The organism is Novosphingobium sp. (assembly GCF_036820275.1).
Taxonomy (GTDB): domain Bacteria; phylum Pseudomonadota; class Alphaproteobacteria; order Sphingomonadales; family Sphingomonadaceae; genus Novosphingobium.
In genome coordinates this window covers 73,375-131,045 of sequence record NZ_DAISLT010000011.1, presented here as the reverse complement: position 1 = coordinate 131,045, position 57,671 = coordinate 73,375, and the positions used below count along the sequence as shown (strand labels likewise).

At 63.4% G+C, this 57,671-nt stretch carries 47 protein-coding genes and 3 pseudogenes (2 of these 50 only partly in view); 21 read left to right on the top strand and 29 right to left on the bottom strand.

The features are described 5' to 3' along the window. The 11 genes from V7066_RS11295 to V7066_RS11245 all read right to left on the bottom strand — a co-directional run. A protein-coding gene (locus V7066_RS11295; protein WP_334183140.1) for a family 1 glycosylhydrolase crosses the window boundary here: on the bottom strand, positions 1-522 show its 5' portion. 804 nt of this gene lie to the left of the window's left edge; the window shows 522 of its 1,326 coding nt (coding positions 1-522); it begins with the start codon at positions 520-522; its stop codon lies off the left edge, out of view. Positions 523-534: 12 nt separating this feature from the next. Further along, a complete protein-coding gene (locus V7066_RS11290) occupies positions 535-1,401 on the bottom strand; it encodes an alpha/beta hydrolase (RefSeq protein WP_334183139.1) in 867 nt (288 codons plus the stop codon). Next, positions 1,398-1,853 (bottom strand): hypothetical protein, encoded by a 456-nt coding sequence (locus V7066_RS11285; RefSeq protein ID WP_334183138.1) that lies wholly within the window; start codon positions 1,851-1,853, stop codon positions 1,398-1,400. The genes V7066_RS11290 and V7066_RS11285 overlap by 4 nt, the downstream gene beginning before the upstream one ends. Then, positions 1,850-2,842, bottom strand: coding sequence for an MBL fold metallo-hydrolase (locus tag V7066_RS11280; RefSeq protein WP_334183137.1), 993 nt, complete (start codon positions 2,840-2,842; stop codon positions 1,850-1,852). Before V7066_RS11280 ends, V7066_RS11285 begins: the two co-directional genes overlap by 4 nt. 76 nt (positions 2,843-2,918) lie before the next feature. Continuing rightward, on the bottom strand, positions 2,919-5,264 hold the full coding sequence (locus tag V7066_RS11275; protein ID WP_334183136.1) for a TonB-dependent receptor: 2,346 nt from the start codon (positions 5,262-5,264) through the stop codon (positions 2,919-2,921). A 60-nt stretch (positions 5,265-5,324) separates the two neighbouring features. After that, on the bottom strand, positions 5,325-6,158 hold the full coding sequence (locus tag V7066_RS11270; protein ID WP_334183135.1) for a fumarylacetoacetate hydrolase family protein: 834 nt from the start codon (positions 6,156-6,158) through the stop codon (positions 5,325-5,327). A 46-nt stretch (positions 6,159-6,204) separates the two neighbouring features. Beyond that, positions 6,205-7,089, bottom strand: a complete 885-nt coding sequence (locus V7066_RS11265; protein WP_334183134.1) for a VOC family protein — start codon at positions 7,087-7,089, stop codon at positions 6,205-6,207. Next, complete coding sequence (locus tag V7066_RS11260) at positions 7,086-7,517, bottom strand: GlcG/HbpS family heme-binding protein (protein WP_334183133.1); 432 nt, start codon at positions 7,515-7,517, stop codon at positions 7,086-7,088. The genes V7066_RS11265 and V7066_RS11260 overlap by 4 nt, the downstream gene beginning before the upstream one ends. After that, complete coding sequence (locus tag V7066_RS11255; protein WP_334183132.1) at positions 7,514-9,037, bottom strand: bifunctional 3-(3-hydroxy-phenyl)propionate/3-hydroxycinnamic acid hydroxylase; 1,524 nt, start codon at positions 9,035-9,037, stop codon at positions 7,514-7,516. The genes V7066_RS11260 and V7066_RS11255 overlap by 4 nt, the downstream gene beginning before the upstream one ends. Before the next feature lie 15 nt (positions 9,038-9,052). Further along, on the bottom strand, positions 9,053-10,288 hold the full coding sequence (locus V7066_RS11250) for an amidohydrolase family protein (RefSeq protein ID WP_334183131.1): 1,236 nt from the start codon (positions 10,286-10,288) through the stop codon (positions 9,053-9,055). Between the two features lie 97 nt (positions 10,289-10,385). After that, entirely contained in the window at positions 10,386-11,318 is a 933-nt protein-coding gene (locus V7066_RS11245) for a LysR family transcriptional regulator (protein ID WP_334183130.1), read from the bottom strand. 513 nt (positions 11,319-11,831) lie between these two features. Here V7066_RS11245 and V7066_RS11240 point away from each other — a divergent pair. Then, on the top strand, positions 11,832-12,710 hold the full coding sequence (locus tag V7066_RS11240) for a hypothetical protein (protein ID WP_334183129.1): 879 nt from the start codon (positions 11,832-11,834) through the stop codon (positions 12,708-12,710). A gap of 128 nt (positions 12,711-12,838) precedes the next feature. Here the strand turns inward: V7066_RS11240 and V7066_RS11235 are convergent, their stop codons facing one another. From V7066_RS11235 to gntA, 4 genes are all read right to left on the bottom strand, one after another. Then, positions 12,839-15,205: a mechanosensitive ion channel family protein gene (locus V7066_RS11235; RefSeq protein WP_334183128.1), complete on the bottom strand. Its 2,367-nt coding sequence runs from the start codon at positions 15,203-15,205 to the stop codon at positions 12,839-12,841. A 322-nt stretch (positions 15,206-15,527) separates the two neighbouring features. Then, on the bottom strand, positions 15,528-16,559 hold the full coding sequence (locus tag V7066_RS11230) for an extracellular catalytic domain type 1 short-chain-length polyhydroxyalkanoate depolymerase (RefSeq protein ID WP_334183127.1): 1,032 nt from the start codon (positions 16,557-16,559) through the stop codon (positions 15,528-15,530). Between the two features lie 329 nt (positions 16,560-16,888). Next, on the bottom strand, positions 16,889-17,548 hold the full coding sequence (locus V7066_RS11225) for an urea carboxylase-associated family protein (RefSeq protein WP_334183126.1): 660 nt from the start codon (positions 17,546-17,548) through the stop codon (positions 16,889-16,891). Next, complete coding sequence (gntA, locus tag V7066_RS11220; RefSeq protein WP_334183125.1) at positions 17,545-18,207, bottom strand: guanitoxin biosynthesis heme-dependent pre-guanitoxin N-hydroxylase GntA; 663 nt, start codon at positions 18,205-18,207, stop codon at positions 17,545-17,547. The genes V7066_RS11225 and gntA overlap by 4 nt, the downstream gene beginning before the upstream one ends. Before the next feature lie 153 nt (positions 18,208-18,360). On the opposite strand from gntA, the gene V7066_RS11215 reads away from it, so the two are divergent. Beyond that, positions 18,361-18,573: a DUF2945 domain-containing protein gene (locus V7066_RS11215; RefSeq protein WP_334183124.1), complete on the top strand. Its 213-nt coding sequence runs from the start codon at positions 18,361-18,363 to the stop codon at positions 18,571-18,573. Between the two features lie 130 nt (positions 18,574-18,703). Here the strand turns inward: V7066_RS11215 and V7066_RS11210 are convergent, their stop codons facing one another. Continuing rightward, positions 18,704-19,333 carry an outer membrane protein gene (locus tag V7066_RS11210; RefSeq protein WP_334183123.1) on the bottom strand — a complete coding sequence of 210 codons (630 nt, stop codon included), beginning with the start codon at positions 19,331-19,333 and terminating at the stop codon, positions 18,704-18,706. Positions 19,334-19,597: 264 nt separating this feature from the next. Here V7066_RS11210 and V7066_RS11205 point away from each other — a divergent pair, with 264 nt between their 5' ends. Continuing rightward, positions 19,598-20,143, top strand: coding sequence for a lipocalin family protein (locus tag V7066_RS11205; RefSeq protein WP_334183122.1), 546 nt, complete (start codon positions 19,598-19,600; stop codon positions 20,141-20,143). A gap of 94 nt (positions 20,144-20,237) precedes the next feature. Here V7066_RS11205 and V7066_RS11200 read toward each other — a convergent pair whose 3' ends face one another. Further along, a complete protein-coding gene (locus tag V7066_RS11200) occupies positions 20,238-21,116 on the bottom strand; it encodes an ATP-binding protein (protein ID WP_334183158.1) in 879 nt (292 codons plus the stop codon). Then, positions 21,016-23,043, bottom strand: coding sequence for a PAS domain-containing protein (locus V7066_RS11195; protein WP_334183121.1), 2,028 nt, complete (start codon positions 23,041-23,043; stop codon positions 21,016-21,018). The genes V7066_RS11200 and V7066_RS11195 overlap by 101 nt, the downstream gene beginning before the upstream one ends. 234 nt (positions 23,044-23,277) lie before the next feature. Between V7066_RS11195 and V7066_RS11190 the strand changes: the two genes are divergently transcribed. Beyond that, on the top strand, positions 23,278-23,517 hold the full coding sequence (locus V7066_RS11190) for a hypothetical protein (RefSeq protein WP_334183120.1): 240 nt from the start codon (positions 23,278-23,280) through the stop codon (positions 23,515-23,517). Positions 23,518-23,827: 310 nt separating this feature from the next. Here V7066_RS11190 and V7066_RS11185 read toward each other — a convergent pair. The 3 genes and pseudogenes from V7066_RS11185 to V7066_RS11175 form a co-directional block, all read right to left on the bottom strand. Continuing rightward, positions 23,828-24,147 (bottom strand): annotated as a pseudogene (locus V7066_RS11185) (integrase core domain-containing protein); the annotation flags it as partial. Positions 24,148-24,336: 189 nt separating this feature from the next. Beyond that, the gene (gene phoA / locus V7066_RS11180) at positions 24,337-25,752 is read right to left on the bottom strand and encodes an alkaline phosphatase (protein WP_334183119.1); all 1,416 of its coding nucleotides are present in this window, start codon (positions 25,750-25,752) and stop codon (positions 24,337-24,339) included. Between the two features lie 80 nt (positions 25,753-25,832). Next, on the bottom strand, positions 25,833-28,613 hold the full coding sequence (locus tag V7066_RS11175) for a TonB-dependent receptor (protein WP_334183118.1): 2,781 nt from the start codon (positions 28,611-28,613) through the stop codon (positions 25,833-25,835). A 254-nt stretch (positions 28,614-28,867) separates the two neighbouring features. Between V7066_RS11175 and V7066_RS11170 the strand changes: the two genes are divergently transcribed. From V7066_RS11170 to V7066_RS11155, 4 genes are read left to right on the top strand one after another with little or no spacing between them, the layout of a single operon-like run. After that, complete coding sequence (locus V7066_RS11170) at positions 28,868-29,446, top strand: RNA polymerase sigma factor (RefSeq protein ID WP_334183117.1); 579 nt, start codon at positions 28,868-28,870, stop codon at positions 29,444-29,446. Further along, positions 29,443-30,429: a FecR family protein gene (locus V7066_RS11165; protein WP_334183116.1), complete on the top strand. Its 987-nt coding sequence runs from the start codon at positions 29,443-29,445 to the stop codon at positions 30,427-30,429. Before V7066_RS11170 ends, V7066_RS11165 begins: the two co-directional genes overlap by 4 nt. A gap of 29 nt (positions 30,430-30,458) precedes the next feature. After that, positions 30,459-33,467 carry a TonB-dependent receptor gene (locus tag V7066_RS11160; RefSeq protein WP_334183115.1) on the top strand — a complete coding sequence of 1,003 codons (3,009 nt, stop codon included), beginning with the start codon at positions 30,459-30,461 and terminating at the stop codon, positions 33,465-33,467. Between the two features lies 1 nt (position 33,468). After that, on the top strand, positions 33,469-34,551 hold the full coding sequence (locus V7066_RS11155; protein WP_334183114.1) for a hypothetical protein: 1,083 nt from the start codon (positions 33,469-33,471) through the stop codon (positions 34,549-34,551). A gap of 165 nt (positions 34,552-34,716) precedes the next feature. Here the strand turns inward: V7066_RS11155 and V7066_RS11150 are convergent. After that, a pseudogene (locus V7066_RS11150) lies at positions 34,717-35,029 on the bottom strand (tyrosine-type recombinase/integrase); the annotation flags it as partial. A gap of 39 nt (positions 35,030-35,068) precedes the next feature. Between V7066_RS11150 and V7066_RS11145 the strand changes: the two are divergent. Then, positions 35,069-35,548 (top strand): annotated as a pseudogene (locus V7066_RS11145) (integrase core domain-containing protein); the annotation flags it as partial. A 198-nt stretch (positions 35,549-35,746) separates the two neighbouring features. Here V7066_RS11145 and V7066_RS11140 read toward each other — a convergent pair. Further along, entirely contained in the window at positions 35,747-36,997 is a 1,251-nt protein-coding gene (locus V7066_RS11140; protein ID WP_334183113.1) for a TolC family outer membrane protein, read from the bottom strand. Then, positions 36,990-39,452 carry an ABC transporter permease gene (locus V7066_RS11135; protein ID WP_334183112.1) on the bottom strand — a complete coding sequence of 821 codons (2,463 nt, stop codon included), beginning with the start codon at positions 39,450-39,452 and terminating at the stop codon, positions 36,990-36,992. Before V7066_RS11135 ends, V7066_RS11140 begins: the two co-directional genes overlap by 8 nt. Positions 39,453-39,487: 35 nt before the next feature. Between V7066_RS11135 and V7066_RS11130 the strand changes: the two genes are divergently transcribed. Next, positions 39,488-40,240, top strand: coding sequence for a sensor histidine kinase (locus V7066_RS11130; protein ID WP_334183111.1), 753 nt, complete (start codon positions 39,488-39,490; stop codon positions 40,238-40,240). Positions 40,241-40,266: 26 nt separating this feature from the next. Next, complete coding sequence (locus tag V7066_RS11125) at positions 40,267-41,289, top strand: TonB-dependent receptor (protein WP_334183110.1); 1,023 nt, start codon at positions 40,267-40,269, stop codon at positions 41,287-41,289. A gap of 340 nt (positions 41,290-41,629) precedes the next feature. On the opposite strand, the gene V7066_RS11120 is transcribed toward V7066_RS11125, so the two are convergent. Further along, positions 41,630-42,409, bottom strand: coding sequence for a class I SAM-dependent methyltransferase (locus tag V7066_RS11120; RefSeq protein ID WP_334183109.1), 780 nt, complete (start codon positions 42,407-42,409; stop codon positions 41,630-41,632). Between the two features lie 80 nt (positions 42,410-42,489). Here V7066_RS11120 and V7066_RS11115 point away from each other — a divergent pair, with 80 nt between their 5' ends. From V7066_RS11115 to V7066_RS11090, 6 genes are all read left to right on the top strand, one after another. After that, complete coding sequence (locus tag V7066_RS11115; protein WP_334183108.1) at positions 42,490-43,275, top strand: helix-turn-helix transcriptional regulator; 786 nt, start codon at positions 42,490-42,492, stop codon at positions 43,273-43,275. Positions 43,276-44,069: 794 nt separating this feature from the next. Further along, positions 44,070-44,945, top strand: a complete 876-nt coding sequence (locus V7066_RS11110) for a ThuA domain-containing protein (protein ID WP_334183107.1) — start codon at positions 44,070-44,072, stop codon at positions 44,943-44,945. 169 nt (positions 44,946-45,114) lie between these two features. Further along, on the top strand, positions 45,115-45,732 hold the full coding sequence (locus V7066_RS11105) for a gluconate 2-dehydrogenase subunit 3 family protein (protein ID WP_334183106.1): 618 nt from the start codon (positions 45,115-45,117) through the stop codon (positions 45,730-45,732). A 14-nt stretch (positions 45,733-45,746) separates the two neighbouring features. Further along, positions 45,747-47,435, top strand: coding sequence for a GMC family oxidoreductase (locus tag V7066_RS11100; protein WP_334183105.1), 1,689 nt, complete (start codon positions 45,747-45,749; stop codon positions 47,433-47,435). Next, the gene (locus tag V7066_RS11095) at positions 47,435-48,556 is read left to right on the top strand and encodes a ThuA domain-containing protein (RefSeq protein ID WP_334183104.1); all 1,122 of its coding nucleotides are present in this window, start codon (positions 47,435-47,437) and stop codon (positions 48,554-48,556) included. Before V7066_RS11100 ends, V7066_RS11095 begins: the two co-directional genes overlap by 1 nt. A 19-nt stretch (positions 48,557-48,575) precedes the next feature. Further along, entirely contained in the window at positions 48,576-49,262 is a 687-nt protein-coding gene (locus V7066_RS11090; protein WP_334183103.1) for a TetR/AcrR family transcriptional regulator, read from the top strand. A gap of 289 nt (positions 49,263-49,551) precedes the next feature. Here the strand turns inward: V7066_RS11090 and V7066_RS11085 are convergent, their stop codons facing one another. Further along, complete coding sequence (locus V7066_RS11085) at positions 49,552-50,031, bottom strand: hemerythrin domain-containing protein (protein ID WP_334183102.1); 480 nt, start codon at positions 50,029-50,031, stop codon at positions 49,552-49,554. Between the two features lie 326 nt (positions 50,032-50,357). Beyond that, entirely contained in the window at positions 50,358-50,705 is a 348-nt protein-coding gene (locus tag V7066_RS11080) for a hypothetical protein (protein ID WP_334183101.1), read from the bottom strand. Positions 50,706-51,302: 597 nt separating this feature from the next. Here V7066_RS11080 and V7066_RS11075 point away from each other — a divergent pair. Beyond that, the gene (locus V7066_RS11075) at positions 51,303-52,019 is read left to right on the top strand and encodes a Crp/Fnr family transcriptional regulator (protein ID WP_334183100.1); all 717 of its coding nucleotides are present in this window, start codon (positions 51,303-51,305) and stop codon (positions 52,017-52,019) included. Between the two features lie 536 nt (positions 52,020-52,555). On the opposite strand, the gene V7066_RS11070 is transcribed toward V7066_RS11075, so the two are convergent. Next, complete coding sequence (locus V7066_RS11070) at positions 52,556-54,043, bottom strand: class I adenylate-forming enzyme family protein (RefSeq protein WP_334183099.1); 1,488 nt, start codon at positions 54,041-54,043, stop codon at positions 52,556-52,558. Between the two features lie 137 nt (positions 54,044-54,180). On the opposite strand from V7066_RS11070, the gene V7066_RS11065 reads away from it, so the two are divergent. The 3 genes from V7066_RS11065 to V7066_RS11055 are packed head-to-tail and all read left to right on the top strand — an operon-like array spanning position 54,181 to position 57,265. Beyond that, on the top strand, positions 54,181-55,443 hold the full coding sequence (locus V7066_RS11065; RefSeq protein WP_334183098.1) for a CaiB/BaiF CoA transferase family protein: 1,263 nt from the start codon (positions 54,181-54,183) through the stop codon (positions 55,441-55,443). Continuing rightward, complete coding sequence (locus tag V7066_RS11060) at positions 55,430-56,179, top strand: dienelactone hydrolase family protein (RefSeq protein WP_334183097.1); 750 nt, start codon at positions 55,430-55,432, stop codon at positions 56,177-56,179. The genes V7066_RS11065 and V7066_RS11060 overlap by 14 nt, the downstream gene beginning before the upstream one ends. A 24-nt stretch (positions 56,180-56,203) precedes the next feature. Beyond that, positions 56,204-57,265, top strand: coding sequence for a phosphotransferase (locus tag V7066_RS11055; protein WP_334183096.1), 1,062 nt, complete (start codon positions 56,204-56,206; stop codon positions 57,263-57,265). Between the two features lie 66 nt (positions 57,266-57,331). Here V7066_RS11055 and V7066_RS11050 read toward each other — a convergent pair whose 3' ends face one another. After that, positions 57,332-57,671, bottom strand: partial view of an amidohydrolase family protein gene (locus V7066_RS11050; RefSeq protein ID WP_334183095.1) — the 3' end only. It continues 887 nt past the right edge of the window; only the last 340 of its 1,227 coding nucleotides appear in the window; its start codon lies beyond the right edge, outside the window — the gene reads right to left on this strand; its stop codon occupies positions 57,332-57,334.

Sequence of the window (57,671 nt, the reverse complement as noted above, 5' to 3'; positions counted from 1 at the left end):
CACCTTGTCGCAATAGCGGCCGAAGAGCTGGGCGGATTCCGGATTGCTCCAGCCGCCCTGCGCGCTGAACCAGCGCGGCGCGGTGAAGTGGTTGAACGTTACCAGCGGGGCAAGGCCACGCGCGTGGCAGCCCTCGACGATACGCTTGTAGTGATCGAGCATCGCCTGGGAGAACATTCCCTTCTCCGGCTCGATCCGCGCCCACTCCACGCCGAAGCGGTAGGAGGTGAGGCCGAGCGACTTCACGATGTCGAGATCGGACGCCCAGAGTTCCAGACTGTTCACGGCATCGCCCGAAGGCTCCGCGAAGATGGTCGGCTGCTGGTTTTCGACGAACCAGAGGTCGGAGGCGACGTTGTTACCTTCGATCTGGTGGGGCGCGGTGGCGGCGCCCCAGAGGAATCCCTTCGGAAATGCCGGGTTCGGCCGTTTGGCGGCGGCGCGGGCCATCACCGGCGCGGCGGCGGCGAGAGCGCCGGCGGCAAGCAGGCTTCGGCGGTCGAGATTTGCAATCTTGGTCATCGTAAAAGCCCCTCAGGAATGGTCGGCGAAGAAGGAAAGCAGTTCGTCGGACAGGCGGCGGTCCGCCGTGCCGAGATGCATGGCCATCGAATAGTGGTTGTGCCCCGAGGCATAGTGCGCACGCGGCAGATGGCCGTGACGGCCGAGCCGGGCTTGCAGAAGGCTGGCCCATTCGGCCTGGAAGCGCGGCGGGTCGAACTCGGCACAGGCGACCAGGAGCGGCAGGCCCGTCGCCATCACCGCCCCCATCGGCATGCGCAGGTCGTAGCAGTCCTGCGGGCCGTAATAGAGCATGTCGCGCTCATCCAGCGGCGTGAAACCGTAGAGTCCGGAGAGCAGCGCCGCACCGCGCACCAGCTTGCCGTGATCCTCGCGCGCTTTCAGAAAGGCCGAGACATGGACCGCGCCTGCCGAAGTGCCGAGCAGGAAGATCCGCTCCGGATCGCCGCCATGCTCCGCCACGTTGGCCCGCAGCCAGTCGACCGCCAACCCCACGTCCTCCGCGCCCGAGGGCCACATGTGCGTGGGCGCGAGGCGGTAGTTCATCACCGCGCCGATCAGCCCGTTCGCCGCCGCCCAGCGCCCGACATGGGCATTCGCCCAGCCGCTTTCGCCGCCGCCGGTACGCCCCCCTTTGTCGCCGACGAGAAAACCGCCGCCATGAACGAAGAGCACGACCGGGCGGCCCTTTCCCCGGCCGTAGAGATCGAGGCGATTGCGCGGGTCGGGGCCATAGGCGCAGTCCACCGCCACCGGCGAGATTTCGGCGGCGAGGGCCTGCTGCTCGGCATCGAACAGCTCTCGGCAGGCGCCGACGACATCGGGGCCGAGCTTCGTGCCCATCGCGGCGATGGCGCGTCCCGTTTCACGAGCCGTCATGCCACTTCACTCCCTCGATGCGCGAACAGGCGGGTGAGCGCGAACGTCGTTCCGGCCACCCCCAGCCCGGTTCCATAGACCAGCTTGAGTACGAGCGCGATGGACCAGCCGATCTCGCTCCACGGCCCAAAAAGACAGATCGCGGCGAGAACGGCAGCGCTCGCCAACCCTGCCGAAAAGACGATGAGCACGGTCCGCGCCACGAAGCCCCCGCCTGTCCGCGCCCCTGCCTTGCGAAGACTGGCCGAAACCACCAGCAGCGGCACCAGCGACGACATCAGGGCGATCGCGGCGGCCTGTGGAAGGAAATCCAGCGCGAAGTTGTCGGGCGCCGCGAAGTGCAGCGGGCGGTTCGCCATCCCGAAGACGCCGAAGAAGAACGCCGCACTCAGGACGAAGTTGATGGCGCCGCTGGTGATCTGCTCGCGCCGCAGCCTGGCCGCAATGTTCATGGCCTGCACCCCACGTCGAAGCTCTGGAGATCGCGCGCGAGATCGACCGGCCCGGCATAGCGCGCGGCGATCCCCGTCCGGATGGAAGGCTCATACTGGGGCAACGGCCCCGGCGGAACGGCGAAGTGCGTCAGCACCACACGCCCCACACCGGCCTGTGCCGCGATCTCGCCGATCGCCTCCGGCTTGAGGTGATGGGTCGAGAGATGGCGCTCCATGCCAGCCAGCATCTCCGGCGAGGCGTCCTTGCGGCGCGCGCGGATTTCTCCGAGCAAGGCGTCGAGCGCGATGATCTCGGTGACGAACATGTCGCTGCCCTTGGCGAGCGTCGTGACGGCGGCGCTCGGGCCGGTGTCGCCGGTATACGTGATACTGCGCGGGCCGAGGGCAAAACGATAGCTCAGCGAGACGTTTGCGGGGTCGGGCTTGCCGTCATGGTCGAAATGGCTGTTGGCAGCGGTCTTCACGCTCGCCCCCTGCCCCAGATCGAGCGCCTGTCCGCCCGCGAGTTCGACGACGCGCACCGAGTCTGCCGGACGCGGCGGCGGCGTGCCGAGACCGAAGCCGATGCTGCCCGGCGTCGCCAGCGAGGCGACGATGCCTTCGACGACCGCCCGCGTGCCGACGGGACCATAGACGGTCAGGACGCCGGGGAACTGGTTCATCCAGCGCAGACCGATCACCGCCGCGAGACCGCCGGTATGGTCGAGATGATTGTGGCTGATGAACACCGTGTCGACGGCGCCGAGGTCAAGCCCGATCCGGGCGAGTTGGTCCACCGTGCCGTCGCCGGTGTCGACGAGGATCCGGCGTTCCCCGATGGTCAGGAGATTGGCCGGTTCGGAACGCTCGGCCGTGGGCACCGGACCGCCGGCCGTTCCCAGCGTCGTCCAGCGCAGCGCCGGACAGCTTGCCGCAAGCGCCGAACCGGAAGAAATCGCCAGCACCGAAAGCGCCAGTGCCATCTTGGCAAGTTTGACCTGCATCATCACCCCTCTGTTGGCAGCCTCTTGCGGGCGCCTCGAAACAAGGGGCCGGGACCTGACAGGTCCCGGCCGGATAGCTTCAGAACTTCGTTTCAGCCTGGATGCCGATCGTGCGGCGGCCTTCGCGGGTCAGCCAGTTCACGTAGGCACCCGAGTCCGCGAACGGAAGGTGGATGACCGAGGCATGGAAGCGCTGGTCGAGCAGGTTGCGCACGAAGGCGCCGACCCGCCAGTTGCCGTCCGGATGGCCGATCCCCATGCTGAGGCCGATCGTGCCGTAGCCGTCCTGATAGGCATAGGCGTTGGCCACCGCGTACTGCACCCGGCTGCGGTAGTAGATATTGGCCGAAGTATCGAACTGGAGGTTGTCGTTGATCGGCAGCTTCACGTCCGCACCCAGCGTGGCGCTGTACTTGGGGGCTCCGGAGAGCGGCTCGCCCCTGGCCTGGACCAGGCTGGTGACGCCGTCCGCCGCCAGGAAGCAGGAATATCCGGCCTTCACGTCCTCGGGGCAGGCGGTCACGTAGTCGGTGAACTTGGTGTCCGAATAGGTGAACCCGCCGCTGAACGAGAGCACCGGCGTGACGCGCCAGGAAGCGTCGATCTCGAAGCCCTTGGCGGTGAAGCCGCCGGCGTTCTCGGTGACGAATTCCACGCCGTTGAACACCGAGGTCTGGAGGTTCTTGTACTTGTCGTAGAAGAGGTTGGCGTTGAAGGTCACGGCCTTGTCGAAGAGCTGCGACTTGATACCCACGGTGATGTCGCGGACGGTCTGCGGCTTCACGTTGGTGCGCGTGCCTGTGAGGCCGGTGAAGGTCACCGTCGGGCCGAGATAACCGCGCGCGATGGTGCCGAACAGCATGACATCGGGGGTGATCTTGAATTCGGCGCCGCCACGGCCCGACCAGGACCCCTTCTTGGTGCTGCCGGTCTGGAGCGAGGTGGGCGTATAGGGGGTCACGAAACCGGAACCGTCAGCCGCGGGTGTGGCCGGCGCGAAGTTGGGATCGATGATCGAGAAGTACGAGGCCTTCACCCAGTCGTACTGATAGCGCAGGCCGCCGATCAGGCTGAACTGGTCGGAGATGTGGAACTTGCCGTCGAAGAAGCCCGCCAGCGAGTCCGAACGCGTCTGGGTATTGCCCTGCCCGCCCGAGATATTGACGATGAAGCTCTGGAACGGATTGGCGGGACGCAGCTGGGCGCGGTTGAAGTCGTTGTCGTCGCCCACCTTGCGCCGCGAGGCATAGACGCCGGAGGTGAATTCGAGCTGGCTGCCACTGGGCGAACTGATGCGCAGTTCCTGCGAGAGGAACGACTGGTCGGTGCCGGTCTGCTGCGCGGTGAAGACCGGAACGCTGGAGCCGTCGATCGCGAACCTCTGCGGCCCCTCGTCGAGACGGCGATAGGCGGTGATCGAGGTCAGGTTGTAGTCGCCCAGCGCGTAGTTGATTTCCATCGACGCGCCGTAGTTCTGCTCCGACGAGTATCCGGCGTAGTCCTCGACCGACTTGGTATTGTCGAAGCCTGCCGTCACGCCGAGCGCGGCGAGGTTACCGAAGCGCGCGGCCATCAGCGGATTGGCGAAGCTGGGCAGGCGGTTGAGCGTCCAGAGCTGGCCCGGTCCCTTGCGGCTGATCTTCGAATAGTCGCCGATGATGTAGATCGAGAGATCGTCCGAAGGCTCATAGAGGAACTTGGCGCGGCCGCCGTAGCTTTCCTCGCCGCCCCAGGTCTCGTCACGGTAGACGTTCTTGAGGAAACCGTCGTTGCGGCGGTAGAAGCCGAATACCGCAAGCGCCGAATTCTGCGACACCGGCACGTTCACGCTGCCATTGGCGTTGACTTCGTTCAACTGGGCATAGCTGACGAAGGCCTTGCCGAAGAAGTGCGAGGGATCGGGCTTCTTCGTGGTGATGTTGATGACGCCGGACGAGGCGTTCTTGCCGAACTGGGTGCCCTGCGGCCCCTTCAGCACTTCGACGCGTTCCAGATCGCCAAGGCTGTTGATCGGGTTGCCGAAGGGGATGACGACGTTGTCGACCACGGTGCCGACGTTCTGCTCGGACGAACTGGAGAAGCCGCCCGCCGAACCCACGCCACGCAGGCGGAAGCCGGAATCGTTGGGCGAGGAACCGAACTGCACGCCCGAGAACTGGTACTGGATGTCGGTGAGTTTCTGGAAACCGCTTTCGGTGAGCTGGTCGCCGGTGATGGCGGACACCGCGATCGGCACGTCCTGCAGGCGCTCGGCGCGGCGTGATGCGGTGACGATGATGTCCGTGCCGGAAATCGCCGGGGTCTCGGCGGCCTGCGGGGCGGTGGTCTGCCCAGATTGCTGTTCAGCCTCCTGCGCCATGGCAGGGGCACTGAGCGCGCCGAGGGCGATACTGGAAAGCAAAGCGATCTTGTTGATGCCGGTCATTGTGGTCTCTCCCCTAAACTGATTGTTATTCGCAGCTTTTGTCAGTTGTCTTGCGACCCGTCAGGTCTCGTCGATGACGGGGTTGGAAAGGGTTCCGATTACCCCCACGGAGACTTCCACCGTGTCTCCGGCCTTGAGGTAGAGCGGAGGCTTGCGCTTGTCGCCGACACCGCCGGGGGTGCCGCTGGCGATCACGTCGCCGGGCTTGAGGTCGGTGAAGGTCGAGCAGTAGGCGATGACCGTGGGGATATCCCAGATCATGTCCGACACCGGCTGATCCTGCACCAGTTGCCCGTTCACGCGGGTCTGCACGCGCTGCGCGGCGAGGTCTTCCACATCCGCAGCGACCACCATCGACGGGCCGAAGCCGCCGGTGCCGGGCCAGGTCTTGCCGGGGGTGAACTGGATATTGTGGCGCTGCCAGTCGCGGATCGAACCGTCGTTGAACGGCGCGAAACCGGCAACGTGCTCCCAGGCGTTCTCCGGCGCGATGCGGCGGCCGCCCTTGCCGATGATGACGGCGAGTTCGCCCTCGTAGTCGAAGCGTTCGCTTTCGGGGGGACAGACCATAGGCGCGCCATCGGCGATCAGGCTGTCGGCCCAGCGAGTGAAGATCGCCGGGTGTTCCTTCTGCTCGCGGCCGGTTTCGGCAACGTGGGTGGCGTAGTTGAGCCCGACGCAGAGGATCTTTTCCGGGTTCGGAACCACGGGCAGCAGCTTCACGGCGGCTAAGGCGAACTCTCCGGTGGCGGGCAGCGCGGCAAGATCACCGGCCAGCACGTCCTTCAGCCAAACGTCGCCGCCGGATGCGCCGAGATCAATCACCTTGTCCCCTTCGAGGCGGCCGAAGCTCTTGGTGCCATCGGGACGTTCGAAACTGATGTAACGGTTCATGCGTAGTCTCCCTGCCCCCGCGTGTCTCGCGGCGGCGGTCAAATGGTCAGAGCGGCGCCGCTTCCCAGTCGCGGCGGAAGCGGAAGCGTTCCTCGGCCCGGCGCAGGCCGTCGAAGTCCTTGTCGGAGATACCCCACTGGTCGATGCGGTTCGGCGGCCAGGTCCAGTCTTCCGGAGCGCCGACCTGATAGTCCTCCGGCACCTTTTCGACGGCGGTCGAGAACTCGATCACCGGGCCGAACGGGGCGATGAAATAGGCGTAGACATTGGCGCCGGGGCCGTGGCGGCCGGGCCCCCATGCGGGCACCATGGCATGATCGCGCAGACGGCCGATGCCGCGCATCACCGCGTCCAGATCCTCCATCTCGAAGGCCACATGGTTGAGCGAGGCAAAGCCCGCGCGGGCGAAAGCGGTGGAGTGGTGGCTGTCGTTGCAGCGGACGAAGACCATGCCCTTGGTGCGGTCGGACACCCGGAAGCCGAGAATATCCTCCACCGCATGACCGCAGGCTTCGGCATCGGCGGCGTTGAATACCACATGGGTCAGCTTCACCGGCAGGTCGCGCCCGGTGATCGGTTGGGTTTCGGTGGCATCGACGAGGAAGCGCAGGATCGTGCCTTCCGGCAGTTCGACCAGCAGGCCGTGGCCGCCGCCCAGATCGTCGCTCGTGGTCCGGCTCGCCGTCCATCCGGCAGCGGTGACCCGGGCCTTCAGCGCTTCCAGTTCCGCCGCCGTGCAGACGAACGTGGTCGAGCGAACGAACTCGTCCTCCGCCTTCTCGAACGCGACGAGATAGGGGAACGGACCGGAGCCGCGCAGGTAATGCGTCTCTCCGACAGTTTCGGCAGCGGCCATGCCCCAGATTTCGGTCATGAACGTGGCGGCGGCGGCCGGATCGGGCAGCGCCAGTTCGATGCTGCGCAGCTTCATGCCTCTTGCTCCTGAAGAAGACCGGCGGCGCGAATGCCCGCGCGGGCGCAGTCGGCATCGCACTCGCCGGTGTCACCGCTGACGCCGACGGCGCCGATCAGGGTGCCGGCGGCATCACGGATCACTACCCCCCCGGGAGAGAACGCGATGCGGCCGCCGACGGCAGCGGTGACGCTTTGAAAGAACACGGGATTGCCCTTGGCCCGCTCGGCCAGGACGGCGGTGTCCGCGTCCATGCCCACCGCACCTTCGGCCTTGGCCCTGGCGATGTCGAAACGGTAGAGGCTCGCCCCGTCCTCGCGGGCGAAGGCGACCGGGTGCGCGCCCGCGTCGAGCACGATCACCGCCAGCTCCCTGGCATCGCGGGTCCGCGCTTCGGCAAGGGTGCCGGTGATGATGGTCTGGGCCTGAGCCAGCGTGAGAGTCATGCGGCAAGCTCCTGATGGCTGAAAAGCTGCGCCGCGCGGGCGGCAAGGAGGTCTTCGGCGCTGTGGCTGGCACTGCCGAAGACATAGTGGTCGGGGCGGATCAGCACGGCATCGGCGCCGTGGGCATCCAGCCATGCGGTCACCGCGCCATTGTCCGGCAGAGTGCTCGCAGCGATGCGGGTGACGCCTGCCGCGCTGCCCGGCACCGCGTCGTCGCGGACGAAAAGACGCCACTCGCCGCCGGTCAGGTCGTCGAGCTTGCGCCCGTCCGTCAGCACCGGCTGCACGAAGCGCCCGCCCGCACCGGAAGTGCCGGGAAGGACCACGCCCTCGGCAATTGCCGGGATCAGGTCATGCGCGGTCTCGCCGGACTTCTGCCGCGCTTCCTCGCGGATACGCGCATCGCGCGCGGCGGCCTCGGCGGGATCGAGTTCGCAGATGTAGCGACCGGCAGCGACGGCAGCGCCGATCACCGCGCGGACGTGAGGGTCGCGCTCCGGCTGGTAGGTATCGAGCACGGAAGGCTCGGCACCGTGATTGGCCACCGCGTCCATCTTCCACGCCAGATTGGCGACATCGCGCAGCCCATGGCACATGCCCTGCCCGAAGAACGGCGGCGTCTGGTGCGCGGCGTCTCCGGCCAGGAAGACATTGCCCACCTGCCACTCATGCGCGACGAGGCCGTGGAAACGATAGGTTGCGGCGCGCACGATCCGGTGCGGCACATCGGCCATCCATGCGCCGACGAGTTCCGCGACCTTTTCGGGCGCCGACATCGCTGTGTCGTCCTCACCGGGGAGCAGCATGAACTCCCAGCGGCGATGGTCGCGGCGGCCGGGAACCACAGTGGCGGGGCGCGAGGGATCGCACATCATCACCGAGAGGCGCTGAAGGTCTGCCCCCTCTGGCACGCCGGAAAGCAGCGGGAAAGCAACCGGCCCTTCCACTTCGGCATCGACGACGAGCCAGGGCTCCTCGAAATCGAGATCGTCCAGCACGACGCCCAGCGCCTTGCGCACCATGCTGCGGGCGCCGTCGCAGGCGATCACCCAGCGGGCCTGCGCGCTGCTGGACTGATCGCCGTCGAGATACTCGACCGTCACACCCTCGGCATCCTGCGTCAGCCCGGTGAAGCTGGCCCCTAGCTTCAGCGTGACGTTCGGCATTCCGGCAAAACCTTCGCGCAAGTGCGCTTCGAGTTCGGGCTGATAGAAGAAGTAGTCGTTGGCCCAACCGAACGGGCGCGGCTTGCCCACCGTGCCCATGTAGCGGATCACGCCATGGTCGGCGCCGACATGGAGGTGGCCGTCGGTGGCGATCATGTCGCCCTGTACCCGATCGATCACCCCGGCGGACTGGAACAGGCGCATCATCTCGTGATCGAGATGGACCGCGCGCGGCAGCGGGTAGTGTTCCAGTTCCCGCTCGAGAACCAGCACCTGGAGCCCTTTCAGGCCGAGAAGGTTCGCGGCCAGCGCGCCCACCGGGCCGCAGCCTACGACAACCACGTCGTAAGTCATCGATTTAGCCCCTGGTTACTCTGTTGCTTCGATCTCGGCAGGTGCCTTGTGGAACGCCCCGCCCTTCATGATCATGGTCAGCCGGTCCTTGTCCTGCAGCACCGCGACGTCCGCCGTGGGATCGCCATCGACCAGCAGCAGATCGGCCAGCCAGCCTTCCTTCACCAGCCCAACCTCAAGACCCATCAGCTCGCCGCCGTACTGGGTGGCGGAGCGCAGGGCCTCGGCGGGGGTGAAGCCGAAATACCGGACGAAATGCTCCAGATCGCGGGCGTTGCGGCCGTGCGGATTGAACGGGAAGCCGTAGTCGCCGCCGGTCAGTATACGCACGCCGCGCGCCTTCAGTTCGGGCACCAGCTTGCCTTCAAGGCCCATGCGCTCATGCGCGCTGGCCTTCATGTGCGTCATGTCGACATGCGGCGGCGGGTTGGCCTCGATGGCGGCCACCGAAACACCGGGACCGGGCGCATAGAAGAACTTGTCCTTGTCCGCCGCCATGCGATCGACCGTCGCCGCGTCGGCGAAGGAGCAGTGGTAGAGAATGCGCGCACCGGCATCGAGCGCAAGGCCGATGGCCTCGGGCGAATAGGCATGGGTGGCGATCCACATGCCCGCCTCGCGGGTGGCTTCACCGGCCGCGAGCATTTCCTCGCGGGTATAGAGCACCTGCATCGCCGAGCCGGGCTTCAGCGCATCCTCGCCGGAGACGACCAGCTTGATCGACTGGACGCCCTCGTCCTTGCAGTAGGACACGAACTTGCGCATCGCCTCCGGCCCGCGTCCGTTGAACACGTCTCCGGTATCGACGCCTTCGTCGCCTTCCGGGCTGCGTTCAAGGGTGGAGGGCACCATGCGCGGCCCCGGCGTCTCGCCCGCCGCGATGGCAGCAGCGAGTTCCGGCTCGATCATGTCGCCCAGCGCGCCGGCCGAATAGATCGAGGTGAAACCGTGGTCGAGCAGGACCCGCGCATTGCGCCAGGCGGCGACCTTCAGCTCGTCGGGCGGAAGGATGAACTGGTGGTAGATCTTCTCGACCGAAGAGCCCCAGGTGAGGTGGGTGTGGGCGTCGACAAGGCCGGGCATCAGCGTCTTGCCCTGCCCGTCGATGGTCACGTCGGCGGTTTCACCCGCCAGGGCGTCGTCACCGTAGGCGACGCGGGCAATACGGTCGCCGTCCACCAGCACCGAGCCGGTCTGGAGAGCGCTGCCGCTGCCGTCGAAGATGGATACATCGCGGATCAGGGTCCGCATCGCTCTCTCCCGTCTTTTATCGTTCGGTAGAGAGAGGTTTAACGCGCTATCGACCCTCAAGTAAAATAATGAGTTTTCGATTTGCCATAGCCTTAAACTATGGAACTTCGGGAAGCCCCCGCAGCATGGCTTCGGCCAGCGGAGAGAGTCGCCGATCCGCAAGGCGCAGCACGCCGACACTGCGATCGAAGACGGCTTCCTGAATGGCGATGGCCCGGATCGAACCGTCCGAAGCGCCGTCGAGCGCGACGGTGCGCGGCAGCACAGTGACGCGGTCGGTCTCGCGCACGATGGCACGCGTGGTAAGCAGCGAATCGCTGCGGATCGTCGTGCGCGGAACCGAGACACCGGCGGCGATGAACAGCGCATCGACCTGCCTGCGGAAGGCCCCGCGCGCCTCGGGTAGGACCCAGGGATAATGCTCGACATCGCGCAGGGAAACGCGTTCGCCGAGATCCGCATGGCGGGGGCCGACGATCAGCGCGAAAGGATCGCGCGCGCAAGTCACTTCCACCATGTCGGAAGGCACGTTCAGGATGCGCGTGGTGACGAAGGCCAGCTCGATCTCGCCCTTGCGCAGCATGTCGAGCAACTGCTCGTCCGACCGCTCGATGGCGCTCAGTGCGAAATCGCCCACCGCCTGCTCCACGCGCATGATCGCGCCGGGCAGCAGGGTCAGCAAGGCGCCGGGCGTCCCGCCGATCCGGAGCGGCCCGGCGATGTGATGGCGGGCATGCTCCACATCGCTCACCGCGTCCGACAGCAGCCGGGCCATGGCTTCGGCCGGGCGCCGCAGGACCTCGCCCTCGCGGGTGAGGACGATGCCGCCGCGCCGCCGCTCGAACAGGGCGACGCCGAGGCGGCGCTCCAGCAGGGCGATCGTGTTGGAGACCGAGGGCTGCGACAGGTTCAACATCCGCGCCGCCGCGCTGATCGAGCCGGTTTCGCAGACCACGCGGAACGTCATCAGTGCACGCGGGTCGATCGCCGGCATGCGCGCCAGGGGCGAGAACCCGGCGTTGTCTGTCATGTCGGTCTTCCTCTCGGTTTGTCGCCGCTTTTCAAGCAAGTCTCATTGTCGAACAAGACATTCAGGATGTTGGGGAGGTTGTCGGCAGGCATAAGGTGCCACTGGCAAATCCGCACCTTCATGATATCCCATCCATTATTCTTGCCCGGCCATACCTGACCAATCTGTTCCCCGAAAGCCTGCCCAGGCTTTTTCATCAACCGCCCGGCCGCGGCCATGTTAAGCGGGGAACACGGGATTCTGGGCAAGCGGCGTTCGCAGAACAACGCGGTTTTTGCGATTGAATGTGTAACGGGAAAGACGCGCGGAGGTCATAAGTCAGACCTTGCAAGCCGGGGCATATTGACCGAGTTTCGCAATTCGGATGCGGGGGTGTCTCTGGATGCGCTGTGGGGGATCGGCTTTTCTATCGGTAGTGCCGGGCGCTGGACCTCTGAGTGCTTCTGCACGGGGTGCGCGTAGCAAGGGTGGTTTGGTTCAAGTGAATACGCGCGAAAAGGGGAACAGTGCGATATGAGGGCAAAGATCTTTTCCACTCAGGCCATAGTGCTGGCGCTGGCAGCGAGCCCTGTCCAGGCTCAGTCGCCCTCCGAGCTGAGCGACCTCGTCGGCGCCCGCGCGGCGGGAGCCGAGAACGAAATGCAGGCACGGGGCTATCATCTCGTACGCGCTGAGAAGAGTGATGATCGCAGCTACGGCTACTGGTGGAACGCCTCATCCCGCCGCTGCGTAAGCGTGGCAACGATGGATGGGCGATACGATTCCATAACATCGACGCCCGCGCCCGATTGCAACCAGTCGGGCGGCGAACACCGTACACAGAGTGATCGCCGCGATCACGGCAGCGACGATGACCGGCGCGGGCGTGATGACGGCTATCACCCCGACATCGGATACCGCTCCGCTGCCGGGACCCAGCGCCAGTCGCCCAGCTATGTCGAGAACGGTCCGCGATATCAGGTGGGTGGTCAGGACGTCGATCTGGGCCTGGTGTGTTTCGGTGATGGCCAGCGCCCCGGTGTTGCGACGACTCATGGCTGGACATGGAACAGCCGCACCCATCGCTACGATTTCGGCAACCGGACGGAAATGACCGGGCAGCAGTTCGATGCCTCGCTTTCGCTCCAGTTCTGGCCGGGCGGCGGCCGCATTCAGCTGCCCAAGAAGCTCATTCCGCCGATCAACAGCCGTGGCCAGGATGGCTGGTGGGATCTCTACGATGTGGAGATGGGGCCGGATGTGATTCGCGCCAAGTATCGGCTCAACGGGCTGAACAAGCCTTCGATCACCATCAACCGGCGTAGCGGGCAGATCAGCGTGCAGGGCACGGCGCCTTATGCCTTCAGGGGGACCTGCGACACGATCGACGGAAACGATCATCGGCGCTTCTGACCGACACCGGAAGGGATCGCCAATGGCTTGCACGCATGCAATCGCTGTTGTCGGCATCCTTCCGGCGGGCGCCATCCCGGCTTCGGCGCAGGCAACTGTGCGTTGGCACGCTGCCTGCTTCGGCCGCTTCAGAGCGGTCGCCGTTGGAAGCGATCATTTGGCCGGTCCGGTTGGTCCCGCAGCCATACCTCCCGCTGCGGAAAGGGAATGGTGATACCCGCATCGGCCAAAGCCCTGACAATCGCGAAGTTGAGGTCGGACCGAACCGTCAGCCGCTGGTTCACGTTTTCGACGAAGCACATCAGATTGAAGTCCACTGCGCTGTCTCCCAGTTTCTCCAGTACGACACGCGGAGGAGGATCCGACAGGACCTGGGCATGAGCCGCAGCGACCTCCAACAGCAGCGTCCTCGCCGCTTCCAGATCGGAGCCATACGCGACGCTGACGGGAAGCACGATCCGCCCCTCACTGCCGCCGTAGGTAAGGTTCGTGACGCTGCCGGAGACAAGCTCGGTGTTGGGAATGATCACTTCGTGGCGGTCGAACGTCTCGATGTGGGTCGAACGGAACGCGACTTTGCGTACGTGTCCCGAATAACCGGCAACCTCGATCCAGTCGCCTTCCTTGATGGGACGCTCGATAAGAAGGATGATTCCGCTCACGAAGTTCGCGACCACGGATTGCAGCCCGAATCCGATCCCGACCGAAAGCGCGCCCGCTATGAATGCAAGACTGGAAAGATTCAGACCCGCCGCCGTAATCGCAACGAGTGCCGACAAGGTGAGGCCGATGTAGCCCACCCCGGTGAGGATCGCGGCCCTGGCCCCGGCATCGACGCGCAGCCGGTCGAGTACGGTATAGTGCAGGATGCGCTGTAGCCAGCGGGTCAATGCATAGCCGAGCAGGAACATGAGCCCGAAGGTCATGACGCTACCGAACGAAACCCTGATCTCGCCGACCGCGACACCGTTCTTGAGAGCCAGCAGGCCATCAACCAGCATCTCGGGATTCACGCCGCAGGCGACCGCGATCAGGGGGAGCGTAAGGATGGCCAGCAGAAACCCGAAGAGGAGCGGGAGAAGCTGCATGTAACGGGACTGGGCGCGCCTGCCGTCGATGAAAAGAAGCGCCGCTCCCTCGGTAAGCGATCGATAGAGGAACAGCGCCGTGGCTGCCAGAGCGAGCGACCAGAGCATCGCAGTCAGGACGTTGGAGGCGAAATTGACGAAGCCGACAAGAGACGCCAGCGGCGTGATGATGGCAACGGCCATCATCACGTTGGCTACAGGACCTAGCAGTTCAATAGCCATGCCCCTGGTCTCGCCTTCGGCGCTCACGACCGGCCTCGCATCGACGCCTCGCCCTTGCTTGAGAATACGGGCCAGGAGCCAGGTACAAACGCCGCCGCAGACCACAATCGCGCTTGACGCTATGGCATCCGCCGCTGCGGAATGGCCGGGTAACGCCACAAGCCGTTCATGGAAGCTGTCTGCGGCCAACACCCCGCCCAAAAGCGCCATCAGGCGGATCGCGGCATGAGTCTCGTGCTCCGGGAGCATGATGAGACGTGCGGCCGGAAAGGCAGGCGCGAACAGACTGTGGCCTAACCAGCGGCCATAGATCACCGCAATGCCTGCCGTCATGATCGCCCCGCTTACAGCGGACAGGACGGGGATTTCGGCAGCGGCACTGCGCATCGCCGTGTACAATACCACCAGAGCCAAGCCGGGAGCGGCTATATCGACAAAGTCGCGCAGGAAAGCCAACCCCAGCCTCGCCTTGGGAGATTGGAGAGCAAGCGATCGCGCGGCTATCGCCCGGCGGGCGCGGCGACGCACCACATATGCCGCCGCCAGCGCCAAAAGACCCGCAAGCCCCGCAGCAGCCAGATGCAAGGCCGCGGCCGGCGGCGATATCGCAGGAAGCTGCCTGACCTTGCCGATCGCGGTTCGAGCATCGCTCCACGTGGCAGATGAAAACACCGAATAGCCATGGGCAAAAAGCTCGCGCCGCCGCTGTTGTCGCTGAGCTTCATCCAGGTCCGCGATAAGGACGGATGCCTGCGCCTGGAAGTCTCGCGCATTCGCCGCCGGAGCATCCTGCGCCGCCAGGTCTGCCTCGAGGCGGGCGCGTCTGGCGGATACCCATGGCTGCCCGGACTTCGACGTTGGACGGTCGGGCATAGAGGCAAGCTGCGCAGCAATGATGCGCCCGCGAAGGGAACCTTGGGCGGCCTGCTTGCGGGCGAGTTCGCGTTGAACCGTGAGATCGAGACGCAGTTCCTCCCAGTCGTCTGCTGCAATTCGGTTACGTTGAGTGGCCGGGAGTTGGAGCAATCGCTCCGCCTTAGCCGCGCTTTCCAGCCACTCGCGTGGTAGCCCTGCGATATTCGCATTTTCCTGAGCCCGGACCTGGAGGCTGATGAGGTTAAGAAAAACGAACAGCAAAAGGCTTGCTGCGCGCCAGAAATTGCAAAGGAGAGGCGCGCAATTCACTGGAATGGAGATAATCCTTCAGTAAGCGACAAAACTCAGCAAAGCATGATTATGTGTTCTGGGATACGGGATGGCCAGCGCCAATTCCTTGTCAAATTGTGTACGCGCCTACCGCTGCCGGGGCTCTTGCCGGGTTCGTGAAGCACGACACGCTATTTACCGGAAGCTACGGGGCCTGTTTGTCGCCGACGGCCCAGTATTGCACGGCACCTGACAGCGAAATAGCGGACATTCCGCACTTGGGTTTCCCCGATTACCGGGTGAACGGCCCGTGTGGGTCGCGACCTGCCCTGCCCCGCCGACCTCGTTTACGACCTCAACCTCACCTCCTTTGCGACAGGAAGAAGCGCATCATTTCGCGCGAGGCGTCCGGCCCCAGCGGGTCGGTGTAGGACGCAAAGGCACGACCGCCCGACCATTCATGGCCGCTTCCGTGGATGGTCCAGTCCTCGAGCAGGATGTTGCCGCCTGACGAGCGGTAGAGCTTGCGGGTGAAGTCCCGGCCCTTGCCGGATTTCCCATAGTACGTACGCGAGACCAAGGGGCCGGGCTGCGATCGCTCCAGCGTGTTGAGGAAGCCGGCGGCGTTGGACGGATGGACGACGCGATCTTCGTCGCCGTGGAAGATGATGGTGGGAAGGGGCCGCGTCGCCCTGCCGGTGGATCTGGCCCGCCCCTCCCCCCGCATGGCGGCGAGCGCCGAGGGTAAGGTCCGGATCGTGCCGCGCGCGACGCCGGAATGGACGCCGACCGCCGTGAACAGGTCCGGATAAGCCGCTCCGATGATCGCGGCGGCCGAGCCGCCCGCCGAAATGCCCGCGATGAAGACCCGTTTCGGATTGCCTGCGGCAAAGGCGAGGACATGGCGGGTCAGCGCCGCGATCAGTGCCGGTTCTCCTTCCCCGCGAGCCTGGTTCTTTGGTCGGTGCCAGTTCCAGCACCGCGCCAGGTTGGCCCGCTGCGACTGCTGCGGATAAAGGACGAGGCAGCCAAGTTCGTCCGCGAGCGCATTCATGCCGGTCCCGATCGCGAAGTCTAATGCGGTCTGCGAGCAGCCATGCAGCATCACGACGAGGGGTAGGTTCCGCCGCTTGGGGCCTCGCGGCGTATATAGCCGGAAGTGGATCGTGCCGTGCGCGCAATCGAATTCATGCGCGCCGAACGTCCCGGGCGCCGGGCGGGGGTGCCGGGCTGCCGCCGCCTTTGCGCTGGTGCGCCGGGTTGTCTTCGGCGACCTGCTCCTTTTGGGCGTCGGGGGCTTCAGCCCGTCCTGCACGGCTATCAACGCCGACATCGGGCGCCCCTTGCGGACGAGGCCTGCTGCCTTCGAAAGCGTCTTGAAAAGATCGGCCATCGCGCCTTGATTAGCCTTCGTTGCTTGCACTGAAGCTACAGAAGCGGCGAACATCGCAGAGCCCGTACCGGATGTCACTCTTCGGCCATAGGCTTCGAGCGGTGAGCGCGCAATTTAACATACGATCTGCTCGGGAATGAGCGCGGCCTCCAACTGAAGCAGCAGATCGGTCGGGCCCGACAAAGCATAATCGAGTTCAACATCTATCGATAGTTGCACGGCCATGCTTCGCCTCCGCCAGTTTCGCTGTCATGGTGAGAACCTGATCGGCAAACGCTGTCTCGGCTGAAAAACCACTCTATTGTGCAGGCTGATGTGACAAGGCGGGGCTAATCATGCCGATGGTGCACGGCCTGAGCTTCGCCAGATTGAATGTCGACCTCCCTGCTAGAGGGCCGTTCGTTCGAAATGCGATAATGAATCGGCTTGAACGTGCCTCCGTTCGACGCATAGGCCGAGCATGCCGTGAGCCCGATGATGCAATCGCGCCGGGCCAAGAGGGCGATCCAATCGCCGGCCCGACTGGTCGGCGGCAAGACCGAAAGCTTGCCGCTGTCTGCCTCCACGGGCACATTCATGAACAAGTTGAAGGCCGTCGGAATCGCATCGGGTTCGACCCCGTAAGGCGCAAGCGCTTCGGCCAGATTGCCGAAGCAGCCGCGATGCACCGGCTTGTCGGGATAGAAATGCCTGAATGTGGCTTCGCTACAAGGTGTCAGGAGAAAGTCGTGACGGCCGACGGCATCCTCTAGGATTTCCAGCAGCACCTGCGAGCGGTTCGACCAAAGACGATTGCCGGTCGTGAGGCTGATGGTTTCCTCGTAATCGAAGGTGCGGCCATTTGAGATGACCTCGCGAATGTCGTCCGCTGCAAACGCCAGCAGGTCGGCGACCTGGCAGCCTAGCGGATCGCATACCGTCAAGGTCTGCCCCTCCCGAAGCTCGAAGGCCACGCCGCTGCGCGGAGGGATGACTTCGAATTGGTTCATTCCCGTGGATCCTTGAATGGGCATGCCCAGGCGTCGTCGACTTTTCTGCCGCTGTACTGACGGGCCTCACTGGCCTCGCCGTGGCGCGCCAGCATCGGATTGAGCGATCCCGCCATTGCCAGGTCGCGTTCGAGGATGCGCTCGCGCAGGCGTTCATATCGTCCTTCCTCGCGCAGACGCTCGAACTGATCGTGCAGGTTGAAGACCAGCGCAGGGCGCGGAAAGCGCCGGGCCGGACGCGATGCCCCGGGATGAAGGCCAACGACGAAAAAGGCATTGCCGCCGAAGCTCAACGAAAAGTGCGGGTCCTCAGGATCAGGACTGACGGACCGATCGTAAGGCTGCCCAAGCCAGGCGTCCTTGTCCGCAAAGGACTGGATACGCTGCCACATCCAACCCTCGAAATCCGGCTCGCTCAGATCGAGGGGACCTTCGAAAACCACGGCAAGACTGCGCAGACCTTCCGGTTCGTCGCGGTAATCCCGGCTCCATTCAAGCAGTTCGCGGTGGATCGCAACGTCGTTCCAGGCGCTGGTCAAATCCCTTGCCGGGAGAACCTTGAGCGATCCTCGGGCAAGGGCCGATTTCGCGCCGACGCAAGGGAATGCAGCATCGCGAATTCTGTCCTGGAACTCTTTTTCAAGACCGTCAGCGTCCATTGTTCATTCTCCCAATGTCCTAACGGGCGTCAGGCGAAAAGGTGGCGCAGAGATTTGAGCGCAGGCAGCGTCCGTTGCGCCGCCGCAACGAGAGATAGTGTGAACCCGTGCGCACCATAATTCGTTTGGCTTGCAGCCAGAGGAGACAAGGAAATGACCAAAGGCCTGAAGAAGGGCGATGCCGTAAGTTGGAAGAGCCATGGCGGCGAGGCTCATGGAAAAGTGATCCGAAAGATCACCAAGCCGACGACCGTCAAGGAGCACAAAGCGGCAGCGTCCAAGGACAATCCCGAGTTCATAGTCGAGACCGACGAAGGAAAGCGCGCCGCGCACAAGCCCGATGCCTTAACAAGAAAACCGCGATAGATGGTCCAGCTTGCCGGTATCGATAAGTTGATGTTTGCCCGTCCGCTGCCACCAATTATCCTGCGAACATGCATGCGGGACAGGCACTTCTCGAAAGAACCTGTCCCGCATGCGTTCAAGCAGAGTTCGCTTACTTGAAGCGTACACCCACACCCGCCATCAGGCGCTGGCGACCGCTGTTCCCGTGATAGTTCGAATAGACGTACTGGGCGTTCACGTAGACGGGGACGCTGCTGTTCGGCGTCAGCGTATACTCGGTGCCGCCGCCGACCTGATAGCCGTCCGCGCGGTAGTGATCGTAGACCAGCGTCTCACCTGCCGGACCGACAAGGCGCTTGCGCTGCTCGCCGTTCACGTACCCGGCCTTGCCGAACACCAGGAACTGCGGCGACACCAGGTAGCCCGCACGCACGGCTGCGCCCCATTCCTCGAAAGCCTTGTGGTCGATGCGCAAACCGCCGCCGAGATCCGACGAATTTTCATTGCCGCTGCCGGGCTTCCAGAAGCTTCCCTCGGCACCGATGACGAAGCGCTCACCCAAAGTGCCGTCGAACCCTACCGTGCCGCCGAAGCCGAACTTGTGGTTGTGATTACCTTCGGACTGGAAGCGGTCGCCGCCGACATTGCCTTCGATGCGAACACCGCGAAACGACGTGCCGTTCGGTGCGACCTCCGTGCCGTTCGTATCCTGTGCGAACGCCGGTTGCGCAAAGCCTGCCGCGGCGGCAAGCGCCGCGAGGGTGAACATCTTGGCTTTCATGGAGATTTCCTTTTCTTCGTCGATCCGCGCGAGGGCGGATCACTCACACTCGTCGGATTGCAAACTCGCCTCGCGAAACGAAGGTTTCCGGAATTGTGCATCGCCTTGGCCATTGAAGACGATGATGTGACAGATATGACACAGATTGCCGAGCGCAGTACCGCAGGCCGTCGTCAAATCGGATCGGGCAGGCGTTTCCCGTAAAGGCCGCGGAAACCGGAACCGCATGAATGGTTTATCAGACCTGCAATCACGGGAGCAGTTATGCGCAAATCGACGATCGCCCTTGGCTTGGCCGGCACCACGCTCGTACTGGGAGCCTGCGCCCGCGCCTTTATGCCGCACCCCGGGCCGGTCGGGAACCGAGCGGTTCCGCAGCCTGCCAACCCAGTCGACGTCGAGCGGTACATGGGCCGGTGGTACGAGCAGTTCCGTTACGAAGCTCCGTTCCAAAAAGGCATGGACGGCGTCATGGCGGACTATTCGCTGAGCGATGACGGCACGGTAAAGGTCGTCAACCGCGGCTTGCGGAACGGCAAATGGAAGCAGTCGACCGGTAAAGCCAGAATTGTCGATGCCGCCACCAAGGCCAAGCTGAAGGTCTCCTTCTTCGGGCCATTCTACGGCAACTACTGGGTGCTCGATCACGGCGAGGATTACGAGTGGTCCATCGTGGGAGAACCGTCCGGGCGCTACCTGTGGGTGCTCACCCGCGAACCCCGTCCCGGCGCCGCGCTGGTGACGAAACTGCAGGCGCGCGTGGAAGCGCTGGGCTACGATTGGTCGCTTGTCCGCAAGACGCAGCAGTAGAAGCGCGGAGACATGTTCCGCGGCCGCACGCCGCCGAGCCCCCCCGGTTGACGCGCAGGTATCGTCCATTTCGAAACGCCCTCCGGCATCGGGATTACGCCGGGCGGTCCAGCACTGCGCGAAGCTTTACGGCAAGTTGCTCGACGGTGAAGGGCTTGCCGATCATGTCGACGCCTGCATCCTGCATGTCCATGGCGCTGGCAGAGCTGCGGTTATAACCGCTCGTGTAGAGGATTTTCAGCTCAGGCCTTCGCCGAAGCGCTTCTTCCGCGAGCTTGCGCCCATTGATGTCAGGCATGACGATATCGGTGAAAAGCAGCGCGATCTCGGGGTGGGCGTCCAGCAGCCGCAACGCCGATAGGGCGCCGTCCGCTTCCAGCACCTGGTAACCCAACTCGGTGAGCGCATCCACGCTCAACCGGCGGACCGCCGCCTCGTCATCGACGACGAGGACAACCTCGTGCCCGTCGCCCATCCGCAAGTCCTGCAACGGCGGCACAACCGTATCGCGGTCATCACCCGCGAACCGGGGAAGATAGAGCTCGATCATCGTACCTTCGCCGGGCACGGAGCGCAGCTTGACATACCCCCCGGACTGTCTGACGAACCCGTAGACCTGGCTGAGACCGAGGCCTGTGCCCTTGCCGACCTGTTTCGTCGTGAAAAAGGGATCGAAAGCCTTGGCAGCCACCTCTTCCGCCATGCCCGCTCCGGTATCCGAGACGGAGATCAGAACGTAGTCCCTCACCGGTGTGCCGCGTGTTGCACCGCTATCCCGCTCGTCGGAATCGATGTTCCGCGTTTCGATCGCGAGGCGCCCGCCGTGCGGCATGGCATCACGGGCATTGACCGCAAGGTTGAGGATCGCGTTCTCAAGCTGGTTGCGATCGGCATGGGTGCGCCACAGACCGCCGATCGAAATCATCTCGAGGCGTATGTCGGCCCCCAGCGAATGACGCAAAAGGTCCGACATGCCCTGCAACCAGCTTGTTTGCATCGATCACTTCGGGATTCAGCGGTTGCTGGCGGGAGAAAGCCAGTAGCCGCTGTGTCAGGGTCGCAGCCCGCTGCGCGCCCTCCGAGGCGGCATCGATGTAGCGCCGGACTTTCGGATCGCTCGAATCCATACGGCGGCCGAGCAGGTCCAGCGACCCTATCACCACCGCCAGCATGTTGTTGAAGTCGTGCGCGATCCCGCCCGTCAGTTGCCCCACCGCCTCCATCTTCTGGGACTGCCTGAGCGCTTCTTCAGCCGCCGCCCGCTCGGCGACCTCCGCAGCCACGCGGGCCTCGAGAGTTTCGTTGAGTTCACGCAGGCTCGCCTCGGTCTGCTTCAGCTCGGTAATGTCGACGACCGTACCGATGAAATGAAGGGGCTCGCCCCTGTCGGTGACGACCGAACGGCCTCTGGCCGCGACCCAGCGCTCGATGCCGTCTTCGATACCTATGGTGCGGTATTCGATATGATATTTTCCAGTTCCCCCAGGCGCAATAGCTGCCGCCACCGCCGCCTCGGTCGCCGCGCGATCGTCCGGATGAAGGCCGCGGAGGAATGCGCCTTCATACGTCACGGCAGACTTCGCCGAGAGGCCGAAAAGCGCTTTCGTCCGCGCATCCCAGCGCAGCTTGCCGGAGCGCAGGTCGAGGTTCCAAGTGCCGATCGCCGCAGCTTCGGTGGCCAGCCTGGCCCGCTCCTCGCTTTCCCGCACCGCGGCTTCGCGTACCCGCCGCTCGGTAAGGTCCTGCATGGCGCCGATCATGCGCAGGGGGCTGCCGTCTTCTCTGCGCAGCACGAAACCCCGATCCAGCACATCGGCATAAGTGCCGTCGGCGCAGCGGAAACGATACTCGGAGGTCCAGGCCGTTCCCCTGCCTGCGATCGCGGCGTGAATTTCTACGTCGACCCGATCGCGGTCGTCCGGATGAATATGATCGAGCCACCATTGCGCCCCGGTTTCGGCATGAGAGTGACCGTACCGTCTCTCCAGCGCCTCGTTCCAGATGACATGGCCATCCGCGATGCGCCAGTCCCAGACGGCATCGTTCGTCGCGCGCGCGGCAAGGCGATAGCGTTCCTCGGTCTCGCGCAATTCGGCTTCGGTGGCCCGGCGTTCGGTAATGTCGACCGAAGAGCCGATCAGCCCGACGATCTGCCCATCCTCGTCTCGAAACGGCGCTTTGGTCGACAGCCATATCGCCGCCCGGCCATCCGGATAGGACACCTGCTCCTCGATCTGCACGGCTTCGTCGCCCGCCATGATCGCTGCATCGCGCTGCATGACACCGGCCGCTTCCGCCGAGTTGTCCAGGGTCTCCCGGTCGGTCCTGCCGATGATCTCGGCGATCGGCTTGCCTACCAGTTCGGAGACTCCCCGGTTGGCGACCATCATCCGGCCTTCGCGATCCTTCGCATAGACGACGCCGGGCACAGCTTCGATGAAGGCCTCCAGCAGGCGCATCGCCCGGTCCCGCTCTTCCATCAGGCTGTGGCGTTCATTGATGTCGATGAGAACGCCCGGGAAGGTCACGGTGCCTCGATCCGGATCCTTGTCGACCCGGCCGTTGGCCTCGATCCAGTGCCAGGTTCCATCGCGCCTCTGCACGCGATAATGGTGTGCGTAGGGACCGCCGCGCGCGATGGCATCCTCGATCGCGGCCGTAAGCCCTTCCCGGTCATCCGGATGGACGGTGGCGACGATCTGTTCGAGACCGAGACCGGAACCGCCAAGCATCGGATCGATGCCGAATGCATCCGCAAACTGCTGGTCAAAGGTGAACTTGTCCGCGGTTACGTCCCAGAACCAGGTCCCGACGATCGCCCCGGCGGCAAGCGCGAGACGAACGCGTTCGGTATCGGATAGACCCTCCACTTGCGGATCGGCTGGCTTAGGGTTCGTCATTCGGCGATCATCTTCATGCTTGCGGGTTGCTTCATCTTAGCCACTTCCCTGCCAGGCAACCATTCGCAGCAAGCGTGAAGAACGTGTGGGAGAACTGCGACAGCTTCAGATCGCACAGCGGTAAGCGATGTTCCCTGCTTCGCATGATTTTTCGTGGCTTGCCGACCGGTTCGTAGCTTCTGAAGGGAACACATCACGCGTCTGAAGACTTTTCACAATTGAAGGAGACGGATCGTGGCAGAATATGAACCCGACGATTCCCGAAACGTCACCGGCACCGCCTCGACACGCGACGGACGGTGGACGAACAGGAATGGAAGGCCACCCGCCGGCGTTCCCGAAAAGAACCCTGCACGCGCCGAGGAAGCCGAACTCCATCCCGATAAAGAGGATGAGCGCCTTAACCCCGGGGCCAACACCGGCGGGACCGGCGGCGTCGGCGGCGCGCGTTCCAAGACGCACAAGCTGCCTTGATAACTTATGTTAATGCGAGATTCCGGTGGCAGCTGCAGGGCGAAGCAGCTCCCGGGAGACCTGCATGAACTCACCCTATCATCGACTTGAGGAATTTGTTTCTCCCACGCAGCTTGAGAAAAGCAAGCTCCAACGCCACTTCGGTGAACCGCGAAAGATCGGCCGCGGGCAGTCGATAAGAAAAGAAGGAGACCGGGTAGAGGGGATCTTTTTCCTTCTCAAAGGCTGGGTGGCGTCCTCGATCCTGCTACGCGACGGTGATCCGACACCCTTCTCTAGACCACCCGGAGTTAGAGTTTCCCGGCTATGGTCACGGTGACGGGCTGGGCGCGTCACCGGGTTTCATCAACGTGATCGGGGGCTTGTTGCTGATGGCACCCTGCGGCCGATCCTCGTTGTAGTACCTATGCCACTCCTCCAACTTTCGCAGGCGTCTGCAAGCGTCAAGAACCAGTGGGTGTTCAGGCACTCCGCCCGGAAGCGCTCGTTGAACGCTTCGATGAAGGTGTTGTCGGTGGGCTTCCCGGGCCGGGAGAAGTCCAGCGTCACACTGTTGGTGTAGGCCCATAGATCCAGGTCGCAGCTGATGAACTCGGAGCCCTGGTCTACCCGGATCGTCTTCGGATACCCGAGCGCCGCGCCGCCGGGATCGCGGCCGCGCGGGCCAGCGATGCCGGCAGCCCGGCCAGAGCGGCGGCACCCAGGTCGCGATGGAGAAGCGAACGACGGTCGAGGGACATTGGGGGATTGTTTGGGCGCTTTTGGCACGGCAACGATAGTGAAAGTCCGGCCATCGGCAGACGGCCGGACCTTGCGGGCTTACTGCAACTTCAGGGCATCGCGGATGATGTAGAACATGTCGGTCTGGTCCAGTAGGCCGGAGAAGTTCGCGGCGTGCGGACCGTAAGCGGCGACGCGAAGTTGGGTGCCGGTATGCCCCTGCGAACCGCTTTCGGCAGTGCCGTAGCTGACGGTCATCACGCCGCCTTCGCGAGTGTTGAGCGCGGCGGTCAGGCCCGGTGCATGGCTGCCGTTGGCGATGATCTGGCTGCTATGGGCATGGTCCGCCGTGACGATCACCAGCGTATGGCCGTCGGCCTTCGCGAAGGCCAGCGCCGCCTGCACCGCCTCGTCGAGGTCGACGGTCTCGCCGATCTGGCCGCAGGGGTTGGCGGCATGGTCTTCCTTGTCGATGGACGCGCCTTCGACTTGCAGGAAGAAGCCCTTGGGATTGCGGCCGAGCAGGTCGATCGCCTTGCGCGTCATTGAGGCCAGCGTGGGAATGTCGGCGGTGCGCGCCTCGTTGACCTCGCAGGTAATCGCCGGTTTTTCGAGATTGCCGTGGAGGCTGGCCTTGGGGCCTTTCCAGCGGACCGGCATGTCGCCCTGCGAGAACAGCCCGAGCAGCGGCTGCTTCTGGCTCGCCGCCGCAACCTGTTCGAGTTCGGCGGCATTGCGGACGAGCCGGTAGCCCCGCGCCTGGGCTTGCGCCGTGAGCGTCTTGCCCTTCCACTTGCCGGCGCGGGCGATCTCTCCGAACGCCGCTGCACCGCCGCCGAGGGTGACATCGGGGCGCGTGTCGAGAAGCTGCTCCGCGATCGATCCCAGGCCGCCGTTCTCCAGCGCATTGGTCGGACAGGCGGCGCTGGTCGCGGTGGGGCCGAAGCACTTGCGCTGGGTGACATGCGCGACTTGTGCCGCCGGGGTGGCGTCCTCGATCTCGGCGGTCGAGACGTCACCCGTGGCCAGACCCGCAGCCTTGGCGCGTGCCAGCAGCGAAGTGTGCGGCTTTTCGGCGATGTCGACCCCGATCGCGCCGTTGTAGCTCTTCACGCCGGTGGACCAGGCCGTGGCGGAAGCGGCGGAATCGGTGACGTAGTTCGGCTTGCCGGTTTGCTTGTCGAGCGAATAGTGCGTGTACTGGCCGGTGAAGGGCAAGGCATCGATACCCTTGAAGAAACCGCCGGCGCCTTCGGCATAGTTGCGCGCCAGAGTGATTTCGGAATCGCCCATGCCGTCGCCGATCAGCAGGATCACGTTGCGCACCTCGCCCTCGACGTTCAGGCGGCGGTAGAGATCGGCCATGTCGCCGCGCAGGCGGCGCGCACCGCCCGGTTCGCGCGGATCGCCGGAAGCGACGCGGGCCAGGTCGTCAGGGGAAGCCCCGGTCTGGGCGATCGCCGGAACCGCGCTTGCGAAAGTAAGGAGCGCCGGGACGAGGAGACGGTATTTCATGGTCGAACTCACACAGGAATAGATAGAGACTTAGAGGAAGCACGGCGCCGGATGGGGACGCCGTGCTCCGTGTCACCGCCTTAGAAGGCGAATTTGACAGTCATGAGTGCGGTCGTGCCGGAATCGACGACGTCCGAGAGAGCCAGGGTATCGCGCCCGATATGCGCCCAGTAAGTGTAGGCACCGAAGAGGTTCGCCACCGACAGGTCGGCACGGATGCCGCCGCCGAAGTCGTACCCGGCATGGAGGTCCACCGTCTGGATCGGACGGATCCAGGTGTCGTCCCAGGTGCCGAGGCCGAGCGAATTGTAGCTCGACACATATTCGCCGCTGTAGTGGTAGATCATGTCGATGCTGAAGCGGCCCTGCTCCCAGAACAGCTGTGCATCACCCAGGATCGAGGGCGCGTTCTGGATGCGCTTCTGCACGCCGTCGCCGATGTCCACCTTGGTCCACTGGCGGGTAAGGCTGCCGCCGATGCCGAAGCCGCCCAGAATGCCCGGGGCCTCGGTGAACTTCTTGCGGAACTGCATTTCCAGACCGTAGACGTCGCCCGATCCGCCGTTCTGCGGCATGATGGTGATGACGTTGTTGTCCGGCAGCTCGTTGCCGTTCACATAGCCGCTGCCGTTGTCGTAGAGATAGTTGCTGAGGTGCTTGTAGTAGCCGCCCAGGGTCAGGTAGCCGCTCTGCGTGATCTTCCATTCGCCCGACACGTCGATGTTGAGCGACTTGACCGGCTTCAGGTTGGGGTTGCCCATCGTGATGGTCGTGGTGGTGTCGCCCACGTCGACCTGCGAGCCGCCGCCGAGCTGGACGAAGGCGGGACGGGTATAGGACCACCAGACCGATCCGCGATAGACGCTGTCGGAGGTAGGCCGGTAATTGACGAGCAAGCTGGGCAACAGCTCGTTGTACTGGGTGTGGTTGGTTTCGAAGTTGCCGGTGACCGGGTTGCCGTCCGCATCGGTCTGGCGCACCCAATAGGTGTTGTCGATCGAGGTGTGCTCGAAGCGCAGGCCGGGGATCACTTCCAGATCGCCGCTCTGGATGTTCGCCATCACGTAACCCGCCGCGACCCGCTCGCTGCCGCGCTGGGTGTTGCAGTTCAGGTTATCGGTATAGGACAGATTGTCGCCGCAGCTGTCGAACGAGGCGGCCGTCTGGTACTTGAAGAAGTATTCCTTGAGCTTGTCCTGATCGACCTTCGGGACGCTCCAGTTGTAGACGCCGGGGAACACGGAATCGTACTTTCCGTTGACAATGCCGAGGTCGGCCCAGGTCACGCCCGCCTCGCCCAGCAAGTTGGCGAAGTGGTCGTTCGTCCAGTCGCGGTTGGTGACCTTGCGGCTGGAATCCGAATACTTGCCGCCGAACTTGATCGACTGAAGCGCGGAGCCTTCGAACTTGCGCTCCAGATCGAGGCGGCCGCCCCATTTAGTCTGGCCGCTGGTCTGGTAGGTATACTGGCCCGCGCGGCGCGCCAGCAAGACGTCACCGGCGTTGTCCAACTGATCGAGGATCTCCGGCGTGAACAGCGGTTGCGGCAGGTTGTCCTTGTAGCTCATCGACAGGCCGCCGAGCGGGCTGGTGCTGCCGTGGTTGTAGTTGTCGGACTGGTTGTTGCGGATCGAGGCCTCGATATGGCCCGGACGGTCGTTGTGTCCTTCGCTGAAGAAGACCTGCGGCGAGATCGTCCAGCTTCCGGCTTCCTTCACGCCGCCCAGCGACGCGGTCGCCAGCTTGGCGATCTCGGGGTTGGTTTCATACCAGACGCGCGTCGAGATCTGGTCGACGCTGAGGGCATAGCGGCCGCTGCCGGGGACCAGTTCGTTGTAAGACTTGCTGGATGCGGCATACTGGCTGAAGGTCGAGTTCTGCTCGGTCTTGGCATAGGCGTACGTGCCGCGCAGGTAGATCTGGGTGGTGTCGTCCGGATGCCAGTCAAGCGAGGCATTACCGCCCCAGCGACGGGTATAGCCGTTAGAAACGCCGATATTGACGCCGGTCTGGGTCACGTTCTTCTGCGGATCGATGCCTGCATAGGGCGTGCCGTCGGCGTCGGAGGCCGCAAGGTAGCCCCAGCCGCCGTCGCTCTGCGCCGCCGCGGCACCGGCCATCTCGCTGTTGGCGAAGTGGCGTTCGTCGAAATAGCCGCTGGCATAGATGCCGAACTGGCCTTCCGAGCCGAAGCGCTTGGCGATCTCGCCCGAGAAGCCGCCGCCCAGCCCGCTGTCGTCGTAATCGCGGGCGCGCGTCTCGACGCGGCCGGATGCGGTGACGGCAAGGTGGAAGTCCTGGCTGTAGTCGTAAGCGGTCGGGGTGCGGAAATCGACGGTGCCGCCGATCGCGTCACCGTCCATATCGGCGCTGGAGACCTTGTTGAGCACGATCGTGTTGAGGCCCGAAGGCGGCAGCAGGCTGAGCTTGACCTGACGGCTGTAGGGCATGCCCTGCGCCACGTTGACCCCGTTGATGAGGTTGACGTTGTATTCGGCATTGAGGCCGCGGATCGAGACGAACATGCCCTCGCCGCGGGAGGCGCCGTCGATGCCGCCGAAGAACGACGAGCCGGTGTTCATCACGTTGACACCGGGCATCAGGCCCAGCGCTTCGGCGACGTTGTGGACGGCGGTGTGTTGCAGGTCTTCTTCCGAAAGGACCGAGATCGGCTTGCTGGAGTTGAGCTGCACGTCGGCCGTCTGGCTGCGGCGGGCGACCACGACGAGTTCACCGCCGTTGCTGCCCGTATCGGCTGCGGTGGCTCCCTGGGCGTCCTGCGCCGAAGCCGTGCCCGGCAGCGCGAGTACAAGCATCGCGGAGCCCGCGAGCAGAATGGATTTCGCATTCAAAGAAAGCATGGTTTTCCTTCCCTGGCGAGGCGTGTTCCGTTCGCCCCCCACGCCAGCCGAGACGCAGCGATTTCGCGAATTCCCCTCCGCGGATTCTATTTTTTTAGCGTCACGAACCTGTCATCGAGATGCGGCTATGGGCGCCGTTTCATGCCTTCGCGCCAGACAGGGAGCAGCACCCGGACGGGTGCCGCGCCCGTGGTCACAGAGGTGCAACCACCCGCATTTAAGGGCCGCCGAAAGTGTCTCTCGGAGTGTCGCGAATGAGCAAGCCCATCGGTGCCGGTGCACAGCCGGACACTGAAGACGAGTGCAGGGGCGACCAGCACAGGCGGGCTTCACCGGGTGTCGTCGAAGTGCTGGAAGACCATCGCTCGACGCTGAGAAGCTATTTCCGCCGCCGCGTCCGACCGGGCGAGGATGCCGAGGATTTCGTGCAGGACGTCTACCTGCGGGTCATCTCGGCAAGCCCCGATCCGCAAAAGATCGCCAGTTGGCGGGGATTTCTGCTCCGCGCTGCGTCTAACCTGCTGATAGACAAATACCGGCGGAGCGAAACGCGGATGGAAGGCAGCCATGTCGCCATCGAAAACGACTTGCAGGACGAAGGAACCGACGATCCCGAACGCATATTGATCGGACGCGGTGAATTGCACGCCCTTTCGGAAGCGATGAAGATCCTCTCCCCCGCCGCGCGGGAGGCGTTCCTGTTGGTGCGGGTCGAAGGATTCAGCCACAAGGACGCCGCCGCTAGGTTGGGAATCGAGACCAAGGCGGTATCGCGCCATGTGGAACGCAGCCTTGCGCGGCTGGCGGCCATGCTCGCGGAGCCGCTGTCATGAAGTCCCCTGGCATGAAACCCGCTGCCGACGATGCCGTGCTGGAGCAGGCGGCGATCTGGCTGACCCGCGCCCGGGAGGGCATGGACGATGCCGATCGCGCCGCGTTCCTGGACTGGCTGCGCGAACGTCCCGAACATGCGGCCGCTGCCGATCTCGTCTCGCGGGCCTGGGATGCCGCACCGGAGGCTGCCCGGCACGGCGGTTTCGAAGCTGGCGGCTTCAGGGCTTCGTCATCCCCCGCTGCCCCCATTGCCCCGGTTCGCCGCAAGCCAGCAATGACGCCGCGGCATGTCGTGCGTGGCGGTCTGGCGCTGGGCGGCATGGCCGCCGCCGCGCTGGCGTTCTGGATGGTGCAACCAAGCCAATCCGGTTTTGCGACCGGGCAGGACCGGCGCGAGGTGGCGCTGGCCGACGGCACCCGCGTCTGGCTTGCACCCCACAGCCGCATCGAGGCGCGGATCGGACCGCTCGGGCGGCACGTGGAGCTGGAAAGCGGCGAGGCGGTGTTCGACGTCGTTCATCAATGGCGCGGCTTCACGGTCGATGCCCGCGACGTCTCGGTGGTCGACAAGGGCACCCTGTTCACAGTGCGCAATCGACAGGATCGCCCGGTCGCGGTCATCCTGGCCCGCGGTGCGCTGGAGGTCCGGCAAGGCGGCGCGATGCTGGCCGAGCCTCGCCCCGGCCAACGGGTGGAGGTCACCGGAGCGCAGGCGCGGGTCGACGAGGTCGATGCGGAAGCTGCGATCGCCTGGCGCGAAGGCCGTCTGGTGTTTTCCGACTGCACGCTGGGAGAGGCGCTTTCCGCCTTTGCCGATCAGGGCGCGCCCCGCGTCACCCTCGACGATCCGGCGCTGGCGAGGCTCCATGTGAGCGGAGCATACGCGGTGGCCGATCTCGAATCCTTCCTTGCCGGCCTGTCCTCCATCCACCCGGTACGCTGGAAACACACCGGCCAGGGATACGAGATCGAGTCGCGATGATCTGACGACACGGACGCAAGGCGCAAGACATGCTGCTCCGTCGAAACGCGGCCTTGGGTCGGGGCCTGCTCTCCGGTCTCGCCCTGGCGGCGGCGCTCGCCTCGCCACCGGCGCTGGCGCAGCGGCGTTTCGCGATCTCGCCAAGGCCGCTCGACCGCGCCCTGATGGAACTGGCGCGCCAGAGCGGGCGCAATATCGTCTTCGCGCCGGAAAGCATCGCCGGAATGGTCTCCGGCACCGTCAGCGCGGATGACTTCGATACGGCGCTGCGGCAGATGACGCGGAGCCTCTCGGTACGGATCGGACGTCAGGGCGCGGGGGTATCGATCATCCGCAATGCCCGCGCCGCTGGGGCAATCCGGCGCAAGCCCGTCCGTCCCGCTGTCGCCGCCCCGCTTCCCGCGCGCGCGGGAGACACGATCTTCGTCCAAGGCCTTCGCGGCACGCCCGTCGATCTCATCGGTTCCGCCGAACCTGCGCCTGCAAGCGACACTTTGCTCGGCGACCAGCCGCCCGCAACCGATCGCAACCTCGCCGAGGCCGTGGCGCGCATGCCGGGCGTGCTGACGCTGACCACCAATCTCCAGGGGGATCTCGGCGGAAACGACCGCGCGGCGCGCGCCGAAGGACAGTTTGCCGCGATACGCGGCTTGGGCGGAGCCTACAGTCTTGCGACGATCGACGGCGTCGCCATGCCGCAGAGCCTGCCTTACGGACGCGAGGTTCAACTCGGCATGCTCCCCGCCTTCGGGTTCGCGGCGCTGGAACTGGTGAAGACACCGGGGCCGGAACGGTCGGGAGACGTCACCGGCGCCGTCATCGATATTCGGGCGCCTTCCGCTTTCGACGGCTCGCCGCAGGGGCTGAAACTGGTTGCCGCCGGCGGGATCGACACCAATGCCCTCGTCTATGGCCAGGGTGCCGCCAACAGACAGCTCGGCCTGCGCTATGTCCGCCGCTTCGGCGCGGGCGACCGATTGGGGGTCGCGCTTATCGCGCAAGCCGGTCGCCGCGCTTTCGCCAACAGCCAGCAGACATACCAGCAGGGCACGGTCGAATTCCGCATCGTGGATGCCGAGGGGCGCACTCCAGCCGGGATCGACCCGGCCCGCAACCTGCTGCCCACCAGCGTCAACGCCCAGTTCACGCGCGGCGTCACGCATAGCGCAAGCGCGATGGCCGCATTCGACTATCAGCCCTCGTCCGACCTGCGCCTGTTCGCGCGGCTGACCTTTGCCGGAAGCCGGACGGAACAGGACATCTACCAGTTGGGCTTCCAGAGCGGCAGCAGTGCTGGCGACATTACCCGCACGCCGATAGGCAATGGTCTCTACGAGCAGGCCAGCACGAACGGCGCGATCCGCTACTGGTACCAGACGAATCCAGAGCGCAGCACCATGCTGCTCGGCCAGACGGGCCTGAATGCGGCGCTGGGCCGAACCGACCTGCGCCTGCGCCTCCACGCCGGAAGCGGGGTGACGCGCCGTCCCGATCATGTCGAAGTATCGTTCTGGGACCCGGTGTCCACCGGGCTGGAAAACGGCGTTTCGATCGGCATGCAAGGCGGCTATCCGGTGCCGCTGCTGACCGCCGCAGATGCCCGTCTGGCGCAGGATCTTTCGCGCTTCCCGGTCCGCCTCCAGGGCGAGGTGCGCAGCCAGCGCAGCAGTGATCGGCGCTTCGGCGGCGAGCTGGCGGCCAGCCGTCGCTCCGAAACCGGCGCCTTGCGATTGATCGAAACCGGCATTGCGGTAACCCGATCCCGGCGGCTGGGTCAGGTGACGGATATCACCTACGAAGATGTCTTCGCGCCGGGCACGACGCTGGGCAGTAGCGGACTGACGACGGGGTCCATCGCCGCGATCCTGCCGGGAACTTACGATTTTGCGCTGCCGCTGGTGGATCGCGAGCGGCTTCTTGAACGTATCCGTTCGGCCTCCGAGCCCGACCTCTCGCCCGACGAACGCAACGGCCAGAGCTTCGCCGTTTCCGAAACCGTCGCGGCGCTCTACGCGCGGGCGCGGATCGCTGCGGGTCCCTTCATTCTCACGCCCGGACTGCGCGCGGAACAGGCCTGGATCGACGCCCGCTACTGGGTGACCGGCAATGACGGTGTCGACACGGGCGGTATCGATTATGGCTGGAACCGCAGCCGCGCGCAGTTCGGTGCGCTGCTGCCCAGCATCGGCCTGCGCTGGAACCCGGACGCCCGGCGCGCGATGCGGGCGACGCTCTGGACCAGCTATGTCAGGCCCTCCCCCAGCCAGCTTGCGGGAAGCGCCACGGTGGAGAATTCCGCGACCGGGGCGCTCGAACTGATCCGGGGCAATCCCGATCTTCGCGCGGTCCGGGCGCTCAATTTCGACTGGTCGTTCGAATGGCGCGCCCCTGACGATGCGCGCTTCAGCGTGGCGTTCTTTGCCAAGCGCCTGGCGCATTATCTTTACGATGCCGGAGGCGACTACGCCAATGCAGCAGGCAGCAGCGAAACCGGCGTGATCGTGATCGAGCCGACCAACGGCGGCACGGCACGCCTGATGGGTATCGAGTTCAGCGGAAACCTGCCGTTGGGACGGCTGCACAGTGCCTTCGACGGCTGGCGGATCTCCGCGCAGACGACCTTGCTCCATGCCCGGGTGCACCTGAAGAACCCGCGCCTCGATCCGGTCGAGCACATGCAATATGCGCCGGAGCGCAACCTTTCGGTCGAGCTGGGCTATCGCGGCAGCGGGTGGTCGGGCGCAGTGACCGGGCGATGGACCGGCCGCTATCTCCAGCAATACGGTCTCTTCGGACTATCGGAGTCCGGCAATTCGGTGCTGGATGGCTCGGCGCTCGACATCTGGGTGCAGCCCTCCAGCCAGATCGATATCAATCTCGGCTATGATGCCGCGGCAATCGGCACGATCCGGTTCTTTGTCCGCAATCTGCTGGCGGCCGACGCCTATCGCAGCACGGTGGGGCGCCATGCCGGCCCAGTCGGGCAGCGGATCGCAACCGGGCGGGTGATAGGCCTGCGGATCGACAGGAGTTTCTGAAATGCGTCGCTTCCTCTTCCTTGCGGCGCTGCTGCTGTTACCGACCGGGGCGCAAGGCCAGACTTCGCCCGATGCCGCGATGTCACAAGTGGCGGAAAGGTCACCCCTGTTCCAGCAAGCGCGGCGGACCGTCATCAAGGCCATCGACAGTCTGAGTGATGCCGAAGCCCGCCGACTGACACGCGCGGCGCTGCTTGCCCCGGACGACTGTGTGCAGCATCGCGTCGGCCTCGATTCCGAAAAGCAGCGGAAAATCGTCGAAGCATTGGTGGCCCAAGGTTTCCTCGACGATCGTCATCAGACAGCGGCAGGTATGGAAGAGGCCCGCAAGATGCTGTTTCCGCCGCTGCTCGACGATAGTGAGGCGTGTCCCCGTCTGGCGACGCCGGTTCTCACCGCACCGGGCGGAAACAGCGGATCGCATCATAGCTGGCCTGGTGGGCTTGCCGAGCATATCGCCACGAATCTCGCGAGCGGCACCGCGCTTATCCGCGCCTATCGCTCGGAACGCGCGCAGATCGACCGCGACAGCGTCGTGGGCGCAATTCTCTGGCACGACTGGGCCAAGGCCCTGGTGCTACATTGGCAAGCAGATGGAAATACCGCCCCCGAACTTCGCGTCGCGGGAACGGGCGCGCATCACATTCTCGGGCTTGCGGAGGCCATGCGTCGTGGGCTGCCCGCACGCTGGGTTGCTGCGCAAGCGTGTGCGCATGCGGCACCGGAAGGCGAAGATCGCGACCGCGTATCGGACTGGATCGACGCGGCGGCCATCATCGCTGGAAAAGATCCTGCACTCTTTCCCGTCCAAGGCTCTCCGGAATGCCTGATCAGCCATTTATCCGATCAGAACTGGGTATTCGGCGATGCTGCGATCGCCGCTGCGGAAATCAGTCTCGCCGCAGCGGCGCCCGAAGCGGGTTTTGATCCGGCAGACCGGCCGCGCTACAACCTGTGCTTTCGCAATCCCATGCTTACACGTCTCGGCGCAGATGCAATTTTCGCATCAGGTGACCGCCCTATTCCCCCTTTACCAATCAGGGAGACAAGGATGTCGCCGTGCCTAAGTCAAGGCGGCCTCTAATCGTCCGATGAGCCTGGAACATCGAGTTCTCGCTGCAACGGTGAACTTGCCCTGGGCTGACCTTCGGGCCCGTGATCTGAGGCGAGTACCGCGTGGCCGAAAGACCTGATTTTCGACCGACAAGCGGAATGCAATGAGGATTTCATTGGGCCGGCTTTGGCTGCGGCTGGTGCGAGCGTCGGCCATCAGTTCAAATTGAACCGGTCTGCCGATCTTTTGCTGTACGACCTGGCCCGTGCTCGAATTTTCCGATTGCAAAGATATCGCCAATCCTGATCTTCACCAGATCGCATCCGCGAAGCTTGCTGCTGATGGCGAGGTCAAAGAGGGTCCGGTCGCGCACCCTCCCATGCTGGTCGAGAAAAAAGCGGATTACCCATATCTGACGGGGCTTTAACGCTCGCTTTGCCCCAACTTTACGCCCGGCGTTCCACGACACCTGCTCGCGAGCGGCGGGACCAAACTCTGATAATCCCATAGCACATCTTCTGTGCCCCTGACGGCCATAAGCGCACCAGCGTCGGCGCCTAACGAATGCTGGTCGATGGACTTCCTGTCGGACCAGCTCTTCGACAGTCGTAAAATCCGTGTGCTATCGATCATCGACAACATCAGCCGGGTATTGCCGGCACTCGATGTCAGGATGAGTTACCGCGGTGCCGATGTCGTTCAAACCCTTGAACGGGCTGCGGCTACGCATGGGCGAGCGCAGCGTATTCGTCTGGACAATGGGCCGGAATTTATCTCGAAGGATTTGGATCTTTGGGCTTGGACGCACGGTGTCGTCCTCGACTTCAGTCGCCCCGGCAAGCCGACGGACAACGTGTTTGCCAAGTCCTTCAACGGCCGCGTCCGGGCCGAATGCCTCAACGCCTTTTGGTTCTTGAGCCTGGACGATGCTCGGGTACAATGTGAGGCTTGGCGGGTCGATTACAACGAGGTTCGTCCGCACAGCTCCCTCGGCAACCAGACCCCGATGGAGCACGCTTTTGTATGACCCAGGCGTAAATGCGAGAGAGGCACGCGACTTACTCTGGTCGAACGTTGCCGGAAGCGGAATGCCGTATCGTGGGACAAACCCGCCGTCCGCGAGTAGTCATCGCAACGGAGGGTCTAGGTCAATGCAGCCATTCGCAGTCTTGATTGGGAGGAGAAGCATTTCATTTGGAATTCGCTGATTATCGGGATCGTCGTTTCACCGATATGCTTCTCTGTCTAGCCTGCCAGTCGCGCGGAGCAGGGCGGCCTCTGCGACCAGCACGTCCGCTCTGGCCATGGCGACGGCAAGCTGCGCGGCGCGGAAGCTCTGGTCGGCAACAAGAATGTCGACCGTCGAGCGCAGGCCGAACCCATACTCCGCCCGCACGCCCTTGAGCGCGAGATCGGCAGCAGCGAGTCCGTCGATATTGGCGCGCAGCCTGTTCCTGGCCGCATTCAACGAGGCCCATGCGGCATCGGCGCCGCGCAAGGCTTCGCGCTCGGCCGCATCGGCCAGGAGCCGTTCCGCCCGGTTGTTGGCTTCGGCCTGCCTGATGCGCGAGGAGACAAGGCCTCCGGTCAGCAAGGGCACCCGCAGCGTCATCCCGATCGAGCCTGCGCCTTCGAAATCGCGCAGGTTACCACCCGAAATCCTTTCACCGCGTCCGTAAGCGCCGCCCAGATCGACCGATGGCGCACCTTCTGCCCGTGCCCGGCCAATTCGCGCGCTGGAGGCTTCGGCAACAAGGCGTTGCTGGAGCAGCAGCGGATTAGCCGCTTCCGCCGCGCGGCGGGCCTCCTCGATGTTGGCCGGAAGCATGGCGGGCGGTGGGACATCGGTTGTAAGCATACCCGCGTCGCGCCCTCCCGCTGCCCGGTAGGTCGCCGCTGCCGTAGCGAGCGCGCCTTCGGCGTCGGCCAAGTTAGCGACGACGGTGGCGCGCTGTGCTTCGAGCTGCGCCACGTCGGTGCGGGTCGCTTGCCCGAGATCATAGCGGGCGCGGGTTTCGGCCACTTGCGTGTCGAGCCGTTCGATGCCGACGCGGGCCACTTCCACCGCCTGCTGGTTGTAGAGCAGCGCCGCATAGGCGGCGACGACGCCTTGCAGGATCGCGGCTTCGGTGTCGCGCAGCCCTTCCTCTCCAGCGGCGACATCGCCGTTTGCTGCGCGCACCGCTGACGAAACACGGCCGCCAGTCCAGATCGGTAGGGCGACATTGGCGGTCAGTGATGCCGCCTTGCCGTAACCTTGCCGGTCGTAACCGCCGGTGCCGTCGACCGACAGTGTGGGCCGCGCCAGTGCGCGTTCCTGCTCGGGCGTTTCGGCGAGAGCCTCTTGTCGGGCACGGACAGCGGCAAGTTGCGGGTTGGTCTCGTAAGCCGTCGCAATCGCATCGCCGAGGGTTTCTGCGGAAGCGGGAGAGGCGAAAAGCAGGGCCGCCCACCAACATGCGCCGCCTCTATTCATGACGAAGCGCCCAGGCAGGAGCCGCGCGGCTGGCGCGAAGAGATTGTCCGAGCACCGTCAGCACTGCGATCACTGTCGCCAACAGGCCGCCGCCGATGAAGAACAGCGGCGAAAGCGCAATGCGGTCGTCGAACCCGGCCAACCAAGTCCGCATCGCTACGAAGGCCAATGGCCAAGCGAGCAGGTTGGCCAGCAGCACCGGGCGCAGGAACTGGCCGACCAGCAGCCGGGCAATATCGGCTGAGAACGCACCCAGGGTCTTGCGGATGCCGATTTCCTTGATCCGCATCTGGGTATTGTACGAGGCCAATCCCCAGAGCCCGACGCAGCCGATCAGCACGGCAAGGCCCGCACCGATGCCGAAGAACCGTGTCGCGTGTTCGTCGGCTTCGTAGAACGTTTCGAGTTGCTTGTCGGCAGTCGCGCCGTCGAAGGCCGTTTGCGGGACCATCCGCTGCCACAGCTTGCGAAGTCGTTCGAGCGTTTCGCGTGGATCGCCCTCGAACCGCACCGCAATCATCGGCGTGTCGAGTTCAGTAGGGTCGCGATAGTAATAGTAATAGGTCGGATCGTTCGGTTCGCGGGGAGACAGGAAGCGCATGTCCTCGACGACGCCGATGATCGTGCGTGGGCTGCCGCCGCCCACTGTCTTGCCCACGGCCTCCTGCGCGGAACGGAAGCCTAGCGTGGAGATGGCGCGGCGGTTGATGACGATGTTGTCTGCCTCGCCCGGGCTGTGCGAACGGGTATCGTCGTTGCGGTGGTCCTCGTCGAACAGACGCCCGGCCACAAGCCTCGCACCGTGGACTTCGAAGAAATCGGGGCCGGCCGCGATCCAGCGCAGCGAAGGACCCGAACCGGAAACGCCGGGCAGGGGTACATTCACGGCATTGTTCTCGCCGCTGCCGCCGACGGCGCCATTCGCGATGGCTGCGCTCTTGACGCCGGGCAAGGCGCGGATCGCGGCCATGACCGCGCGGCGCTGCGCGCGGTCGATAAGCTCGCTGGCGAGCGAGCGCACCACCAGCAGTCCCTCGCGCCGGAAACCAAGGTCCGACTGGCGGAGATGGCGGGTCTGGGCGACGAGAACGCCGGTGCCGATCATGAAGGCGATCGCAAGTCCGAACCGGAGGATTACAAGGGCTTCGCGCAGCCGGGCTCCAGAGCGTCCGCCACCCGGGCTTCGCGCCGAGGCCAGCACCGCAGCGGCGGGGAAGCGGGACAGCAGGATGGCGGGATAGAACCCGGCGAGCAGACCCACGCCCCCGATCAGCAGGACGAGCAGCGGAACGACCTCGCCATAAGGGATGGTGAGAGAGAGACCGCCGGCGGCATTGACCAGCGGCAGGCCGAGTTCCGCGAGGATCAGGCCGAACAGCGCCGCCACGCCCACGGTCAGAATGGCCTCGCAAAGGAACTGCCGAATGAGAATGCCGCGTTCGGCGCCGAGAACCTTGCGCATGGCGATTTCGCGCGCGCGCAGGCCCGCGCGGGCCGTGGCAAGATTCACATAGTTGACGATCGCGACCAGGAGGGTCAGCAAGCCGACGACAGCGAGCGTCACCACCGTGATCTTCCGAGAGGCGCTGGCCTGGCCTTCGGGCTCCAGATGGGCCTGGGCGATCGGCAGCAGCGAAAGCCTTATGACCTTCCAGGCATCCTTGCCCATGTCGGCAAGAGCGCGGCGGTTCACGAAGGCGGGCAGTTTCTGCGCGAAGGCGCGGGCTTCGGCGGGCGTCCTGAAACGCAGATAGGTTTTGACGGAACTACCGCCCCAGTTATACCAGTTGTTGTTCAGCGCTCCTTTCCGCATCGGCACAAGCGCCGTAAAGTCCATGTCGGTATTCTTCGGCAGATCGCGGAAGACACCGGCGACACGGTAGTTCTCGGTCTTGTCGATGCCGACCGTCAAGGTCTGGCCCAGGGGATCGCTCTCTCCGAAATAGCGGCGTGCCAGGGTCTCGCTGATCAGGATGTGGCCGGGCTGCACTAGAGCCTTTCCACTGCCGCGTAGCATCGGCAGGTCGAACACATCGAAGAAGGAAGAGTCGACTAGCGCGAGATCGACGGTATTCGCCACGCCGCCCCTGAAGATCGTGCCGCCTTTTTCCCCACCGAGAATGCGGGTGCCGGCGAGACCGGGAAAATCCTCTCGCATCTGCTCCAGCAGTCCGCCCATCGTGTAGGAATGGGCGCCGTTGAAGGGATTGTCGGGCATATTGAAAACGTTCTGGACCAGATAGATCCCGTCATGGCGAGGCAGCCATTTCTCGTAGCTGGTCTCGAACCGGGCATAGAGGCCGAGGACGAGGAACACCGCGATCCCCACCGCCAGCCCGCCGACATTCAGCGCGGCGTAAAGCTTGTGACGGGTGAGCGAGCGCGGCGGCTCTTTGCGACCGATGACAAAGTGCTGCCCATGCCGCCCGCGCTGGGCGATCGCGACACCAGCCATTTCCGTCACGACGTAGTTGGCGCATCGATCGGGTCGTGCTGGCTTCCGAAAGCTGCACCGTGGTCACGCTGATCGACATCGAGCAGGAAGAGCGTGCGGCGGAAGCGCGCGCGACGGCCGAAATGATCCAGATTCTCGGTCATGAACTGCTGAACGGGCTGGCCCCGATCGTCTCCTTGGCGGACAGTGGCCTTGCCGCGATCGACAAACCGATGCCCGACACCCCGCTACTACGAGAAATACTCGGGACATTGACCCGGCAGGCGGAAGGCCTGCAACGTTTCGTGGAGGCCTATCGCGTTCTCGCGCGCCTTCCTGCCCCCCAATTACGTCTCATCCCCGTGGCGCAACTTATCGAGGATCTTACGCGACTTTTTGCCAGCCGTTGGCCGCAAGTTGCAATTTCTGTAGACGTCGATGGAAATTCTTCCTGGCCGATGGACCGCGATCAGATCAGCCAGGCCTTAGGTGCGCTGGTCCAGAATGCAGCGGAAGCAGCAACCGCCGACCGAGGGGCAGGCGCGCGAGTTGAAATTGCTGTTCGCCAACTCGATCAGGGGTTGGCCTTCGAGGTCCGCGACAACGGCAATGGGATTCCTGCCGAACTCGAAACCATAGTATTTCGCCCTTTCCACACAACGAAACCTGACGGTACGGGTATCGGCCTCAGTCTCGTCCGCCAGATCGCCCAGGCCCATGGTGGAACGCTCTTAATCCATCGATCCGCTTATACGGTTTTTAGCTTATTATTGCCCAAGAAAAGCCGTGCTCTCCAGGTCCTTTACTGAACCATTCAGTGGCATAATGAGATACTTTGAAGATTCTCCGCTTCAAACAGCCAGATCGACCGATTCTGGCAAGAACGAAGGTTGACCCGCACAGCTCAGAACGACCGGAATGGGTCGGCGGCAGAAAGAGCCTGGCGCCGGTACTCCCTACACTTTCCAATGCCGACTTGCAGCTAAGCGCACAATCCGTCTCCACTTTCGATACACGTGGCCTCTATGTGCAGGATTTCGTCGAACTGGGGGCCGGGTTCAAGGCTCTGGTCGGTGTTCGGTACGACTGGTTCAAGCAACGAACGGACGTGCGCCCAGAACCGCTGCAACGCACCGACAAGAAATGGAGCCCGCGTGCTGGCCTGGTGTTCCAGCCGGACGACTTCCAGTCATACTACGCTTCATGGAGCACCAGCTTCCAGCCTTCCGCCGAGACTTTCGCTCTGGCGGCCAACAACACGGACATTGCGCCGGAGAAGACTACCAACAAGGAAATCGGCGCCAAGTATACTTTGCTGGACAACCGTCTGAACATCCAGCTCTCCGCGTTCATTCTGCGCCGTACCGGAATCAAGGGCAGCGATCCGGCAAATCCGCAAGTCGTCGTACCGATCGGCACCCAGCGCACCCGCGGCATCGAAGTCTCGGGCGCGCTCGATCTGCCTTCAGGCTTCCGCGCTATCGTGGGCTATGCCTACCTTGACGCACGTGTGACGGAATCCGCCAATCCGGCCTTCGTGGACAAGGGCGCCACGCTGACCCCGAAGAACGCCGCCAATGCCTTCATCACCAAGAGCTTCGGCGAGAAGTTCGGCATCGGCGCCGGCGCCAACTACGTCGGCAATCGCTGGGCCGACCCGGCCAACACCACTGTGCTGGAACACTACTTCACGGCAGACGCCATGGCCTGGACGCGAGTGGGGCCAGCCCGGTTGCAGATCAACGTCTACAACCTGTTCGACAAGAACTACATCGTCTCCGGGCATGGCACATCGCCCTTGCTCAACCTCCCGGGAGCACCGCGCACAGTTCTCGGCACGCTCCGGTTCGCCCTCTGAACCGTGCGAGAGCCCGACCTCTGCGGTCGGGCTCTCGCAACGCCAGGTTGATGACCGAGATACGGTCTCTGCTCGACCGCAATAGCCGCCTCAAAACCAAACACGGGTCATATTAGGCCGAGAGCTAATAGGCTCGCCTCGACAGCTCCCCCGACCCATTCCCGACGCTCAACCGCCGAAATGTGCTCCCCGGGACGCGGACCATCGCGCTGACCGTGGACGGCCTGCACCTGATTGACCAGCTGATCGTGCAGGCCCGCAGGAGCGAACGCCACCTTTTGATGTAAGCGGCCGTCTGCGTTTCGCCCCTTTGGGCATGCCTCGATCGTAGCTACAGATTTCAAAGCTCGTGCGCTCGGCAAGCCGATGCTTCAATCTGCAGGGTGTCTATTGAGAAGGAGCCATCAGCTTCGATCCCAAAATAGGTGGCCGTTTGTGCTGCGGCCAGCTGTTGGAGTGATCGAATGGCCGTCCGATGTGCCTCCAAGGTCTGCATTCGGCCAACCCAAGATTCATAGTCCATCCGGATGCGACGCTTCTCGCAACGATGCACCCGAAAACCTGCGCGGGACAACGCAGCAGCCCACTCGGCCTCGCTATAATTCCGAACATGCGACGGGTCGCGAAGGAGTTCGACCGCCTGCAGATGCGTGTCGAATGCCGGAACGGCCGGTGAAACGACATCGACGAAGATCGCCGGACTACCCGGCTTGAGTACACGCCGGGCTTCCCGCAGGCCTGCTTCCCAATCGCGCCAGTGATGCGCCGAATAGCGGCAGGCTGCCAGCTCGAAAGATGCATCATCGAAGGGCAAGCGCTCAACGGACGCGTTCATCGTCTCGATGTTTGACAGGCCCCGTTCGCGTGCCGTCTTTGCAACGACCTCGAGCATGGCCGAGGATAAATCGACGGCGACGACGGAACGCGCATGCTGCGCGAGCCGATAGGCAACATGCCCACCTCCTGTACCAATATCCAGCGCCCGATCGGGGCGCACACGCGCGCAGATTTGAGCCAACGCGTCGAGATCCTCTCCGGAAGAGTGGACGCTGCTCGAGACATAGGCCGCGGCCTGACTGCCAAACTGCGTTTCTACGACGGCATCATGAGAACGGATCATATCGTTTCCTCCTTGACCCGCCTCGTGCCACTCTTTTAGCCTGGTACAAGATAACCGTTTATCCTGTTATAAGGACTCCCATGAACAGCGAGGAACAACGCAAACTTCTCGGAAGCTTCATCCGATCGCATCGTGAGCGGATAAAGCCCGATGTAGAGGTCCGCCGTCGGCGGACGCCGGGGCTGCGCCGCGAGGAACTGGCGACGCGTGCCGGGATCGGTGTGACTTGGTGCGCTTGGATCGAGCAAGGTCGCGATGTCGGTGTCTCCGCTGAGACACTCGCTCGCATTGCAAAGGCGCTATCGCTTACGCCAGCGGAGCGTGCGTATCTTTTCGAACTGGGCGGTCGCCGCGATCCCGCAGGCCCCCCCGTCTCGCCAATTGACTCGGCTCCCGCCTCCGTGGCCGCGCTTGTCATGACGCTGTCGGTTCCTGCCTATGGACTTGATAGGCTCTGGAATGCGAGTTGCTGGAACCCGGCAGCCGAGAATCTATTCGCGGGCTGGCTTGGCCCCAAGGGAGAGCGCAACCTGCTGCGCTATACATTTCTTTCGCCGTCGGCCCGGATTCTTCTGCCGGACTGGGAGCAGCGCGCACGCCGAGTGCTAGCTGAGTTTCGGGCCGATTGCGCACGGCTGATGAATGATCCCTCCCTTGACGCCCTCGCCAGCGATCTGCGTGAGAAGTCAGATCTGTTCGCCCACGAATGGGATGCCCAAAGCGTGTCGGCACGGGAAGGCGGTATCAGGACGTTCGTTCATCCGTTGGATGGCCCGCTCAGCTTTGCCCAGCATACCTTCAGCGCTGCAGAACGTACGGACCACAAACTGGTGGCCCTGATACCTGTTTTGAAGATGACCCCTTGAGGGTTGGCCTGACACATGATTCTTCCCAGTGCCCCCGCCAAGAGCGAAGAAACCCGTTCACGTCCTGGAGCAGTTGGCCGCTAAACACTCCGCTCGCATGTTCCCGTCGCCTGCATTGCTTCCGTCCACGACGGAGACACCGTCCGCCTCTGCGGCGGTGAGCGGGTGCGCCTCTCAGTCAACGGGCGGGATGCGGGCAACTATCTCATTTCGGCGGGTCTGGCGCGACCGTGGCAATGACCTCGCACATCAAGATCGCGCTCTGGGTTCTGCTTAGCTTTGCCCTCGGTGTCGCCCAGACACTTTGGGAGCGCAGAACGAGGTGCCCCTTGCACCGGATCGCAGCGCTATGCTGCCGTTCGTTCAATCTCGTGGCTCACTTCGCTCCGGCGATGATTCCGCCCGCCACTTCTGCATTCTTGTTCCAAACATGGCGGAAACCGGGAGGTGCCGGTCGCGAGAAAGGCGATTGTCTTTGCGCCGTTGCAACACGGCGTTGACCACGCCTCTGCGAATTGGCTTAATCGAACTTCTTGGTTCGAATAAATCTCGAGCAAGGCGATGGGCGCCGTAAGAGCGCCGATGGGAGATGGCATGGATCAGTTCGCTACAGGAAAAGTGGTCGTCGTGTTTCGGCGAGGATCGACAGGCCATCCGCGGAAGGTGGGGAGCACTTGGGTCGCGCCCGTCAGCCGGCGCTTGAATTCCAGTCGGCCCGGGCCTGCACGCCAGCGGGATCTCCCACACCGATCCCACTGAGCACGCTGATAGATTTATATACCAGGGAACGGCACATGGCCCGCAGAATCCTACGCGTTATTCTCATCGTCGTTGGACTGCTCTTGGCAGTTCTTGCAATCCAGGCATTCCGCTACCGTGACACGATCCAGCGTGTGTTTCTGGGCGGAGTGAAGGTCTACGAAACGCAGGCACCGCGGCTGCCGGCCAATTTACCGAGGCCAGCGATCCTGGTCTTTTCGAAGACGAATGCCTTTCGGCATGCAGATGCCATTCCGGCGGCGAACTCCTTGTTCAGGCAGATCGCGCACGACAAGGGGTGGGGTTATTTCCAGACCGAGAACGGAGCGTCGTTCCGACCCGACATTCTCTCTCACTTCGATACAGTGGTCTTCAACAACGTAAGCGGGGATGTCTTTACCCCGGATCAGCGTTTGGCGTTTGAGACCTTCGTCAAAAACGGTGGCGGCTTTCTCGGGATTCATGCGGCAGGGGACAATTCGCATGAAGCCTGGCCCTGGTACGCTGACAATCTGATCGGGGCCAGGTTCACGATGCACACCATGTCTCCCCAGTTCCAGACCGCGACTGTCAATCTTGACGATCGAACCAGTCCGGTTCTGGCCAGCTTGCCGCCAAGTTGGAAGCATAACGAGGAATGGTACGCCTTTGCCGCATCGCCTCGACTAAAGGGATACCATGTCCTGATGACGGTCGATGAGCGCACCTACAACCCCGAAGGCATGTTCGGGAAAGATCTGCGCATGGGCAACGATCATCCGGTGATCTGGTGGCATTGCGTGGGGAAAGGCCGCGCTCTCTATTCGGCGCTGGGGCATCGGCCTGAAGCGTTTCGCCAGAAGGAATATGTTCGCCTGCTTGCCAATGCCGTATCCTGGACCACGCGCACCTGCCGCTTCGCGAGACGATAGGGTGCCTCAGGGCAATCGGATATCGGGGTTGGTTGACCATCGGGGCCTTCGGACGCTCTCTCCCCGAGCTGGCTGCCGCAACGCGGGTGTGGCGCGATTTCTTTTCAAGCCCCGAGGAGGTCTACTCGGACGGCTACGATCTTATCCGGCAGAGTTGGGAGGAAGCACAATGAGCGAAACATTTTCCAGGGATCGCCGCATGCTGCTGGGAAGCATCGCGGTGCTTCTCGGCGTGAGTGTCCTTCCTGCAGATGTGCTGAGTAGCGTGGTCAAAACAGACAAGCACGCGCTGCCAGCGGCAAGTTTCACCCTGTTGGAAGCCGTCAGTGACACGTTCGTTCCGGCTACCGACACCCCGGGGGCCGTGCTGGCCGGCGTCGCCGAGAAGTTCGATGGATTGCTGCGCGACTGGGCATCGGCGCAGAGCCGGCAGTCGTTGATCGGCGCGCTTGAGGCTATCGACGCCGGAGCAAAGCAGGCCGAGGGCAAGTCCTTTGCCGCGCTCTCTCCCGAAAGTCGCAAGGCCTTTCTGAAGGCACATGATCTTGCCGCTCTCAAGCCCGTACCACGGACTGAGAAACTCACTGGCCTTGCTGCGATGAAGGCGCTGCCAGCCGTCGCCGATCCCGATTACGCAAAGTTGAAGGAGCTGATCGTCTCGCTCTACTACGGTTCCGAAGTCGGCCTGACACAGGAACTCGTCTACGAGCAGGTGCCGGGAGCCTGGGTGCCCTCGCTGAAAATTACGCCGGAAACCCGCCCGTTTGCTAGCCCGGGCCTGATCTGAACGGAGATCGAGACATGTTTGATGCAATCGTCATCGGTTCGGGCATGAGCGGCGGCATTGCCGCCAAGGAACTCTGCGAACGCGGACTCAAGGTCCTGATGCTCGAACGAGGGAACAATGTGGACCCGGGCACGGACTACACCGACAGTCTGATGCCATGGGAATTCCCCAACAACAACATGGTGCCGGAGGAAGAAGCCCGAAGCGACTATGCCATCCAGAGCCAGTGCTACGCTTTCAGCGAGGCAACGAAGAAGTTCTGGGTCAAGGACAGCGAGCACCCTTACTCGACGCCGGAGGGCAAGCCGTTCAGCTGGATACGCGGCTATCACGTGGGCGGGCGGTCGATCATGTGGGGGCGGCAGTCCTACCGCATGTCGGACATCGATTTCGGCGCGAACGCCAAGGACGGGCACGGCTGCGACTGGCCGATCCGCTACGACGATCTCAAGCCGTGGTACGATCATGTCGAGAAGTTCATCGGTGTTGCTGGCACCAAGGAAGGACTGCCGCAGCTTCCCGATGGGGAGTTTCTTCCCGGCTGGGAAATGAACGATGCCGAGAAGCAGTTCAAGGCGGCGATCGAGGCGAAGTTCGAAGGCCGCAAGGTCATCATCGGGCGTAATGCCAACTTGTCGGTGGCCCAGCCCTGGCACGAGGAGCTCGGGCGAAACCCTTGCCAGAACCGCTCGATCTGCGACCGGGGATGCAGTTTCGGCGCGATGCATTCCACGCTGACCTCGTCCCTTCCCGCTGCCGAGCGGACCGGCAATCTGACGCTCGTCACCGATGCGATCGTCCATTCGATCGTGCAGGATCCCAAGACCGGCAAGGCCACCGGCGTGCGGGTGATCGACCGGAACACCAAGGCGGGCACGACGTATGAGGCGAAGATCGTGTTCCTCAATGCTTCGGCCATCGCCTCGGCCGTGATTCTGCTCAATTCGGCAAACGAGGCCAATCCTCGGGGCCTCGCCAACGGTTCGGACCAGATCGGGCGGAACCTCATGGACCATGTCTATGCGCTGTCGACGGCCGGACTCTTTCCCGGCCCCAAGGACAGCTATTACAAAGGAAGGCGGCCCACCGGCCTCTACATTCCGCGCTACCGCAACGTCACCGAAGAGGCGGACGGCTACCTTCGCGGCTATGGGTTCCAGGGCGGCGTATCGCGGCTGGGTGGACGGTCCCTCGGGATGCAACCCGGCCTGATCGGCACGGACCTGAAAGCGGCCGCGCGCAAGATCGGACCCTGGATCGCCTTCATTTCGGGCTTTGGGGAAATGCTGCCCAATCCCGACAATCGGGTGACGCTCAATAGGACCCGCAAGGACAAGTGGGGCATGGCGATCCCGCATATCGAATGCGAGCTGGGTCCGAACGAAAAGGCCATGACCCGGCAGATCCTGGCGGACGGCAAGGAAATGATCGAGGCTTCGGGCGGCATGGTCATGTCCCAGGCCACCGATCCCGGCGTGCCGGGGCTCGGCATCCATGAGATGGGAACGGCACGCATGGGCAAGGACCCCAAGACTTCCGTGCTCAACCAGTACAATCAGGCGCACGAGGTGCCCAACCTGTTCTGCACGGACGGCGCGGCCATGGCGTCGTCCGGCTGCCAGAACCCTTCACTGACCTACATGGCGCTTTCCGCCCGCGCCGCCGATTACGCCGTACAGTTTCTCAAGCAAGGAGTGATCTGATGCGCAAGCTGCGTGGACCGCTGATCGCGGCGCTTTCTCTGGCGATCGGGGCGCTGGCAGGCATGCCGGCCTCGGCGAAGCCCGTAACCGATTGCCCCCTGCGAGACGCGCCCTTTTCGGTGGACTCGCCGCTGATCGACATTCTCCTGAGCCCCGCGGCCAAGGGCATCGTCGAGACCGCGACCGGCCGGGCGCTGGACAAGGGACCGCCTCGCTTCGTGGGCACCACGCCGCCGACCTTTGCGGCGATCCTCTCGCTGCGGAAGGCATCGATGTTCACCGGGATAAAGGCCGAGGCGCTGCCCGATATCGATGCCCGCTTGCGGAAACTGCCTGTCACCGCCGAAGATCGCGCGGCGCGCTGCGCGCGTTACGACAACGACGTGCCGACCTTCAAGCTCCAGGCAGGCAAGCCTCACATCCTGTTGTTCGAGAAGATCAACGGCTTCAGGGATGGCCCTTCGGTCGATGCCGCTCATGCCGTATTCGTCGCCATGGCCAAGAGGAAGGGTTGGGACTTGGTCGCCACCGACAAGGCGGGTGCTATCAATCCGGCGACCCTGAAGCAGTTCGACGCCGTAATCTGGAATAACGTGAGCGGTGACGTGCTCACCTTGTCGCAGCGCACGGCATTCCAGCAATTCCTGCAACGTGGCGGCGGTTTCGTGGGCGTGCACGGCGCGGCGGGCGATCCTTCCTATTTCTGGGACTGGTATGCCGACACCCTGATCGGCGCTCGTTTCGAGGGGCATCCCATGTCGCCTCAGTTCCAGGAAGCGCGCATCGCGGTGGACAGGTCCAGTCCGCTCGCTGTCGGGCTTCCCGCGGAGTGGCGGATGACCGACGAATGGTACTCGTTCAGCACGAACCCGCGCAAGGCGGGGGCGAAGGTCGTCCTCAGCCTTGACGAAAGCACGTATAGCCCGGTCGGGCCGATGAACACGGATCTGCGCATGGGAGATCATCCGCTGGCGTGGACGAACTGCATCGGAAAAGGACGGATGTTCTATTCCGCGATCGGTCATCGGCCGGAAACTTACAGTCAGGCCGAATATGTCACCTTGCTGGAGACGGCGCTTGCCTGGGCGGCGACAGATCGCAAGGCTTGTTCGGCCGGATGACGAAGGTCATTGCATTGACATGACCGATTGCACCGGGAATTCGCATTCGGGCCATGCGAAGGCGGCCACGAAAGGACGCGCGGGCCGCCCCACTGCCGCCCGCGCCGCCGAAATCGACCGGGTTATCCTGAAGGCGGCTCGGAAACTGTTTCTTGAAGTCGGTGCAGATGTGGCCAGCATGGATGCCGTTGCTGCGGCGGCGGGGGTTTCGAAAGGCACGCTGTATGCTCGCTTCACCAGCAAGGATGCGTTGATCGCGGCTGTTATGGACGGCTTGCTGGAGCAGATGGACAAGCGCGCCAGTGCAACCAATCATCTCCTGCCGAGCGAGCTTGAACCGCGCCTCAAGGAATATGCACGCAGGCTTGTCGAGGTCTTCAGCTGGACCGACTATCTTCATCTCGACCGGTTGATGGCTACGGCATCACGGATTAACCCGGACCTGAAGCGCCGGTGGGACCGGGTGGCCCTCGCCGGTTATGTGACAACGCTTGCGGACGAGATGGAGCGTGCGGCGGGACTGGAGGGCCAGTCCGGCGTGGACTGGAACTCGCTCGCGCAGCTTTTTGTATATGGCATTTCGGGGCGATACCTTGATGCTGTGACGAACGGGGACTTCGTCCGGGCTGAGTTCGACGTCTATTGCGCTACCGTAGTCGATGCGATCGTGGCTTGCGTGGGTTTCCAGCGGGAGCGCGGACGGTAATCGGCACTGTCGACAGAAGGCCGAGGACTTCTTCCCAAAATTGACTTCAAGCCCCGACTTTGCCTCAGCGCAGAACCATACTTGCCTCTGCGTCGCTGATGATCTCCTGAGCATCTGCTGGAAGGAGTAACCCAGACCTGAGATCATGTTCCACAGCCTCCTTGATCCGCGATCCAATGTCGGACCGCCGTAGTGACCACCGGATCGTTAAAGCAGGTCTTCTCACCTGTGATATCGGCACGGCTTGTTTTGATTGCCCGACACTGCAACGAAGCTAGAGGCAACTCCGCTAGGCGGCGAAAAGCGGACGCAGGGCAGGCCGGACCTCTGCCGAAGCAACTGGTTCGAAGTGGGAAAGAAATTCGGCCTTACGGGCAACAATCCGATCCCGCAGTTCCACGAGGTTGGCGCCAGATTTTCGGCGCTGTGCAAACATGCCTCCCGACAGGCACTCCTGCTCATGAATGTGCTGTCCGAAGATCTCGTAGAGCAATTTGACCATCCCCGCGAAATGGGTATCTCGCCCCAAGGCGGCCTCGATATCACCGATCAGTGTTTTGGCACGGTCGTGCTTGCTATTTGCCTGGAAGCCTGGTGGGAAAATTTCCTCTTCCAGCATCAGATGAATTCTTGCTTCGCTACAGATTTCTCTGGCGAGCATCTTTCTGCGTGATGCGGATTTTGCGTTATCGAATTGTCGAAAGAGGTCTCTGACCTGACGGTGATCGGCCTTTAACAGGGCTATGGCATCGGTGAACACGTCTGTCATGCGTCCTTCTCGTTCGGATCTGTTTTGTAAAACGTATCCAGGCGGTACACGTTGCCGGCTTCGTGCAAATCTGCGCTTGCGAGCGGACGGCCTGCCTTGGAACCCTCGATTTTTGTGACGGTGCCATTGCCACGCTTGGCTCCGGGGCAGACGACCCGGCCGGCTGCGGCCGGCCTCAGGCACCCGCCTTCGGCGGGCACCGTTGTCGAGGCGGCAGGTTTCGATCGCCTCTCGAGAACGACCACGCGGGGATAGCATTTTGCCATGATGCGGCATGGCCTCGTCCGGCCCAGCGGTGATTATCGTAATCTCGGCGAGACCGGCTATCAGACGCCAGGTGTGGAGCTCTGACGCAGACTGTCAAAGCTGCGGTGAAAGTTCTGCTGAAAGAACCGGGCCCAATGGGCCATGTTATCGCCATAGGCCTTGAGAGAGCCAACCATGTATGATGCGCTGATCTGCGTGGCCGTGCCCGCGTCGGGGGCATGAACGAGATCTTCGAGACAAGTCATCAAACGGTCGCGAGCTCCGGCGGCCTGTTCGACCACTTTGCTCTGGATTTCTTGTCCGCAGCTGAGCATGTGCTCTGTAGCCGCTTTCGCGTTGGACGTCATATGCTCGCCTGCCATTCGGGCCCGATCCAGCCCCTCGCCAAAATTACTGAACTCCGTCATCGACAATCCTCTGTTCCTGAGATCTGATTTGCAAAGGGTGCCACTGCGCACCTTATATTCATTCGCCGTCCATTACGGCCCACAACCGTTGCTGCAGTGCCTGCGATTGGGTCGGGGTCAGGGATGCGCGCTCGTTGCCTTCGAGGCGCGTCCACGACCGATGCGGCGGCGGTGCAAAATAGGTCGAGGCGTGCTGGCTCGACCGGCCCTTCCTCCCCGTGAAGCTCATAAGGGGTGCTCCTCTCCGCGATTGATCAGGCTGAGTTCGCGTTACCGGCCGGGTCCCACCTCCCGGACGAAACCGCTTATTCCGTTCTGCTGCCGTGATACGCTCTCTCGAGCCGGTAATACCGCCACCGTTATTTTGTTAATAGGGACTAACTATGTACGGCGGCGTACATATTGATGAGGCTCGGGTAAGGCCTGCGAAGCGCAGTAAATCGATCAGGTCTGTTAAAAAGATGAGATCTGTCAGGCCTTTGCCATTCTTCGTTCGCCATCCCGCTATTTGGAACCTCGGCTGACGATGGCCGTTGTAACGATTGCATAACATGTGCGAATCTCTTGGCTCGAGAAGCCGGGGGGAGGGAACTACCGATGACAGGCGGATTGGATCGATTGGGAACCCGCAACAGGTTGTTGCTCGGAATGACGCGCGCCGATCGTGCGGAAATGGACCGTATCCTCCACTGGGAACGGCTTCCCGCGCGCTGTTATCTGGAACGCCGAGGCCGACCCCAGGAAAAGATATTCTTCGTCGAGACGGGCGTGGTTTCCAACCTGGAAACCGGCGACATCTCGGAGCCAATCGAGGTCGCGGTAGTCGGACGTGAAGGGTTGGTTGGGGCAAGCGCGATTTCCAACCTTCTCCCGCAGCGAGACAGCTGCGTGCAGATCGAGGGCGAAGCGCATGCCGTCGATCGACGAGAGTTCCAGGCATTGCTCGCAGCAAGCTTAACGCTGCCGGGCTATTTTACACGCTACATCCAGACACTAATCGTTCAGCTTAGCCTGGCCGCCAGCGCGGCGGTCCGCGCGACGGTGCAGCAGCGTCTGGCGCGAAAGCTGCTGATGTATCACGACCGGATCGGCAACGACGATCTGTCCCTCACCCACGAGAATATGTCCGTAATGCTTGGGGTGCGCCGCGCGAGCATCACCCATGCCATCCATAACCTTGAAGCCGAAGGCTGGATCAAGGCCCAGCGCGGCCTGGTCACCATCCGCGATCGGGCAGGGCTTGTGCGCTATTGCGGCCGTTTCTACGGAGTTGCCGAGGCCCGTTACGAGGAAATCATGGCGATGCCGACCTGAGGGTGCCCGAATAGGCGTCGCCTACTCGGGCGGCCGGGCGCGGTTCGATGCTTCGTTATCTCGAACGGGATCATTGGACCGTTGTATTCGGATCACAAAGGATCTTGTGCCAAGGGCGAGCGAAACCGGCCGAATCACGGTTGTCTCGGCTTGCCTCAAGAGTGCGATCGTCGGGATATCCAGCCGCATGTGCGCGATCCAGTTTGCTCAGGCGTTCACGCGGGCCGAGTGCCGTGAGTTTCAGATCCGGCGATCACGTCGTCGATCATACGGTCGTCTTCTTCAACCTTCGCCAGTCACATGCTCACGCTCCAGCGCCGCTTTATCGCCGTCGCGGATGACGATGTTACGCCTTCAGGTAAACGCCGTCTCGGGGGCATCGCAACGCTTTTGCCGGAGCTCGTACTTCGATGCTGCCATATTGATGCTCTGCCGCAAACCAACGACTGGGTAGTCCTTGGGCGTATGCGCAGCCCCGCCGCGCGCAAGGTTGTCACCCATGGCACAGGCAAACATCCGGCCCGAAGAGTGCAAATCTAGCTGACCGCACCGGCGTCAATAAATAAACCTGCCACAGCCGGGCGATCGATCTTCATCGACGGGTTTTTGGGAAGTTCCTCCACGAAGCACCAATAGACCGGGATGTGGGTTGCCGGAAGCAGTGCGCGAAGGTGAACCTCGGCCTCATGTGCCGTGAGGGTCGCACCTGCGGCGCATTGGATCACGGCACCGGGAACCTGCCCCAATCGCCGATCGTCGACCCCGACCACTGCTGCCGCGCCAATCGCCGGATGCTGCATGAGCGCGCGTTCGATCACGTCGGGAACTAGTTTGAAGCCTCCACGCAGGATCGCACCATCGGATCGCCCCCGGATGAAGAGAAACCCATCCGCATCGATGACCGCAATGTCCGAGGTCCGTATCCAATCCGCACCGATGCGCGGCGACACGACTTCCAGCAAGCCCTCAGCTCCCGCCGGGAGCGGAGCCCCGCTCGCAGAATCGACGACCCGCAGTTTCGCGCCCGGCATCGCTTGACCGACGCTGCCGAGCTTTGATGTTCCAAACCGTTGGAGCAGTTCCAGGTTCATCGTCGCCACAGGTCCGCCGAATTCCGTCGCCCCATAAGACAGCAGAACCGGGATACCGTACTTTTCCTCAAAGGCTCGCTGAACGCCTGGATCAAGCGGCGCGGCGCCGGTGGCCATCACCTTGATCGACGCAAGATCTTCGCGCGGAATGTCGGCGTCCAGCAACATTTGAAACGCCGTCGGCGGAAGCCCGCTGGCCGCAGGGCGGTAACGAAGGATGAACTCCCGCCATGCCGGCAGCGAAAAGCGTTCGAGCAGCACTGCCGGTTGCCCCCGCAGCAGAGTGGGGATCGTCGAATAAATCCCGGAGATATTACCGATCGGGAAAAAGAGCAGGAACGGAACCGGATTTTCCTCTCCCTTTCGGGCGGCGCCGGCCATCCCGACGTTTCCCATCATATGCCGAGAAATCATGTCGAAGCTGATAGGGAAGCGCTTGGGCGGTCCGGTCGTCCCGCTGGTCAGGATCTCGACACACGGGTGTTCCGGCCCCTGGACGACACGCGCCGTTTGCTCAAAGCCCGGCAACACCGCTGCCGACATCTCCTCCAGCGCGATCGCGGCGACATCGTGCGACGCCAGGACATCCCGCACCTCAGTGCCGATATCCTGCGCCATGGCGATCACAATGCAGGGTTCCAGACGTTCGATATCCCTGGCGAGCGCCGCAGAGGACTGGAAAGCGTAGATCATCTGGACGCTGCGCCCTTCCGCCAGCAACCCCAGAAGCGCGGAAATCACCGCCGGATGGTTGCGGGCAACGAGCGCGACCGGCGCATCGACGCCTCCCCCTGCGATCCTGACTGACTGGCGGACGGCTTGAGCAAGCTGCGCAATTTCCATCCAGTGATACCAGCGCCCGTCGAACTCGATAGCCTTCGCTTCAGGGGCATGCCGCAGCGCCTCTTCCACCATGGTGGGAAGCGCTGTCATGGGGGGGCCATCGCCCGTGGAATTTCTCGAATCCAGCGCCATCCTACCCTCTGTTCAGTTTCGAATAATAAACCTCGCACATTCAATTTGGTCAATATGGAGAATTATCGTTCCATATTGCGAACAATCTGATATGAATGCTCGAGATGACCGTCGTACAAAGAACGGCATGGATGTTGGAGAGGACGATGAACGGACCGCTGGCGGGAATTCGTATTATCGAGGTGGCGATGTGGGCCTTCGTTCCCGCTGCAGGCGGCATGCTCGCAGACATGGGTGCGACCGTGCTCAAGATCGAGCCGCCCACCGGCGATCCCCTTCGAGGTCTGCGCGTGGGCACCTCGCAGCCCGGAGATCACGGCTTCGTCCTGTCATGGGAGAGCTACAACCGCGGCAAGCAGAGCATCACCCTCGACCTGCGGCAGACAGCGGGCCAGGACATATTCTACTCTCTCCTGGAAGACGCCGATGTCCTGTTGACCAACCTTTTGCCGTCAGCGCGCCGGCGTATGGGAATTTCCGTGGAGCAGGTGCGCGCACGCTATCCCGATATAATCTATGCGCTGGGCAGCGGTGTCGGCGCGCAGGGCCCCGAGGCGGACAAGGGCGGCTATGACGCGATTTCCTATTGGGCGCGGGCCGGCATCGCATCCTCGCTCACGGCAGAAAGTGCGGATTATCCCCTCCCCCCGCCCGGCCCTGCGTTCGGGGACACCACCGCCGCAGCGATGCTTGCAGGCGGCGTCGCCGCCGCGGTCGCGCAGCGATTGATGACCGGACATGCCCCCGTGGTCGATGTGTCGCTGCTCGCAACGGGCATGTGGCAGATGCAGCGATCGATAAGCGAGGCAACCCTGGGGGAAAGCGGTTCTCGCAAAGTCCCGCGCGACCAGGTGAACAACCCGCTTGTCAATACCTACAGGACCCTGGACGGCCGCTTCATCGCGCTCTGCATGCTGCAGAGTCAGCGGTATTGGGCGCCTTTTTGCCTGGCGGCGGACCGAACCGATCTGGCCGACGATCCCCGCTTCGCGCAGGACAGCGACCGCAGGCGCAACGTCGGCGCCTGCGTGGCCGAACTCGACGCCTTGTTTGCAGGCAAGTCGCTGGCCGACTGGCGCCAGATCCTGGCCCGCCAGGAGGGTCAGTGGGACATCGTGCAGAATGTCGCGGAACTGGCCGACGATCCGCAGGTCAGGGCCAATCGTTATATCCAGCCTGTCGACTACGGCGCCGGGCGCATCATGCCGATGGTCAGCACTCCGATCCAGTTCGACGGCAGTCCGCTCGCGCCGCGCCCCGCACCTGCACTGGGCGAGAACAGCGAGGAGATCCTGACCGCGCTGGGCTATAGCGAAGACGAAATCATCGGATTGAAGGTCGCCGATGTCGTATTCTGAGGAACGCACCCTCACCCGCACGGACCTTCGCGCGCTCGCCTACAACCACCAGGAGACCCGCTGCGTCGGACGGCTGGCTGTACCTGAGGGCGCAGGCCCCCACCCGGCGGTCCTGGTCCTGCACGATGCCCGCGGGCTTGGAGACGGCACGGCGCGGCGTGCGCATGCACTTGCGCGCCAAGGCTATGTTGCTCTTGCGGCGGACCTCTACGGTGACGAAGCCTACTTTCCCGATCCCAAGCTGGCAGGACCAACGCTGGCCCCGCTGCTCGATGATCCCGCGAAGCTGCGAGAACGGACGATAGCGGCTTTCGAAGCTCTCTGCGCACTGGACATCGTCGATCCCGGCAAGGTCGGAGCCGTCGGCTTCTGCCTGGGTGGACGCTGCGTGCTTGAACTGGCGCGCAGCGGCGCGGCCCTACAGGCGGGCGTGAGCCTGCACGGCCTGTTGACGACCGCCATGCCGGCACGGGAAGGCAGCGTCCAGGCCAGGCTGCTGATCCTCACCGGGGCCCATGATCCCTATGCGCCGGCGGAGGACGTTGAAACCTTGCAACGGGAAATGACCGCTGCATCGGTAGACCATCATATCACGATCTACAGCGACGGCTGGCACGGGTTCTCCGACGAAGAGGCCGGTGACATGCGCAATGTCCCCGGCGTGCGCTACGACCCGCTGCTCGACCGCCTGTCCTGGGCGCAGACGCTGGCCTTCTTCGACGCATTGCTGGCCTAGAATTATACCTTAGGGAGGATGAGGATGTTGGGAAGTATGGAAGCAGGCGCTCACCCAAAGTCTACCGTTCCGGCCGACTTGAAGGATGCGCTGGATCCGGAATGGCTGGGCCGCGCCCTCGCGCCGGTATCGGGCGGGGCCGAAGTGACGTGGGTAGGCGATATCGACAATTTCGAGACCGTCGCGGCCAAGGTTCGCCTGGGGGTTCGCTTCGCGAATGCCCCCGAGAAGACCCATCGCTTTTGCATCAAGGCCATGTTCGGGGTCGAGAACTCGCAGCGGGCCGGTGCGACCGCAGTGCGCGAAGCGCAGTTCTACGCCCGCATTGCGCCCCAGCTTTCCCTGCGCGTTCCCCGGACGCTCCCCGTGATTGCCGACGATGGCGGCAGCGCGCTGCTGATCATGGAGGACCTGATTGCGGCGGGCGCGCACTTCTGTTCGGCGCTCGAACCGTTCACGCGCGAACAGGCGGAAGCCAGCCTTGACCAGATCGCCCGCCTCCATGCCGCCTCGGGCCTGCTGGCCGGGAACGACTGGATTCCGTTCCGATTGGCTTACCTCGCAACCAGCCCGCATTTCTCGGCATCGCAGCTGCAAAACCTGATGGACGGGCCGCGCTGCGCCCCCCTCGACAAGCGAACCGGTGACGCGGCGCTGCTTATCGAAGGCATGAAGCGGCTTGAGCGGCGCTTCGCCGGCGCTCCGATGACCATCCTTCATGGCGACTGCCACGCCGGCAATTTCTACAGGACCGCCGAAGGGCCGGGACTTACCGACTGGCAGCTCGTCCAGCGGGGAAACTGGGCGCAGGACGTCGCCTACCATATAGCAGCGATCCTGCCCGAAGACGTGGCGGGACGGGAAGAGCGAGGACTGCTGACCCATTACCTTGACCGCTTGCGGGCCCATGGAGGCACTGCTCCCGAGCTGCAATCGGCATGGGACGACTACCGCGCTGCCCAGATCTATGGCTATTACCACTGGGCGATTACCCAGCGCGTCGAACCCGAGATCGTGAATATCTTCGTTCGCCGACTGGGCTCGGGCGTCGAACGCCACGATACTTACGCGTTACTCGGCCTGTAGAACACTGGGCCTGTAGAACCAAGATCGGAGCAGAGCAGTCCAATCGACTGCTCTGCTCCTTTACCATCAGTCGATCTGATAGACCCGTTTTGCACGGGCATAGACGATCTCATGGATATCCGCATCCGGCACTCCGGCAAAATCCCTCGCAACGATGTCGTGAGACTGCGGCCAGGACGTTTCCGAATGGGGATAGTCCGAGGACCACATGATATTGCGCCCTCCCACCCAGTCTCGTTGCAGGATGCCGATACGGTCCTGGATGAAGGAGCCGTAGACGTTCTGTTCCATGAAGTGGCTTGGCGGCTGCGAGATCGGGCTGTCCGTCCAGAAACGCTGACGCTCCCATGTCCGGTCCATGTATTCCGCAGCCCAGGCGAACCAGCCGACCCCGCTTTCCACGGTC

Excerpts from the sequence above, each read along its gene's own strand:
- V7066_RS11290 (WP_334183139.1), bottom strand. The coding sequence starts at position 1,401 with ATGACGGCTCGTGAAACGGGACGCGCCATCGCCGCGATGGGCACGAAG.
- V7066_RS11285 (WP_334183138.1), bottom strand. The coding sequence starts at position 1,853 with ATGAACATTGCGGCCAGGCTGCGGCGCGAGCAGATCACCAGCGGCGCC.
- V7066_RS11280 (WP_334183137.1), bottom strand. The coding sequence starts at position 2,842 with ATGATGCAGGTCAAACTTGCCAAGATGGCACTGGCGCTTTCGGTGCTG.
- V7066_RS11275 (WP_334183136.1), bottom strand. The coding sequence starts at position 5,264 with ATGACCGGCATCAACAAGATCGCTTTGCTTTCCAGTATCGCCCTCGGC.
- V7066_RS11270 (WP_334183135.1), bottom strand. The coding sequence starts at position 6,158 with ATGAACCGTTACATCAGTTTCGAACGTCCCGATGGCACCAAGAGCTTC.
- V7066_RS11265 (WP_334183134.1), bottom strand. The coding sequence starts at position 7,089 with ATGAAGCTGCGCAGCATCGAACTGGCGCTGCCCGATCCGGCCGCCGCC.
- V7066_RS11260 (WP_334183133.1), bottom strand. The coding sequence starts at position 7,517 with ATGACTCTCACGCTGGCTCAGGCCCAGACCATCATCACCGGCACCCTT.
- V7066_RS11255 (WP_334183132.1), bottom strand. The coding sequence starts at position 9,037 with ATGACTTACGACGTGGTTGTCGTAGGCTGCGGCCCGGTGGGCGCGCTG.
- V7066_RS11250 (WP_334183131.1), bottom strand. The coding sequence starts at position 10,288 with ATGCGGACCCTGATCCGCGATGTATCCATCTTCGACGGCAGCGGCAGC.
- V7066_RS11245 (WP_334183130.1), bottom strand. The coding sequence starts at position 11,318 with ATGACAGACAACGCCGGGTTCTCGCCCCTGGCGCGCATGCCGGCGATC.
- V7066_RS11240 (WP_334183129.1), top strand. The coding sequence starts at position 11,832 with ATGAGGGCAAAGATCTTTTCCACTCAGGCCATAGTGCTGGCGCTGGCA.
- V7066_RS11230 (WP_334183127.1), bottom strand. The coding sequence starts at position 16,559 with ATGGCCGATCTTTTCAAGACGCTTTCGAAGGCAGCAGGCCTCGTCCGC.
- V7066_RS11225 (WP_334183126.1), bottom strand. The coding sequence starts at position 17,548 with ATGAACCAATTCGAAGTCATCCCTCCGCGCAGCGGCGTGGCCTTCGAG.
- gntA (WP_334183125.1), bottom strand. The coding sequence starts at position 18,207 with ATGGACGCTGACGGTCTTGAAAAAGAGTTCCAGGACAGAATTCGCGAT.
- V7066_RS11215 (WP_334183124.1), top strand. The coding sequence starts at position 18,361 with ATGACCAAAGGCCTGAAGAAGGGCGATGCCGTAAGTTGGAAGAGCCAT.
- V7066_RS11210 (WP_334183123.1), bottom strand. The coding sequence starts at position 19,333 with ATGAAAGCCAAGATGTTCACCCTCGCGGCGCTTGCCGCCGCGGCAGGC.
- V7066_RS11205 (WP_334183122.1), top strand. The coding sequence starts at position 19,598 with ATGCGCAAATCGACGATCGCCCTTGGCTTGGCCGGCACCACGCTCGTA.
- V7066_RS11200 (WP_334183158.1), bottom strand. The coding sequence starts at position 21,116 with ATGTCGGACCTTTTGCGTCATTCGCTGGGGGCCGACATACGCCTCGAG.
- V7066_RS11195 (WP_334183121.1), bottom strand. The coding sequence starts at position 23,043 with ATGACGAACCCTAAGCCAGCCGATCCGCAAGTGGAGGGTCTATCCGAT.
- phoA (WP_334183119.1), bottom strand. The coding sequence starts at position 25,752 with ATGAAATACCGTCTCCTCGTCCCGGCGCTCCTTACTTTCGCAAGCGCG.
- V7066_RS11175 (WP_334183118.1), bottom strand. The coding sequence starts at position 28,613 with ATGCTTTCTTTGAATGCGAAATCCATTCTGCTCGCGGGCTCCGCGATG.
- V7066_RS11170 (WP_334183117.1), top strand. The coding sequence starts at position 28,868 with ATGAGCAAGCCCATCGGTGCCGGTGCACAGCCGGACACTGAAGACGAG.
- V7066_RS11165 (WP_334183116.1), top strand. The coding sequence starts at position 29,443 with ATGAAGTCCCCTGGCATGAAACCCGCTGCCGACGATGCCGTGCTGGAG.
- V7066_RS11160 (WP_334183115.1), top strand. The coding sequence starts at position 30,459 with ATGCTGCTCCGTCGAAACGCGGCCTTGGGTCGGGGCCTGCTCTCCGGT.
- V7066_RS11155 (WP_334183114.1), top strand. The coding sequence starts at position 33,469 with ATGCGTCGCTTCCTCTTCCTTGCGGCGCTGCTGCTGTTACCGACCGGG.
- V7066_RS11140 (WP_334183113.1), bottom strand. The coding sequence starts at position 36,997 with ATGAATAGAGGCGGCGCATGTTGGTGGGCGGCCCTGCTTTTCGCCTCT.
- V7066_RS11135 (WP_334183112.1), bottom strand. The coding sequence starts at position 39,452 with ATGGCTGGTGTCGCGATCGCCCAGCGCGGGCGGCATGGGCAGCACTTT.
- V7066_RS11120 (WP_334183109.1), bottom strand. The coding sequence starts at position 42,409 with ATGATCCGTTCTCATGATGCCGTCGTAGAAACGCAGTTTGGCAGTCAG.
- V7066_RS11115 (WP_334183108.1), top strand. The coding sequence starts at position 42,490 with ATGAACAGCGAGGAACAACGCAAACTTCTCGGAAGCTTCATCCGATCG.
- V7066_RS11110 (WP_334183107.1), top strand. The coding sequence starts at position 44,070 with ATGGCCCGCAGAATCCTACGCGTTATTCTCATCGTCGTTGGACTGCTC.
- V7066_RS11105 (WP_334183106.1), top strand. The coding sequence starts at position 45,115 with ATGAGCGAAACATTTTCCAGGGATCGCCGCATGCTGCTGGGAAGCATC.
- V7066_RS11100 (WP_334183105.1), top strand. The coding sequence starts at position 45,747 with ATGTTTGATGCAATCGTCATCGGTTCGGGCATGAGCGGCGGCATTGCC.
- V7066_RS11095 (WP_334183104.1), top strand. The coding sequence starts at position 47,435 with ATGCGCAAGCTGCGTGGACCGCTGATCGCGGCGCTTTCTCTGGCGATC.
- V7066_RS11090 (WP_334183103.1), top strand. The coding sequence starts at position 48,576 with ATGACCGATTGCACCGGGAATTCGCATTCGGGCCATGCGAAGGCGGCC.
- V7066_RS11085 (WP_334183102.1), bottom strand. The coding sequence starts at position 50,031 with ATGACAGACGTGTTCACCGATGCCATAGCCCTGTTAAAGGCCGATCAC.
- V7066_RS11080 (WP_334183101.1), bottom strand. The coding sequence starts at position 50,705 with ATGACGGAGTTCAGTAATTTTGGCGAGGGGCTGGATCGGGCCCGAATG.
- V7066_RS11075 (WP_334183100.1), top strand. The coding sequence starts at position 51,303 with ATGACAGGCGGATTGGATCGATTGGGAACCCGCAACAGGTTGTTGCTC.
- V7066_RS11070 (WP_334183099.1), bottom strand. The coding sequence starts at position 54,043 with ATGACAGCGCTTCCCACCATGGTGGAAGAGGCGCTGCGGCATGCCCCT.
- V7066_RS11065 (WP_334183098.1), top strand. The coding sequence starts at position 54,181 with ATGCTCGAGATGACCGTCGTACAAAGAACGGCATGGATGTTGGAGAGG.
- V7066_RS11060 (WP_334183097.1), top strand. The coding sequence starts at position 55,430 with ATGTCGTATTCTGAGGAACGCACCCTCACCCGCACGGACCTTCGCGCG.
- V7066_RS11055 (WP_334183096.1), top strand. The coding sequence starts at position 56,204 with ATGTTGGGAAGTATGGAAGCAGGCGCTCACCCAAAGTCTACCGTTCCG.